Origin of the sequence: Actinorugispora endophytica, from assembly GCF_004363075.1 — a bacterium.
In the GTDB taxonomy this organism is placed as follows: Bacteria; Actinomycetota; Actinomycetes; order Streptosporangiales; family Streptosporangiaceae; genus Actinorugispora; species Actinorugispora endophytica.
In genome coordinates, this window is sequence record NZ_SNYN01000001.1 from 170,948 (window position 1) to 225,846 (window position 54,899).

45 protein-coding genes, 1 tRNA gene and 1 pseudogene are annotated in these 54,899 nt (G+C 72.4%); 14 read left to right on the forward strand and 33 right to left on the reverse strand.

Features of this window, described 5'->3' with window-relative positions; all coding sequences use genetic code 11:
- Positions 1-124: 124 nt before the first annotated feature.
- Positions 125-1,795 carry a PucR family transcriptional regulator gene (locus EV190_RS00775; protein WP_133739458.1) on the forward strand — a complete coding sequence of 557 codons (1,671 nt, stop codon included), beginning with the start codon at positions 125-127 and terminating at the stop codon, positions 1,793-1,795.
- Between the two features lie 75 nt (positions 1,796-1,870).
- Here the strand turns inward: EV190_RS00775 and EV190_RS00780 are convergent.
- From EV190_RS00780 to eno, 6 genes are all read right to left on the reverse strand, one after another.
- A tRNA-Leu gene (locus EV190_RS00780) sits at positions 1,871-1,944 on the reverse strand.
- 106 nt (positions 1,945-2,050) lie between these two features.
- Entirely contained in the window at positions 2,051-3,430 is a 1,380-nt protein-coding gene (locus tag EV190_RS00785; RefSeq protein ID WP_133739459.1) for an NAD(P)/FAD-dependent oxidoreductase, read from the reverse strand.
- 375 nt (positions 3,431-3,805) lie between these two features.
- The gene (locus EV190_RS00790; protein WP_133739460.1) at positions 3,806-4,795 is read right to left on the reverse strand and encodes a Ppx/GppA phosphatase family protein; all 990 of its coding nucleotides are present in this window, start codon (positions 4,793-4,795) and stop codon (positions 3,806-3,808) included.
- On the reverse strand, positions 4,792-5,373 hold the full coding sequence (locus tag EV190_RS00795; RefSeq protein WP_133739461.1) for a DUF501 domain-containing protein: 582 nt from the start codon (positions 5,371-5,373) through the stop codon (positions 4,792-4,794). Before EV190_RS00795 ends, EV190_RS00790 begins: the two co-directional genes overlap by 4 nt.
- Positions 5,374-5,723: 350 nt before the next feature.
- Positions 5,724-6,293: a septum formation initiator family protein gene (locus EV190_RS23840; protein WP_243742254.1), complete on the reverse strand. Its 570-nt coding sequence runs from the start codon at positions 6,291-6,293 to the stop codon at positions 5,724-5,726.
- 6 nt (positions 6,294-6,299) lie between these two features.
- The gene (gene eno / locus EV190_RS00805) at positions 6,300-7,583 is read right to left on the reverse strand and encodes a phosphopyruvate hydratase (protein ID WP_133739462.1); all 1,284 of its coding nucleotides are present in this window, start codon (positions 7,581-7,583) and stop codon (positions 6,300-6,302) included.
- Positions 7,584-7,971: 388 nt separating this feature from the next.
- Here eno and EV190_RS00810 point away from each other — a divergent pair, with 388 nt between their 5' ends.
- A complete protein-coding gene (locus EV190_RS00810) occupies positions 7,972-8,901 on the forward strand; it encodes a sulfite exporter TauE/SafE family protein (RefSeq protein ID WP_133739463.1) in 930 nt (309 codons plus the stop codon).
- Between the two features lie 121 nt (positions 8,902-9,022).
- Here EV190_RS00810 and EV190_RS00815 read toward each other — a convergent pair whose 3' ends face one another.
- On the reverse strand, positions 9,023-9,415 hold the full coding sequence (locus EV190_RS00815) for an ester cyclase (RefSeq protein ID WP_133739464.1): 393 nt from the start codon (positions 9,413-9,415) through the stop codon (positions 9,023-9,025).
- Positions 9,416-10,127: 712 nt separating this feature from the next.
- Positions 10,128-10,826, reverse strand: coding sequence for an SDR family NAD(P)-dependent oxidoreductase (locus EV190_RS00820; RefSeq protein ID WP_133739465.1), 699 nt, complete (start codon positions 10,824-10,826; stop codon positions 10,128-10,130).
- A gap of 114 nt (positions 10,827-10,940) precedes the next feature.
- Between EV190_RS00820 and EV190_RS00825 the strand changes: the two genes are divergently transcribed.
- On the forward strand, positions 10,941-11,810 hold the full coding sequence (locus tag EV190_RS00825; protein WP_133739466.1) for a helix-turn-helix transcriptional regulator: 870 nt from the start codon (positions 10,941-10,943) through the stop codon (positions 11,808-11,810).
- Positions 11,811-12,025: 215 nt separating this feature from the next.
- Complete coding sequence (locus tag EV190_RS00830) at positions 12,026-13,465, forward strand: FtsW/RodA/SpoVE family cell cycle protein (protein ID WP_243742255.1); 1,440 nt, start codon at positions 12,026-12,028, stop codon at positions 13,463-13,465.
- Here EV190_RS00830 and EV190_RS00835 read toward each other — a convergent pair.
- The 3 genes from EV190_RS00835 to cysC are packed head-to-tail and all read right to left on the reverse strand — an operon-like array spanning position 13,431 to position 16,507.
- Positions 13,431-14,150, reverse strand: coding sequence for a MazG family protein (locus EV190_RS00835; RefSeq protein WP_133739467.1), 720 nt, complete (start codon positions 14,148-14,150; stop codon positions 13,431-13,433). The genes EV190_RS00830 and EV190_RS00835 overlap by 35 nt on opposite strands.
- Before the next feature lie 5 nt (positions 14,151-14,155).
- The gene (locus EV190_RS00840) at positions 14,156-14,914 is read right to left on the reverse strand and encodes a SurA N-terminal domain-containing protein (protein WP_133739468.1); all 759 of its coding nucleotides are present in this window, start codon (positions 14,912-14,914) and stop codon (positions 14,156-14,158) included.
- A 12-nt stretch (positions 14,915-14,926) separates the two neighbouring features.
- Positions 14,927-16,507: an adenylyl-sulfate kinase gene (gene cysC / locus EV190_RS00845; protein WP_133739469.1), complete on the reverse strand. Its 1,581-nt coding sequence runs from the start codon at positions 16,505-16,507 to the stop codon at positions 14,927-14,929.
- Positions 16,508-16,878: 371 nt separating this feature from the next.
- Between cysC and mfd the strand changes: the two genes are divergently transcribed.
- From mfd to EV190_RS00865, 4 genes are all read left to right on the forward strand, one after another.
- The gene (gene mfd, locus EV190_RS00850) at positions 16,879-20,463 is read left to right on the forward strand and encodes a transcription-repair coupling factor (RefSeq protein WP_133739470.1); all 3,585 of its coding nucleotides are present in this window, start codon (positions 16,879-16,881) and stop codon (positions 20,461-20,463) included.
- A gap of 608 nt (positions 20,464-21,071) precedes the next feature.
- Positions 21,072-22,307: a phosphotransferase gene (locus EV190_RS00855; RefSeq protein ID WP_133739471.1), complete on the forward strand. Its 1,236-nt coding sequence runs from the start codon at positions 21,072-21,074 to the stop codon at positions 22,305-22,307.
- 87 nt (positions 22,308-22,394) lie between these two features.
- Positions 22,395-23,270 (forward strand): sulfotransferase family protein, encoded by an 876-nt coding sequence (locus EV190_RS00860; RefSeq protein ID WP_133739472.1) that lies wholly within the window; start codon positions 22,395-22,397, stop codon positions 23,268-23,270.
- A gap of 174 nt (positions 23,271-23,444) precedes the next feature.
- A complete protein-coding gene (locus tag EV190_RS00865) occupies positions 23,445-23,903 on the forward strand; it encodes a UDP-N-acetylglucosamine--LPS N-acetylglucosamine transferase (RefSeq protein ID WP_133739473.1) in 459 nt (152 codons plus the stop codon).
- A gap of 357 nt (positions 23,904-24,260) precedes the next feature.
- Here EV190_RS00865 and cysN read toward each other — a convergent pair whose 3' ends face one another.
- From cysN to EV190_RS00910, 9 genes and pseudogenes are all read right to left on the reverse strand, one after another.
- The gene (gene cysN / locus EV190_RS00870; protein ID WP_133739474.1) at positions 24,261-25,529 is read right to left on the reverse strand and encodes a sulfate adenylyltransferase subunit CysN; all 1,269 of its coding nucleotides are present in this window, start codon (positions 25,527-25,529) and stop codon (positions 24,261-24,263) included.
- A gap of 129 nt (positions 25,530-25,658) precedes the next feature.
- Positions 25,659-26,588, reverse strand: a complete 930-nt coding sequence (gene cysD, locus EV190_RS00875) for a sulfate adenylyltransferase subunit CysD (protein ID WP_133739475.1) — start codon at positions 26,586-26,588, stop codon at positions 25,659-25,661.
- Between the two features lie 41 nt (positions 26,589-26,629).
- Complete coding sequence (locus EV190_RS00880) at positions 26,630-27,421, reverse strand: 3'(2'),5'-bisphosphate nucleotidase CysQ (RefSeq protein WP_133739476.1); 792 nt, start codon at positions 27,419-27,421, stop codon at positions 26,630-26,632.
- A 237-nt stretch (positions 27,422-27,658) separates the two neighbouring features.
- A pseudogene (locus tag EV190_RS24395) lies at positions 27,659-28,075 on the reverse strand (hypothetical protein); the annotation flags it as partial.
- A gap of 22 nt (positions 28,076-28,097) precedes the next feature.
- Positions 28,098-28,694 (reverse strand): aminoacyl-tRNA hydrolase, encoded by a 597-nt coding sequence (gene pth, locus EV190_RS00890; RefSeq protein WP_243742256.1) that lies wholly within the window; start codon positions 28,692-28,694, stop codon positions 28,098-28,100.
- A 96-nt stretch (positions 28,695-28,790) separates the two neighbouring features.
- Entirely contained in the window at positions 28,791-29,387 is a 597-nt protein-coding gene (locus EV190_RS00895; protein WP_133739478.1) for a 50S ribosomal protein L25/general stress protein Ctc, read from the reverse strand.
- A gap of 265 nt (positions 29,388-29,652) precedes the next feature.
- Positions 29,653-30,627 carry a ribose-phosphate diphosphokinase gene (locus EV190_RS00900; protein ID WP_133740088.1) on the reverse strand — a complete coding sequence of 325 codons (975 nt, stop codon included), beginning with the start codon at positions 30,625-30,627 and terminating at the stop codon, positions 29,653-29,655.
- Between the two features lie 75 nt (positions 30,628-30,702).
- Positions 30,703-32,160, reverse strand: coding sequence for a bifunctional UDP-N-acetylglucosamine diphosphorylase/glucosamine-1-phosphate N-acetyltransferase GlmU (glmU, locus tag EV190_RS00905; protein WP_133739479.1), 1,458 nt, complete (start codon positions 32,158-32,160; stop codon positions 30,703-30,705).
- A 591-nt stretch (positions 32,161-32,751) separates the two neighbouring features.
- Complete coding sequence (locus tag EV190_RS00910) at positions 32,752-33,687, reverse strand: helix-turn-helix domain-containing protein (protein WP_166655347.1); 936 nt, start codon at positions 33,685-33,687, stop codon at positions 32,752-32,754.
- A gap of 403 nt (positions 33,688-34,090) precedes the next feature.
- On the opposite strand from EV190_RS00910, the gene EV190_RS00915 reads away from it, so the two are divergent.
- The 3 genes from EV190_RS00915 to EV190_RS00925 are packed head-to-tail and all read left to right on the forward strand — an operon-like array spanning position 34,091 to position 36,270.
- A complete protein-coding gene (locus EV190_RS00915) occupies positions 34,091-35,047 on the forward strand; it encodes an acyl-CoA desaturase (protein WP_133739481.1) in 957 nt (318 codons plus the stop codon).
- A 14-nt stretch (positions 35,048-35,061) separates the two neighbouring features.
- Complete coding sequence (locus tag EV190_RS00920) at positions 35,062-35,721, forward strand: TetR/AcrR family transcriptional regulator (RefSeq protein ID WP_133739482.1); 660 nt, start codon at positions 35,062-35,064, stop codon at positions 35,719-35,721.
- A 57-nt stretch (positions 35,722-35,778) separates the two neighbouring features.
- Positions 35,779-36,270, forward strand: a complete 492-nt coding sequence (locus tag EV190_RS00925) for a MarR family winged helix-turn-helix transcriptional regulator (RefSeq protein WP_133739483.1) — start codon at positions 35,779-35,781, stop codon at positions 36,268-36,270.
- A 402-nt stretch (positions 36,271-36,672) separates the two neighbouring features.
- Here the strand turns inward: EV190_RS00925 and EV190_RS00930 are convergent, their stop codons facing one another.
- The 3 genes from EV190_RS00930 to EV190_RS00940 are packed head-to-tail and all read right to left on the reverse strand — an operon-like array spanning position 36,673 to position 40,134.
- Complete coding sequence (locus EV190_RS00930; RefSeq protein ID WP_208112976.1) at positions 36,673-38,451, reverse strand: ABC-F family ATP-binding cassette domain-containing protein; 1,779 nt, start codon at positions 38,449-38,451, stop codon at positions 36,673-36,675.
- Positions 38,452-38,499: 48 nt separating this feature from the next.
- Positions 38,500-39,399, reverse strand: coding sequence for a transketolase family protein (locus EV190_RS00935; RefSeq protein WP_133740089.1), 900 nt, complete (start codon positions 39,397-39,399; stop codon positions 38,500-38,502).
- 42 nt (positions 39,400-39,441) lie between these two features.
- The gene (locus tag EV190_RS00940; protein ID WP_133739485.1) at positions 39,442-40,134 is read right to left on the reverse strand and encodes a transketolase; all 693 of its coding nucleotides are present in this window, start codon (positions 40,132-40,134) and stop codon (positions 39,442-39,444) included.
- A gap of 66 nt (positions 40,135-40,200) precedes the next feature.
- Here EV190_RS00940 and soxR point away from each other — a divergent pair, with 66 nt between their 5' ends.
- Complete coding sequence (soxR, locus tag EV190_RS00945) at positions 40,201-40,662, forward strand: redox-sensitive transcriptional activator SoxR (protein ID WP_133739486.1); 462 nt, start codon at positions 40,201-40,203, stop codon at positions 40,660-40,662.
- A 34-nt stretch (positions 40,663-40,696) separates the two neighbouring features.
- On the opposite strand, the gene EV190_RS00950 is transcribed toward soxR, so the two are convergent.
- Positions 40,697-41,623 (reverse strand): 4-(cytidine 5'-diphospho)-2-C-methyl-D-erythritol kinase, encoded by a 927-nt coding sequence (locus EV190_RS00950; protein WP_208112977.1) that lies wholly within the window; start codon positions 41,621-41,623, stop codon positions 40,697-40,699.
- A 247-nt stretch (positions 41,624-41,870) separates the two neighbouring features.
- On the opposite strand from EV190_RS00950, the gene EV190_RS00955 reads away from it, so the two are divergent.
- Positions 41,871-43,772, forward strand: a complete 1,902-nt coding sequence (locus EV190_RS00955) for a serine/threonine-protein kinase (protein ID WP_133739488.1) — start codon at positions 41,871-41,873, stop codon at positions 43,770-43,772.
- Between the two features lie 97 nt (positions 43,773-43,869).
- On the opposite strand, the gene rsmA is transcribed toward EV190_RS00955, so the two are convergent.
- The gene (rsmA, locus tag EV190_RS00960) at positions 43,870-44,727 is read right to left on the reverse strand and encodes a 16S rRNA (adenine(1518)-N(6)/adenine(1519)-N(6))-dimethyltransferase RsmA (RefSeq protein ID WP_133739489.1); all 858 of its coding nucleotides are present in this window, start codon (positions 44,725-44,727) and stop codon (positions 43,870-43,872) included.
- Positions 44,728-44,803: 76 nt separating this feature from the next.
- Positions 44,804-46,072, reverse strand: coding sequence for a resuscitation-promoting factor (locus EV190_RS00965; protein ID WP_341770501.1), 1,269 nt, complete (start codon positions 46,070-46,072; stop codon positions 44,804-44,806).
- 327 nt (positions 46,073-46,399) lie between these two features.
- On the opposite strand from EV190_RS00965, the gene EV190_RS00970 reads away from it, so the two are divergent.
- A complete protein-coding gene (locus EV190_RS00970; RefSeq protein WP_133739490.1) occupies positions 46,400-47,497 on the forward strand; it encodes a CaiB/BaiF CoA transferase family protein in 1,098 nt (365 codons plus the stop codon).
- Between the two features lie 66 nt (positions 47,498-47,563).
- On the opposite strand, the gene EV190_RS00975 is transcribed toward EV190_RS00970, so the two are convergent.
- The 7 genes from EV190_RS00975 to EV190_RS01005 form a co-directional block, all read right to left on the reverse strand.
- Entirely contained in the window at positions 47,564-48,484 is a 921-nt protein-coding gene (locus tag EV190_RS00975) for a TatD family hydrolase (RefSeq protein WP_133739491.1), read from the reverse strand.
- A gap of 558 nt (positions 48,485-49,042) precedes the next feature.
- On the reverse strand, positions 49,043-50,035 hold the full coding sequence (ccsB, locus tag EV190_RS00980; protein WP_208112978.1) for a c-type cytochrome biogenesis protein CcsB: 993 nt from the start codon (positions 50,033-50,035) through the stop codon (positions 49,043-49,045).
- A 3-nt stretch (positions 50,036-50,038) separates the two neighbouring features.
- The gene (gene resB / locus EV190_RS00985; RefSeq protein ID WP_133740092.1) at positions 50,039-51,517 is read right to left on the reverse strand and encodes a cytochrome c biogenesis protein ResB; all 1,479 of its coding nucleotides are present in this window, start codon (positions 51,515-51,517) and stop codon (positions 50,039-50,041) included.
- A gap of 114 nt (positions 51,518-51,631) precedes the next feature.
- Positions 51,632-52,438, reverse strand: a complete 807-nt coding sequence (locus EV190_RS00990) for a cytochrome c biogenesis CcdA family protein (protein ID WP_133739492.1) — start codon at positions 52,436-52,438, stop codon at positions 51,632-51,634.
- On the reverse strand, positions 52,435-53,052 hold the full coding sequence (locus EV190_RS00995) for a TlpA family protein disulfide reductase (RefSeq protein ID WP_133739493.1): 618 nt from the start codon (positions 53,050-53,052) through the stop codon (positions 52,435-52,437). Before EV190_RS00995 ends, EV190_RS00990 begins: the two co-directional genes overlap by 4 nt.
- A gap of 203 nt (positions 53,053-53,255) precedes the next feature.
- The gene (locus EV190_RS01000; protein ID WP_133739494.1) at positions 53,256-53,459 is read right to left on the reverse strand and encodes a helix-turn-helix domain-containing protein; all 204 of its coding nucleotides are present in this window, start codon (positions 53,457-53,459) and stop codon (positions 53,256-53,258) included.
- 308 nt (positions 53,460-53,767) lie between these two features.
- Positions 53,768-54,565, reverse strand: a complete 798-nt coding sequence (locus EV190_RS01005) for a phosphatase (protein ID WP_133739495.1) — start codon at positions 54,563-54,565, stop codon at positions 53,768-53,770.
- Positions 54,566-54,899 lie beyond the last annotated feature (334 nt).

Below are 54,899 nucleotides of genomic sequence, written 5' to 3' on the forward strand. Positions count from 1 at the left end.
GGACTGGCCCCCTCGTATGTCGTGGTTGAACTGGACAAACGCTATGTCGATCCATCCGGTTCGTTCTTGTGTGGGCGGCTACTCTTCACCGGCCCCGGTTGTCCGATAGGACAAGATGGGGGTGATGGCCGCCTTCGACGACCCCCTACCCGCGAACGCGCTTCCCGACAACGGGCCGCTCGCGCCGTCCGGGGTTCCGCTGCGCCGACTGCTGCTCGCCGTGGGCGAGCCGGTGGTCGAGGTGCTGGCCGCGCCCGCCGGGCTGGACGTGTCGATCCGCGACGTGGTGATCCTGGACCCCGAGGACGAGACGGTCCCCTACACCGGGGACCTGGTGCTGCTGATCGGCGCGCGCGGCCGGGCCGCGGCCCGGCTGGTGCGCGCCGCCGGGCGGCGCGGCGCGGCGGCGATCGCGGTGAAGGCGGACGAGGGCGGCGGGACCGAGCCGCTGCGCGCCACGGCCCTCGACGCGGGGGTCGCGCTGCTGGCGGTGCGCCCGGAGCTGCGCTGGGAGCAGTTGCAGTCGCTGTGCCGCGGCGTCGTGGACGACGCGCGGCTGGGCGGGTCCTCCGACATCGGGGAGGTCTCGGGGGACCTGTTCTCGCTGGCGCAGACGATCGCGACGCTCACCGGCGGACTCGTCAGCATCGAGGACTCCGCGAGCCGGGTGCTGGCCTACTCGGGCGGGGAGGAGGCCGACGAGCTGCGCCGCCGGTCCGTGCTCGGCCGGCGGGGGCCCGAGGCGTACCTGGCTCTGCTGCGCGACTGGGGGGTCTTCCGGAGACTGCGCGCCGGCGAGGAGGTGGTGCGCGTCGACGAGCACCCCGAGCTGGGCATCCGGCGGCGCCTCGCGGTCGGGATCCACGCGGGGACGCAGCCGCTGGGCGCCATCTGGGTGCAGGAGGGCGCCGCGCCGTTCACCCCTCAGGCCGAGGAGGCGCTGCTGGGCGCGGCCCGGATGGCGGCGCTGCACCTGGTCCGCCAGCGCACCGAGGCCACGGCCGGGCTGCGGCTGCGCCAGGACCTGCTGGCCGGGCTGCTGGAGGGCCGGGGAGAGCCCGCCGCGCTGGCGGACAGCGTCCGGGTGGACGCCGAGCACACCGTCGTCGTGGTGGTCTTCACCCTGCGCGACGACGGGTCCGGGCCCGGTCCGGACCGTTCTGCCGTGGAGCTGCGGCACCGCCGGATGGCCAGTCTGATCGGCGTGCACGCGGCGGCGTACCGGCGCGAGGCGCTGGTGACGACGCTGGGCTCGCGGGTGTACGTGCTGTTCCCGTCACTGGCCCGGCGCACCGCGGAGCCGTCCGTGCTGGCGCTGACCCGCAAGGTCGTGGCGGCCGCCCGCGCCCTGCCGGACCTGACCGTGCAGGCCGCGGTGGGGTCGATGGTGGACAGCCTCGCCGACGTGCGTGCCTCGCGGACGGAGGCGGACCGTGTCCTGGACGTGATGGGCCGGGACCCGGCGATGGACGTGGCGACCATCTCGGACGTGCGCTCGCGGGTGCTGGTCGGCGAGACCCTGGAGCGGCTGCGTGAGGACCCCCGCCTGCGCGACCCGCGCGTCGCCCGCCTGGTCCGGCACGACACCGCGCACGGGTCCGCGCTGGTGCCGTCGCTCATCGCCTACCTGGAGGCCTTCGGCGACGTGCGCGCCGCCGCGGCCGGGCTGCACATCCACCCCAACACGCTGCGGTACCGGATGCGCAGGGCCGGGGCGGTAAGCGGGCTGGACCTGTCCGACCCCGACGAGCGGCTGTCCGCCCACCTCCAGCTGCTGCTGGAGCAGGGGCGCTGACGCGCCGGAACGGCGCGCGGACCGCCGCGGTTCCGGCGGGGAACCGCGGCCGCCAGGGCGGATCCGTGTCCTGAGTACCCCCGGTCGGACTCGAACCGACACTTGTGACCCTTTTAGGGGGCCTGCCTCTACCATTGGGCTACGAGGGCCCGACCAGCATACCGGCACGCACCATTTTCCGGGTTCGGTTCCATGTCGCCTCGCACACGTGCGGAGGGCCGCACCCAGGGGGTGCGGCCCTCCGCGTGCTTCCGGCTAGCTCACGCGGCGCAGCAGGTGGCCGTCCTCGATCTGCGGGCGGCTCGCCTCGGCGAACGCCTGGCGCGGGTCGCTCATCTCGGGCATCGACGCGAAGTCGCGGCGCAGGAAGAACCCCAGCGTCCAGTCCGAGAGGACCCGGAACTTGCGGTTGAAGGTGGGCACCGCGAGCAGGTGGTACGAGCGGTGCGCCAGCCAGGCCAGGCGGCCGGTCAGCTTGATCCGGCCGAACAGCTGGGCGGCGCCCTTGTTCATGCCGAGTCCCGCGACCGCGCCCAGGTTCTTGTGGCGGTAGGGCTTGAGCTCCTTGCCACGCAGGGTCGCGATGACGTTGTCGGCCAGGATCGGGGCCTGGCGGACCGCGTTCTGGGCGTTGGGCGGGTAGTAGCCGCCGTTGCCGTCGGGCACCTGGGCGTTGTCGCCGCCCGCGAAGGCGTTGTCCACGCCGTTCACGGTGAGGTACTCGCTGGTGTCCACGTGGCCCTTGGGGCCCAGCGGCAGGTCCGAGGCCTGGACGACGGGGCTCGGCTTGACGCCGGCGGTCCACACCAGGGTCCCGGCGTCGAACTCGGTGCCGTCGCTGAGCTTGATCCGCTGGTCGACGGCCGACTCCAGGAAGGTCGACAGGCGCACGTCGATGCCGCGCAGGCGCAGCTGGTTGAGCGCCTTGCCCCCGACCTCGGGGCCCACCTCGGGCAGGATCTTGTCCGCGGCCTCGATGAGGTAGAAGTGCAGGTCGTCGATGCCGATCGACGGGTAGATCCGGGTGGCGTCGCGGGCGAGGTCCTCCAGCTCCGCGATGGCCTCGGCGCCCGCGAACCCGCCGCCGACGAACACGAAGTTCAGCGCCTTGCGGCGGACCTCGGGGTCGTCGGTGGAGTCGGCGATGTTGAGCTGCTCCAGCACGTGGTTGCGCAGGTAGGCGGCTTCCTCGACGGTCTTGATGCCGATGCCGTGCTCGGCCAGGCCCGGGATGGGCAGGGTCCGCGAGACGGCTCCGGCGGCCACGACGATGTGGTCGTAGGCGATGTCGCGGACCTCGCCCTGGTTCGACTCGAACTCGACCTTGCGGCCGGTGTGGTCGATGCGGATGACGCGGCCGTTGAGGACGCGGACCCGGTTCAGGACCTTGCGCAGCGGGACGACGACGTTGCGCGGGGAGATGCTGCCCGCGGCCGTCTCGGGCAGGAACGGCTGGTAGGTCATGTAGGAGTTGGGGTCGACGACCGTGATGCGGGCCTCACCGGCGCCCAGCTTCTTCTCCAGCCGCATCGCCGTGTACATCCCCAGGTACCCACCGCCGACGATGAGTACGTGCGGGATCTCCGTCTCGTCGCCACCGCCGTGCACCAGCCGGTAGTTCCTGCTCTCGGTCATCGCAATTCCGCCCTTAGCTTCCACGTCCCGCCCCCACGATAGGAAGCGAAGATCGGTAAGTCTTCTTTGACTGACATCTCTGCTTTCTGATTCCCACAGAAAGGACGCGTCTTTTTAACGCTTGCTCGAGATCTCGCCCATCCCGCGCCTGCTTGTGCATTCTTTCACAAGCCCCCTCCGTCAAGGAAGGCACAGGTCAGAAAGGTTTAGACCAGGATAAACCCGACCTGGGACAGGTTCCACCAGGTCAGAGGCCATGTGAACGAGTTAACGCACCCGTAACAACGTGATGGGGTTCACTCGGCCCCCCAATCGGGGGCCGAATCCCCTGGACCTGAGGCGCCGGATCCGCTACCGCCCCCGGGGCGGCGGTCCCTACTCCGCTCCCAGGGCCAGGCTCCAGGCGATCCCGTCCAGGATGTCGTGCTCGCTGGCGACGAACTCCGACGCCCCCGTGCGGGCCAGCACCCGCTCCAGGATGAGCGCGCCCGCGCCGATCACGTCCACCCGGCCCGGGTGCATGACGCCGATCGCCTCGCGCCGCTCGCGCGGCATGGCCAGCAGGTCCGCGGTGATCTCGCCCAGCCTCCCGGCCGACACCCGGGAGTGGTGGATCCGGTCGGGGTCGTACCCGGGCAGGTCCAGCGAGATCCCGGCCACCGTCGTGGCGGTCCCCGCCACGCACACCACCGTCGCGGCCTCGCCCAGCGGGACGGCCGCCGCGGCCTCGTCCAGCGCGGCCTCGATGTCGGCGGTGGCCGCCGCGATCTCCTCCGCCGTAGGCGGGTCCGACCTCAGGTGCCGCTCCGTCATCCGCACGCAGCCGATGTCCACCGACCGGGCCGCGCGCACCGCGCCGTCCCCGGAGTCGTCGGCGAAGCCCAGCACGAACTCGGTGGAGCCGCCGCCGATGTCCACCACCAGGTAGGGGCGCGCCATGCCCGCGGCCGGGTCCTCGGCCGCCTCCAGCTCGGCCGTCGCGCCGACGAAGGAGAGCTCCGCCTCCTGGTCGCCGCTGATCACCTCGGGCTCCACGCCGATGATCGCGCGCACGCCGTCGACGAACTCGGCGCGGTTGGCGGCGTCCCGGGTGGCGCTGGTGGCGACCATGCGCACCGACTCGGGACCGAACTCCACGCCGTTGGCCTTCATCCGCTCCGCGTAGTCGGCCAGCGCGGCGAAGGTGCGCTCCAGCGCCTCGGGCGCGAACACGCCGGTGCGGTCCACCCCCTGGCCGAGCCGGACCACCTCCATGCGGCGCTCGATGTCCAGCATCTGGACGTCGTCACCGTCCACGGGGATCAGCCCGGCCAGCAGCAGCCGGATGGAATTGGTTCCGCAGTCGATAGCCGCGACCGTGTTCACTCGTCCCCGCCGTTCTTCTCTGGGTCTCCGGGGTCCCCCGGATCGTCCGCCACGTGCACGCACGGGCCCTTGGCCCACCAGTCGGGCAGCGCGTCCAGCGCCTCGCGTCCGAACGGGTTGGTGCCCGGCGCGGCCAACTCGTGCCCGACCAGCGCGTGCAGGCACTTGACCCGGGTCGGCATCCCGCCCGCGCTCTGCACGCCCTCGGGCAGCGGCTCGACCCCCGCCTCGCGGGCGAGGCCGTCGCGCTCGGCCAGGTAGGCCTCGTGCGCCTTGGCGTAGGCGGCGCGCAGCCCGGGGTCGCCGTCGAGGCGCTCGGTCATCTCGCGCATCATCCCGCCGCCCTCCAGAGTGCCGATGGCGGAGGCCGCGCGCGGGCAGGTCAGGTAGTACATGGTGGGGAACGGCGTGCCGTCCTCCAGACGCGGCGCGGTGCGCACGACGTCGGGCAGCCCGCACGGGCACCGGTGCGCGACCCCGCGCACGCCCCGCGGCGACCGCCCCAGCTGGAGTTCGACGGCAGCGATGTCTGTACTGGTGAACCGCCCGTCGGGGGCGGACCGGTCTGGATGAGTCATGTCGGGTTCAGCCTAATGCGCCGGGGGCGCCGCCCGGGCCGGTCAGCGCACCCCGCGCAGCAGCTCCCGGCCACCCCGACCGCGTCCACAATGCCCGTTTCGCGAGAGTCTCGTTGCGGAGCGACCCGGCTCGCGACCCCCAGGCCCCTGGCCGGTGATCTTGCTGTTTTCCCCCGAAAACCTTGACTTCAGGGGGAAAACAGCAAGATCACCGGACATTCGAGGGGCGGTTCCGCCCCCCCCGGAATGATCATGGGCTTTCCGCCCTTCCCGGCCCCGAAACGGGCGGAAAGCCCAAGACCGTCAACAAAACCACCGGTGCCCGAATTCACCCCCGCGCCGGGGTCTCCCTAGCCGGACGGGGTCCCCGCCTCGTCCGCCTCCAGGACGGACTTCCACAACTGGGTGAACCAGGGGTCGGCGGGCGCGCTGTCCTCGGGGGTCTCGGGGGCCTCTCCGCCGATGACGACGTAGGCCTGCTCCCCCGGGTACCGGTAGTGCAGCCGGGAGCGGGCCTCGCGTTCGATGTAGGCGGGGTCCTGGAGCTCCTCGTAGCGCTGGGAGAGCTCCTCGACGGTCTCCTGGGTGCGGGCGCGCTGGTCCTGGAGCTGGGCGATCTCCGACCTCTGGGCGACGTACTCGCGCAGCGGGTAGGCCAGGCTCAGCGCGATCACGCAGACGAGCAGGGCCAGGACGGCGGCCCGGCTGGTCAGTGCGGGGCGGACGCTGGGCCTGCTCCCGGTGCCCGCGCGGGGGCGGGGAGCGGCCTTGGGGGCGTTCCCCGCCGGCCGCCCCTTGGCCGCGTCCTTGCCGGCGCCCTTTGCGGAGGAGCCGGCCGGGCGCTCGGCGGCACCGGAGGCCGAAGGACCCGTCCCCGCGCGGGGACGGCGGTCCTTCGGCGGCTCCGATGCCCCGGCCACTTCCGGTCAGCCCTTCCGGGCGAAGCGCGGGAACGCGCCGGCGCCGGCGTAGACGGCCGCGTCGTCGAGCTCCTCCTCGATGCGCAGCAGCTGGTTGTACTTGGCGACCCGCTCGCTGCGGGCGGGGGCGCCGGTCTTGATCTGCCCGGCGTTGGTGGCCACCGCGATGTCCGCGATGGTGGTGTCCTCGGTCTCGCCGGAGCGGTGGCTGATCATCGCGGTGTAGCCGCTGCGCTGGGCGAGCGAGACGGCGTCCAGGGTCTCGGTGAGGGTGCCGATTTGGTTCACCTTGACCAGCAGCGAGTTGGCGGCGCCCTCGACGATGCCGCGCTGGAGCCGCTCGGGGTTGGTCACGAACAGGTCGTCGCCGACGAGCTGGACGCGGTCGCCGAGGGCCCTGGTGAGGGTCTTCCAGCCCTCCCAGTCCTCCTCGTCGAGCGGGTCCTCGATGGAGACGAGCGGGTAGGCGTCGACGAGCTCGCCGTAGTAGGCGGCCATCTCCTCGGAGCTGCGGCTCTTGCCCTCGAACTGGTAGGCGCCGTCGGAGTGGAACTCGGTGGCGGCGACGTCCAGGGCCAGCGCGATGTCGCGGCCGGGGGTGTAGCCCGCCTTCTCGATGGCCTCGACGATGAGGTCGAGCGCGGCGCGGTTGCTCTCCAGGTCGGGGGCGAAGCCGCCCTCGTCGCCGACGCCGGTGGCCAGGCCGTGGGCCTTGAGCACGGACTTGAGCGCCTGGTAGACCTCGGCGCCCCAGCGCACCGCCTCGCGGAAGCTCGGCGCCCCGATCGGGGCGATCATGAACTCCTGGATGTCGACGTTGGTGTCGGCGTGCGCGCCGCCGTTGAGGATGTTCATCATCGGCACGGGGAGCACGTGCGCGTTGGGGCCGCCGATGTAGCGGAAGAGCGGCAGGTCGGCGCTGTCCGCCGCGGCCTTGGCCACGGCCAGGGAGGCGCCCAGGATGGCGTTGGCGCCGACCCGGGACTTGTCGGGGGTGCCGTCCAGGTCGATCAGGGCGCGGTCGATGAGCCGCTGCTCCTCGGGGCCGTAGCCCAGGAGCTCGTCGGCGATCTCCTCGTTGACCGCGGTGACGGCCTTCTCGACGCCCTTGCCGCCGTAGCGGTCGCCGCCGTCGCGCAGCTCGACAGCCTCGAACTGACCGGTGGACGCGCCGCTGGGAACGGCCGCGCGAGCGGTCGTCCCGTCGTCGAGCAGGACCTCGACCTCGACTGTCGGGTTACCGCGGGAGTCAAGGATCTCCCGCGCCTGCACTGCCTCGATCGACGACAACGTAGTACTCCGTTTCCTCGCGTCTGTGCGCGGTTGGGGACCGCGTTCGGCGTGTAGTGACACCGCGCCGCCCGGCGGTACGGGGATCGTGCGCTCCCGTGTCCGCCGCGCGAACCACCCCGAGCCTACCGATCCGGGTGCCGCGCGGTCTCCCCTCCTCCCCCCATTGGTTTAGTCCATTTTCGGCAACTCGCTGATCAGCAACGATGTCGGCGCCCTGGGGCACCGGACGGCGCGGAGGGCGGTGTTCGGGGTGTCGGCGTGTCGCGTCCGCCGCCGCGCCGGGCGCGCGCGGGAGAACGCGGACGCCCCGATGCCGACCGTCCCCGGGCCTTTCACCTACAATCCCGATCAAAGAGGTCGTAAAACCGGGAAGGCTCTCTCCTCGATGCAGACCCTCATCCTCCTGGCCGCCTTCGGCCTGGCCGCGCAACTCGTCGACGGCAGCCTGGGCATGGGCTACGGCGTCACCTCGACCACCCTGCTGCTGGCGATCGGCGCGACCCCGGCCGGCGCGTCGGCGACCGTGCACCTGGCCCAGATCGGCACGACGCTGTCCTCGGGCTTCGCGCACTGGAGGATGGGCAACGTCGACTGGAGGGTCGTGCGGCGCATCGCGGTCCCCGGCGCGGTCGGCGCCTTCCTCGGCGCGACCCTGCTGAGCTCTCTGTCCACCGAGGCCGCCGCCCCCCTGATGTCGGCCATCCTGCTGGCGCTGGGCGTGTACGTCCTGGTCCGCTTCACCGCCTGGGGCACCCCGCGCGGCAACCTCGGCAAGCCGCTGCGCAGGCGCTTCCTGGGGCCGCTGGGCCTGGCGGGCGGGTTCATCGACGCGACGGGCGGCGGCGGGTGGGGCCCGGTCGGCACCCCCGCGCTGCTGGCCAGCGGCCGACTGGAGCCGCGCAAGGTCATCGGCTCGGTGTGCACCAGCGAGTTCATCGTCGCGGTCGCGGCCAGCGCGGGCTTCCTTGTCGGCCTGGGGCACGCGGGCGTCGACTGGGCCTGGGCGGCCGCCCTGCTGGTGGGCGGCTCCGTCGCCGCTCCCTTCGCGGCCTGGATCGTGCGCCACTTCCCGCCCCGCGTCCTGGGCTCGGTGGTCGGCGGCATGATCATCCTGACCAACACGCGTACCGTCGTGAACGGCGACTGGCTCCCCGTACCCCCGGTCGGCCAGGTCCTCGCCTACGTCGCCGTGGCGGCGGTGTGGGCCGCGGCCGTCACCTGGTCCGTGCGCGCCCACCTGGCCGACCGCGCCGCCGAGAAGGCCGCGGCGGACCGGGACCTCGTCGTCCCCGAGCCCGTGCGCGACCGCGCCTGAGACCGCCCGCGCGAAACCGCGACGCGACGACGTCCCCGCGAAGCGGGGGAAGTGAGGCCGCCCGCGGTCGGCGGCGCGGCGTCACGGGCTCTCCCGGGACGCCGCGCCGGCGCCGGCCGGATCAGGCGGCCAGCTGCCGCAGCAGGTCGGCCGAGTCGTGCAGCGCCGTCATCTGCACGAAGCGGCCATCGCTGACCTTGTAGATGGCGTACTCGACGATCTCGAAGGAGGCGCCGGAGGGAGGAACGTCGAGCCACTCCTTCACCGGGGTTCCGGTGTTGACCGCGCGCACGGCGATCCGGTCCCGGTCGAACAGCAGCTCCTCGACCTCCCACTGGAGGTCCGGCACAGCGTCGATGTTGTACTTCATGACCGCGACGACGTCGTCGCGGGTGCCCGGTTCGCCGTTCAGCACGACGTCGTCGGCGATGAACTCGTCCATGCCTCCGAGCTCGTGGGCGTTGAGCGCCGCCACGTAGCGCAGGTACCACTCCTTGACGCCGGAGTCGGTCATCGGTCTTCTCCTTCTGGGTCGCCGATCCCCCTGCGGGGATCGATGGGGAGCGGCGAGGACCGGTGCCCCGCTCGACTCGCTACCGACATTAGGGACGGCGACGGCGGCGGCCCAGAGTCCTCCCGAGCCAGGGGTCCGGGAGTACCATGTTCGCCGCGCCGCGTGGACCCGGCCTCGATTCACGAGTGAGACGTCCGATGAGCCGGGCGCCCGCCCGCGTGCCGAACGCGATCCGGGGAAGCCGGAGCGGGGAGGGCCGGACGGTGCCGGCATGCGGCGCGCGCCGGGGCCGCGTCCTGGCGGAGGCCCCGGGCGCGGACGATCCGAGAAAAGCCGACGCGCCGGCTGCGGGGTTCTCCCGCAGCCGGCGCGTTCATCGGGATGTCGGCGGAACCGGGGGCGCCGCGTCGACTGCGGTGCCGTGCCCGCCCGGCTCCCGGGCGGGGGTGCTGACCGCGCCCTTCGTCGCACCGCGCGTCACCACTGGTGGCACGCGGTGTACGAGGCCGCCAACGCCGGGGCGACGACGCGTGCGCCCTTGCTCATCCCGCCCGGCGCCAACCGGACGAGGCGGGGGCGCCGCACACGGCGGCGAGCAGAGGCCGGGGCCCGCGTGTCCCGTCGAGGGCGCGGACGACGGCCGCGCCCCGCTCCGCGATCGCCGGAAGCGCTGACGGAACCGGCGGGGAAGCCCTGTGCCGTCCGCTCCCCCTCACCACGCGAGGGTGCCGTAGCGGTCGATGAACCGGCCCGTTCCGGCGCCGGGGTCCTCGGTGGCCAGGGTCACGATGGCGTCGGTTCCCTCGGTCACGGTCTGGGTGCCGCTGTGGCCGTTGAGGTCGGTCGCGGTGTAGCCGGGATCGACGGCGTTGAACCGGACGTCGCCCAACGCCTTCGCGTACTGCGTGGTCAGCATCGTGACGGCGGCCTTGGAGGCCGCGTAGACGGGGGCGATGACCTTCGACTCGACCCGTTCGGGGTCGTGCGTGAGCGCGACGGACCCCAGGCCGCTGCTGACGTTGACGACGGTCGGAGCGTCGGAGGCGCGCAGGAGCGGCAGGAAGGCCGTGGTGACCCGCACGACGCTGACCACGTTGGTGTCGAGCACCAGCGCGGCCTCCGCGCCGGTCAGCTCCTCGGCGGGCACGGCGCCACCGGTGATGCCGGCGTTGTTGACCAGGACGTCGATCCGGCCCTCCTCGGCCGCGACGTCGGCGGCCGCGGCCGCGACCGAGGCGTCGTCGGTGACATCGATCCGGACGAAGCGGACACCCAGCTCTGCCGCCGCGCGGCGTCCGCGACCGACGTCGCGGGCGCCGAGGAGCACGGTGTGCCCGAGTCCGGTGAGGCGGCGGGCGGTCTCGAAACCGAGGCCCTTGTTGGCTCCGGTGATGAATATGGTCTTGGGCATGCCCCGAGTCTTCACCGGGTCTGCCGGGACCAGCCAGGGAACGGCTCTCGGTAGGACCACCAGTACCACCCGAGCGGGCGCGGAGGCAGATGCGCGGCTGCTTACGATGTGGTCGTGAACAACAGGAATGCCATCGACAACCAGCTGGGAGCGACACTCCGGGCCTGGCGGGACCGGCTCTCGCCAGAAGCCGTCGGACTGCCGGTGGAAAAGGCGCGTCGGTCGCCGGGCCTGCGGCGTGAGGAGCTCGCCGAGCTGGCCGGCCTCTCCGTCGACTACCTCGTGCGACTCGAGCAGGGCCGGGCCGTCAGCCCCTCCGAGCAGGTCGTCACCTCGTTGGCCCGCGCGCTCCGGCTCTCCCAGGACGAGCGGGAGCACCTCCATCGGCTCACCGGGTTCCGGCCGCCGCAGGACCGGCGGGTCGTCGACGACATCGCGCCGAGCATGCGGCGGCTGCTGACCCTGCTCGATTCCACTCCGGTCGCGGTCTTCGCCGCAGACTGGAAGCTGGTCTGGTGGAACCCCAGGTGGGCCGCGCTGTTCGGCGAACCTACGAGGATCGGGGCCGAGGAACGCAACCTGGTGCGGCTGCGCTTCCCGGTCGCCTCGGACCGCGGCCGCCTGGCGAGCTGGCCGGTGATCCCCGCCAACGCCGAGGCCGCCGACCGGGCCCTCGTGGCCGACCTGCGCCGAGCCGCGGCCCGGTTCCCCGACGATCCGCGCGTGACCGAGCTGGTGGCCGGCAGGATCGCCGGCAACCCCCGGTTCGCCGCGTTCTGGGCCGATGCCGCCGTGGGACGGCACTCCGAGGACCGCAAGACGATCCGGCATCCCGTCATCGGGGAGGTGAGCGTCGACTGCGACGTCCTGACGGACGGGGACACCGACCTCAAGATCGTCGCCTATACGGCGGTCCCGGGCAGCGAGGACGAGTCCAAGCTCGAACTCGCCGGCATCATCTCTTCTCCGGGGAGCGACGCGTGACCACGACCGGCGTCAGTCGGTGATCGTGACGCCGGCGTTCTACAAAACGGACAGATCTGAACGCTGGCGTCACGATCACCGAGCAGGGCCCCGGTGAGGACCGCGACCGTCGACAGCCCGTTCGCGGCTCCCCGGACCGTCTCACGGATCCGGGGCACGCGTCCGCCTATAGTTCGCATTGTCCGTTGGCGGCGACACGGTCGAGCGAGGCGGGGATGACCGACGAGACGACGCCCCCTTCGCAGCGGCGGCGCAACACCGAACTGGCCATGCTGTCCGTGGCCCTGCTGGTGTTCGTCACCGGTTTCTGCTTCGCCGGGCTGAGCCTGGACGGGCGCGTCCCGGATACCCTGTGGATGTTCGCCGCCGTACTCGGCGCCGGGTCCCTGGCCGTGCACGTGGGGCTGCGGTTCCTCGCCCCCCACGCCGATCCGCTGATGCTCCCGCTGGCGGTGCTGCTCAACGGGATCGGACTGGTCCTGATCTGGGGGCTGCACGCCGAGGCCGGACGCCCCGACTCCGGCGCCTTCAGGCAGCTCATGTGGACGGGCCTGGGCCTGATGATGTGCCTGGCCGTGCTGTTCGCCGTGCGCCGCCCCCAGCACCTGCAGCGCTACCCGTACCTGATGGCGCTCGCCGGGCTGGTCCTGATCGCCTCGCCCATGCTGCCCGTCATCGGCCTGGACCAGTACGGCGCGCGGCGCTGGCTGTCGTTCGGCCGGTACACCGTGCAGCCCTCGGAGTTCGCCAAGGTCCCGCTCGTCATCTTCCTGGCGGCCTACCTGGGCATGAAGCGGGACATGCTGGCGCTGGCCGCCACCCAGATCACGGTGCGCGGGGTCAAGGTCTTCAGCGTGCCGCGCGTGCGCGACATGGGGCCGATGACGGTGGCGTGGGGCATCGCCATCCTGCTGCTGGTCGGCACCAAGGACCTGGGCACCTCCCTTCTGCTGTTCGGGCTGTTCCTGGCGATGTTCTACACCGCCACCCAGCGCAAGTCCTGGGTGGGCATCGGCCTGGCGATGTTCCTGGCCGGGGCGTACGCGGCCTACCTGGTCTTCTGGCACGTGCAGCAGCGGGTGACGATCTGGCTGCACGCCTTCGACCCCGAGGTGTACTACGGGCCCAACGGCAGCTACCAGGTGGTGGAGGGGCTGTTCGCGCTCGCCGACGGGAGGCTGACCGGGATCGGCTTCGGCACCGGACGCGCGGCGGGGATCTTCGCCTCCGACAGCGACCTGATCCTGGTGTCCCTGGGCGAGAAGTTCGGCCTGGCCGGGCTGTGCGCGGTGATGCTGGCGACCCTGCTGCTGGTGGAGCGGGCGTTCCGGGTCGCGCTGGACGCGCGGGAGCTGTTCGTCAAGCTGATGACGACCGGGCTGGCCTTCCTGTGGGCCTTCCAGGTGTTCGTGGTGCTGGGCGGGGTGACCCTGCTGATCCCGCTGAGCGGCATGACCACGCCGCTGCTGTCCACCGGCGGCTCCTCGCTGATCACCAGCTGGATCGTGGTGGGCCTGTGGCTTCGCGTGGGCGACGAGGCGCACCGCCCCGCCGCCCCCCGGGTCCACGACGGCGGCGCCACCGTGGAGCTCCCCCTGGGCGCCTCGCGCGGGGGCGGGCTCAACTCCAGTACGTCCGCCACTGGTCCGGTGTGAGGGCACGCGGGTCGAGGCCGTCGGCGCGGGCCGCCGCCTCGGCCGCGCGCAGCCGGGCGTCGAAGCGGCGGGCAGCGGCGCGCAGGTCCATCTCCGGGTCGGCCCCGCGGCGCCGCTCGGCCTCCACCGCCGCGAACAGCTCCCCGCCGGGACCCCCGTCGTCGCCGATCAGCTCCTCGGGGAAGCCGTTGCGCGCGGCGCGCTTCTGCAGCTCGTAGGCCAGCAGCGCGGCGGGCTGCGCGAACGGCACCCCGGCCAGCACCGAGACGTCGGCGGACGCGCCCTCGGCCGCGCGCTCGGCGGCCTTGATCGTCTCCCAGTTGGCCTTGACCTCGTCCGCGCCGTCCACCACCGCGCCGGAGAACACGTGCGGGTGGCGGCGGGTGAGCTTGTCGATGACGGCGTCGGCGACGTCGTCGACGGTGAAGCCGTCCGGGCCCCGCTCCTCCGCGACCCGGGCGTGGAAGACCACCTGGAGCAGGACGTCGCCCAGCTCCCCGGCGAGGGCGTCCAGGTCGCCCCGCTCGATGGTCTCCAGCGTCTCGTAGGCCTCCTCGATGAGGTACTTGGCGAGCGTCTCGTGCGTCTGCTCCGCGTCCCACGGGCACTCGCGCCGCAGCGTGTCCATGACCTCGACCAGTGCGACCACCCGGTGCCCGGGCGGCCCTCCGTCGCGTTCGCTCATGGTCCCTATTGTCCCGGAAGCGTCGGGGAGGCGGGCGCCGCCTCCGGGGCCGAGAGCGGGCTCGCGCCCGGGGTGATCTCCAGGGTGGCGGGGTCGATCACTCCGTAGCGGGGGCTGACGCTCACCTCCTGGGCGGTCAGGTAGGGCTGGATCCGCTCGTTGAGGTACAGGTTGGAGGCCTGGACCCGGATGGACGGCTCCTGCCGCTCCAGCTCCTCCTCCACCTGCCGCTCCAGGTCCTCCTCGGGGACGCCCTGGAGTCTTCCCTGCTCGGTGAGCTGGTCGCGCAGCCCGTCGCGGACCCCGTCCTCCAGTGCGCCGATCTCGCCCGGGGCGGCCCCGCCGACCAGGGCGTCGCCGATGACGGCCATCGTCACCTGGTCGTCGATCTGGGAGTCCGTCAGCCCCTGGTCCGCCAGGGCGTCCCGGCCGCCGAGCTCGGCGAGGCGGGCGCGGGTGTCGTCGGCGGCGACCGTGATGCCCTCGGCGTCCGCCAGCTGCTCCATGACGGTCATCACGATGCGCGTGCGCAGCAGCCCGCTGGCGAGCTGGGAGCGCTGCTCCTGGGGGATCTCCTGGCCGAACGACGCGGCCAGCTCCTCGACCTCGGCGACCTCGGCCTCGATCTGTTCGTTGCCGATCCGCTGGTCGCCGACGACGGCGGCCGCTCCGGCCTGGCCGTTCACGCAGCCGGTGGACAGGAGCATGGCCGCGGCGGCGGCCGCCGCGAGGGCGGTCCGGCGGCGCGGAGAGGTCGGGCGCACGGTGGTGGCCTTTCAGTCGGTGACGGACGTCGGGGACGGAACGGTGCGCCGCCCACTGTGCCGCACGGAGTGCTCCCCGCGCCACTCCGGGTGTTCGCCCGCGCTCGAAGGGGGCAGCCAGCCGCCCCCGCGCAGCGCGTCGATGACCCGCGCGACCGACTCGGCCTCGGTGTCCAGCGACGTGTCGATGACGAGATCGGCGTCCTCGGGGGTCTCGTACGGATCCGAGACCCCGGTGAACTCGGGGATCTCCCCGGCGCGGGCCCTGGCGTACAGGCCCTTGCGGTCGCGCGCCTCGCACACCTCCAGCGGGGTGGCCACGTGCACGAGGAAGAAGTCGCCGGTGTCCTCGGCCATGCGGCGCACCTCGGCGCGGGTCGCGGCGTAGGGGGCGATGGGCGCGCACACCGCGACGCCGCCGTGCCGGGCGATCTCGGCGGCCACGTAGCCGATCCGGCGGATGTTGAGGTCGCGGTCGGCGCGCGAGAAGGTCAGCCCCGAGGACAGCATGCGGCGCACCACGTCGCCGTCCAGGAGGGTCGTCGTGCGTCCGGCGCGGCGCACCCGCTCGGCGACCCCGCGCGCCACCGTGGACTTGCCCGATCCGGACAGCCCGGTGAAGAAGAGGGTGAGGCCGCGGTCGGCGCGCGGGGGCCGCGTCCGCGCCAGCGCGGCGGCCACGGGTCCGGGGGTGAACCAGGAGGGCAGCGCCCTGCCGTGGGCCAGCTCGGTCTCGACGTCGGCGTCGGCGAGCTCGGGCCGGGCGTGCTCGGGCGCGACCTCGGCCGCGGGCCGCCAGACGCCCTCGCGCGTGTCGTGGGCCCACTCCCCCGCGGGCAGCACCACGGCGGGCGCGCCCTCGGGAGCCCGGTCCGCGCGGGCCGGTTCCAGGACGACGTGGGTGGCGCCGTAGGCGGCGGCCACGTGCGCGGCGAGCAGGTCGCGCCGGCGCGCGGGCAGCTCGGGGGCGCCGTCGGCGGCGGCCGTGGGCAGCGTGACGACGGCGAACCGGGTGTGCTCGGGCAGCAGCGGCCGGGCCGCGAGCACGGCGGGCGCGGCGCCCTCGCCGTCCAGGGGGGCGTCGATCAGGACGAGGAGCTCGGGGGCGCCGCCGATGGCGGCCAGGGCCGAGCGGACCAGGGCGAGCGCGCGGTGGTGCAGCGGCCGGTCGGTGACCACGGCCAGCATCGGCCGCCCCGGGTCGGGGCGGTCCGCCCGCACCTGCCCGGTGGTGAGCCGCAGCGGGCGCAGCGCGCCGTGCGCGGGCGGAGCGGCCGGGCGGAGCGCGCCCGCGAGGCGGACGCTCCCCCCTTCCCGGTGGCTCTCGGCGACCTTCAGCTCGGCCAGCGGCGCGCCTTCGGGGTCGGTGAGGACGAGGCCGGGCGCGTCGGCGAGTTCGTCGGGGACGGCCAGGACCGCGGGCACCGGCCAGGGCGCCCCGGCCGGGGGCGGACCCGGCTCGGCGAGCGCGGCGGCCTCGGCGGCCGTCATGAACCCGGGCAGCGGGCAGGCGCCGGTCAGGAGCAGCTCCAGGTGGGCCATGCCCTGCGGTCCCGGAGTGAAAGCGGGCAGGCCCCCGGTGGCCCCGGTCATCGCGGCTCCCTCGTCGGTCGGAGAACGTCCGCCCCCAGCGTATTCGGCCCGGCCCGCCCGCCTCCGCCCAGGTGGCCCCCGCGCGCCCGGCGCCGCCCTGCCGGCCCCCTGTCCCCGGACCGGGGCGGGCCGGTATGCTTCCCACCCCGCGAACGGGCGAAACGGGGCGTTTCGGGGAACAGCGTCACCTCCCGTGGTGTTTTCCATAGTGACCGGAACACCGGTCACCTCCGGTGATCAAGCCGCCGAATCCGGGTGCGCCCGGTGCGACGCCCCGCGTAGTCTGTATCCGGGGAGCACACCGATCCGTAGCCGGCGCGACCTTTCCGCCGCACGGCAGGCACCGACCATCACACGCCCCACCTGGTGATATGAGCCTTTCTGGACTTCTCTCCGTCGTCTCCGGCGACCCTGCCCTCGGCAAGGCGATCGACACCGCCCGCGGCGGGCGCGATCCCCGTCTCGACATCGTCGCGCCTCCCGCGCTCCGCCCCTTCGTCGTGGCCGGACTCGCGGCCGACGCCCCCGTGGGCGCGGGGCGTCCGGTACTGGCCATCACCGCTACGGAGCGTGAGGCCTCCGACCTGACCGGTGCCCTCGGCTCGCTGCTGCCCGCCGACTCCGTGGCCCTGTTCCCCGCGTGGGAGACCCTCCCCCACGAGCGCCTGTCCCCCCGCTCCGACACCGTCGGCCAGCGCCTCGCAGTCCTGCGCCGCCTGGCCCACCCCGACCCGTCCGACCCTCTGACCGCGCCCCTGCGCGTGGTGGTCGCGCCGATCCGCGCCGCCCTCCAGCCGCTGGTCGCCGGGCTCGGCGACCTCAGGCCGGTGCGCCTGCGCGCGGGTGACGAGGCCTCCCCGGACGACGTGGTGCGGTCGCTCGTCGAGGCGGGGTACGCGCGCGTCGACCTGGTGGAGAAGCGCGGCGACATCGCCGTGCGCGGCGGCATCCTGGACGTCTTCCCGCCCACCGAGGAGCACCCGCTGCGACTGGAGTTCTGGGGCGACACCGTCGAGGAGATCCGCTACTTCCAGGTCGCGGACCAGCGGTCGATCGCCGGGGCCGACCGCACCGGGGCCAGCGCCGACTCCGGCCTGTTCGCGCCGCCCTGCCGGGAGCTGCTGCTCACCGACGCCGTGCGCGAACGCGCCCGCTCCCTGTCCGTCGAGCACCCCTCGCTCTCCGACATCCTGGGCAAACTCGCCGAGGGCGTCACGGTGGAGGGCATGGAGGCGTTCGCGCCGGTCCTGTCCGAGCGCATGGAGCTGCTGCTGGACCTGCTCCCCGAGGGCTCGCACATCGTCGGCTGCGACCCCGAGCGCATCCGCACGCGCTCCCAGGAGCTGGTGGCCACCAGCAAGGAGTTCCTGGACGCCTCCTGGATCAACGCCGCCTCCGGCGGCGAGGCCCCCATCGACCTGGGCGCCTCGGCGTACCAGTCCATCGCCGACCTCCGTTCGCGCGCCGACCAGATCGGCCTGCCGTGGTGGACCGTCACCCCGTTCGACGCGGGGGTCCCCGCCTCGGCCGAGGAGGACGACTCCGTCCTGGTCGGCGCGACGGCCTCGGACGAGTACCGGGGCGACACCGAGCGCGCGCTCGCCGACGTCAAGTCCTGGCTGCACGACGAGTGGCGGGTCGTGCTGCTCACCCCCGGCCACGGCCCGGCCGAGCGGCTGCTGTCCATGCTGCGCGACGCCGGACTCGGCGCCCGGCTGCGCACCGAGCTGCCCGAGCCGCCCGAGGCCTCCGTCGCGACCGTGACCACCGGCCTGATCGAGCGCGGCTTCGTGTGGCGGTCGGTGCGCCTGGTGGTGCTGACCGAGACGGACCTGGTCGGGCAGCGCTCCTCCACCCGGGACATGCGCCGGATGCCGAGCCGCCGGCGCGGCGGCGTCGACCCGCTCCAGCTCAAGCCCGGCGACTACATCGTGCACGAGCAGCACGGGGTGGGCCGCTACATCGAGATGGTCAGCCGCAGCATCCAGGGCGCCACCCGCGAGTACCTGCTCATCGAGTACGCGCCCTCCAAGCGCGGCCAGCCGGGCGACCGCCTGTTCGTGCCGACCGACCAGCTGGACGAGGTCACCCGGTACGTCGGCGGCGACGCCCCCGCGCTGTCCAAGATGGGCGGTGCGGAGTGGACCAAGACCAAGAACCGGGCGCGCAAGATCGTCCGGGAGATCGCGGGCGACCTGATCCGGCTGTACTCGGCGCGCCAGGCCTCCCCCGGACACCCGTTCGCGCCGGACACCCCGTGGCAGCGGGAACTGGAGGACGCGTTCCCGTACATGGAGACGCCCGACCAGCTCGCCGCGATCGACGAGGTCAAGCGCGACATGGAGAAGCCGCTCCCCATGGACCGGCTGATCTGCGGCGACGTGGGCTACGGCAAGACCGAGGTCGCGGTGCGCGCGGCCTTCAAGGCGGTGCAGGACGGCAAGCAGGTGGCGCTGCTCGTGCCCACCACGCTGCTGGTCCAGCAGCACCTGTCCACGTTCAGCGAGCGCTACGCGTCCTTCCCCGTCACGGTCAAGCCGATGTCGCGGTTCCAGACCGACTCCGAGATCGAGCGCACCCGCGAGGGGATGCTCAGCGGTGACGTGGACGTGGTGATCGGCACGCACCGGCTGCTGTCGTCCGAGACCAGGTTCAAGAACCTGGGCCTGGTGATCATCGACGAGGAGCAGCGCTTCGGCGTCGAGCACAAGGAGGCGCTCAAGCGGCTGCGCACCCAGGTCGACGTGCTGGCCATGTCCGCCACGCCGATTCCGCGCACCCTGGAGATGGGGCTCACCGGCATCCGCGAGATGACCACGATCCTCACCCCTCCCGAGGAGCGGCACCCGGTCCTGACCTTTGTCGGCCCCTACGACGAGAAGCAGATCGCGGCGGCCGTCCGGCGCGAGCTGATGCGCGAGGGCCAGGTGTTCTTCGTGCACAACCGGGTGGCCTCGATCGACAGGGTCGCCGCGACTCTGAGCCGGCTGGTCCCCGAGGCCCGGGTGGCCTACGCGCACGGCCAGATGAACGAGCAGCAGCTCGAGAAGGTGATGGTCGACTTCTGGGAGAAGAACTTCGACGTCCTGGTCTCCACCACGATCGTCGAGTCCGGCCTGGACGTGCCCAACGCCAACACCCTGATCGTCGACCGGGCCGACAACTACGGCCTGTCCCAGCTGCACCAGCTGCGCGGCCGGGTCGGACGCGGACGCGAGCGGGCGTACGCCTACTTCCTGTACCCGGCCGACAAGCCGCTCACCGAGACCGCCCACGAGCGCCTGGCCACGGTCGCCCAGCACACCGAGACCGGTGCGGGCATGTACGTGGCGATGAAGGACCTGGAGATCCGCGGCGCCGGCAACATCCTGGGCGCCGAGCAGTCCGGCAGCATCGCGGGCGTGGGCTTCGACCTGTACGTGCGCATGGTCGGCGAGGCGGTGCGCGAGCTCAAGGGCGACCCGAACGCGGTCGAGGAGGTCGAGACCAGGGTCGAGCTGCCCATCGACGCGCACATCCCGCACGACTACGTCCCGGGTGAGCGGCTGCGGCTCGAGGCGTACCGGCGTATCGCCGGGGTCGGCGGCGAGGAGGACATCGCCGCGGTGCGCGAGGAGCTGACCGACCGGTACGGCGAACCCCCGCAGCCGGTGGACAACCTGCTGGCGGTCGCGCGGTTCCGGGTGCTCGCCAAGAGCGCGGGGCTCACCGACGTGATCCAGCAGGGCGGCCAGATCCGCTTCGCCCCGGTGGACCTGCGCGAGTCCCAGCAGCTGCGGGTGCGGCGGCTCTACCCCAAGTCGCTCCACAAGGAGTCGGCCCGGACCCTGCTCGTCCCGCTTCCCAAGGCGTCCGGCATCGGCGGCAAGCCGCTGCGCGACCTGGCGCTGCTCACCTGGGCCACCGAGCTGGTCGAGGCGGTCTTCGAACCGGGCCGCAGGCGCCCCCAGGGCTGACCCTTCCGAAGGACGCCCGCCACGGTTGCGGCCGGGGTCCGGCTCGGTGGTGCGGGGTGTGCGCGGCGGCAAGCCGCGGTCCTTCCTCCCGCTCCGCCACGCGTGCCCGCTGAGCAGGAAGCCCTCCTGGGAGGTTCCGCCGCGGGGGTCCGGTGGCGCGCGTCCGGATCATCGGGAACCTGAGCGGGCCTTCGAAGACCACGCGGCCTTCGCGAAGCGACGGCGGCGCGAGCACACGCCGCCGCCCGCCCGCCGTTCCCGGGGTCCGGGGCGTCCGTCCCGTGCGGCCGGATCGTAAAGTCTCCGGCGATCCCCGGTTCATCGCCGATTCTCGACACAACTGGAGCGACTACTCTTAGTATTCGATTATTCACTATAAGTGCCAGCTGTGGAGAAGGACGATCGCCCGATGGAAACCGCCTCCGGCCCCGAACCCGCCGACCACACGGCCCTTCCGCGACGGCGCCGGGCTGCCGTCGCCGCTGGTGCGGCCCCTTCGGACGCCGGCAGGGGCGGGGGCGCCGCCGACCCGTCACCGCGACGATGACGCCCGTCGCGGCCCCGCTTCGGCGGCGGACGGGCCCGCCCGCTCCCGGGGGTGGCGTCCGGTGAGCGACGAGACCGCCTACCTGACCGACCTCGCCGAGGTGCTGTGGCCGTGCGGCGGACTGCTGGGCCGCCGCAACCGGCCGCTCCGGAGCGCGTCGAAGGCGTCCGGCACCCCGCTCGGCCCGATCCGCGAGTACCTCCCGATCCCCTCGGCGTACAACCCGCGGGTGATCCTCCCCGCCACCGACCGGTACGCCGCCGTGCGCGGCATCGCGGCGTTCACGCAGCGGCACTCGTTCGGGGAGCGGCTGAGGGCGGCCCTGCTGAGCACGGCGTTCGCGAGCGGGATGGCCCCGCTGCTGCTGCGCGACCGGCTCCGGGTCGGGTCTGGGCACACCATCGAGCACGCGCTCTCGGAAGCCCTGGGCCGCGAACTCGTCATCGCCATCCACGTCGGCCCGCCGCGCGCCAACCGCAAACCCGTCCTGCTGCTGCTCACCCCCGAAGGGCGGACCGCCGGCTACGCCAAGGTGGGGGTGAACGCCCTGACCTCGCGGCTGGTCGCCGCCGAGACCGACGCGCTTCGCCTGCTCTCGGGCACGCCCCTGCGGGACGTGACGGTGCCGCGGCTGCTGCACGCGGGCGAGTGGAACAGCCGCCCCCTGCTGGTGCAGGAGGCCCTGCCGATCGGAAGCCGGACGGACCGGCCGACCAGGCGCCAACTGCTGCGCTGCGTCGTCCAGGTGGCGGGCCTGGAGCCGATCACCCGGCGGCCGCTGGCCGCCTCGCCCTACCTGCGGGCGCTGGCCGGCCGGGTGGCGGCCCTGGGCGACCGCCCCGAGGCGGGCGCGCTGGGTGCCGCGCTGAGGCGGCTGCCCGACGTCCGGATGCCGTTCGGCGCCTGGCACGGCGACCTGACCAGGTGGAACGTCGCCAGCACGGCCCGGCGGGCGTTCCTGTGGGACTGGGAGCGCCTGGCCTTCGGAGTCCCGGTGGGATTCGACGCGCTGCACTACGAGCTGAACGAGTCGGTGCAGGCCGGCGTGCGCCAGGGGGTGCGGCGGTGGCTCGACAGCGGCTCGGCGCTCCTGGCCGATCCCGTGCTGGCCGCGACCGGGCTCAGGCGCTCGGCCGCGGCCACCGTGATGGCGCTGTACCTCGTCGACCTGGCCACCCGCTACCTGCACGACCGCCAGGCCGAGGCCGGAGGCCGCCTGGCCGCCGTGGACGACTGGCTGCTCCCCGCCCTGGCGGACCTGGAGGAGCGCGCCATCCGCGAGGCCGCCTCGAACTGACCCCGGCCGGGACCGGTCCGACTCCGGTCCCGGCCGACCCGAAGGGCGCACCACCGGTGCGCCGTCCCGAACGAGCGAGGAAGACCCTTGACCAAGACCATCTCCGCGCAGCGGTCCGACCGTCCCCGCCTGAGGAACGCGATCCAGTCGGTGTCGAACGCGTTCGGCCAGCTCACCCGCAACACGCGCACCCTGCCCGACTTCCTCCTCGTCGGCGCCCAGCGCGGCGGCACGACCCCGCTGTTCAGGGCCCTGAAACAGCACCCGCTGGTCAAGGGGCCGACCCTGCGCAGGGGCGTGCACTACTTCGACGTCCACTACGACCGCGGCCTGGACTTCTACCGGGGCCACTTCCCGACCCTGTCGGCCGTGCGCAAGCACGGCCCCGAGGGCGGCGTCCGGGTGTTCGAGTCCAGTCCGTACTACATGTTCCACCCGTTGGGGGCCGAGCGCATCGCCCGGGACCTGCCCTGGGTGAAGGTCGTCGTGGCGCTGCGCGACCCGGTGGAGCGCGCCTTCTCGGCGCACGCGCACGAGTCGGCCCGCGGCTTCGAGACCGAGCCCTTCGAACGCGCCCTGGAACTGGAGTCCGAGCGCCTCGAAGGCCAGGACGAGTACCTGCTCACCCACCCGGGAGCGCGCTCCTACAGCCACCAGCACCACGCCTACCTCGCCCGGGGGCGCTACGCCGAGCAGCTGGAGCGCCTGGAGCGGTTCCTGGGCCGCGAGCGGATACACGTGGTGGAGAGCGAGAGCCTCTTCGAGGACCCCGAGCGGCACTTCGCCGCGCTCGAGGATTTCCTGGGACTGCCGCACCACAACGGCGTCCGCTTCGACCGGCACAGCGCCCGGACGCGCGGTGGCGTGGGCCCCGCCCTTCGCGCCCGCCTGAACGACCACTTCGCGCCCCACGACGAGCGCCTCGCCCGCTGGTGGGGTCGGGTCCCGCACTGGAGGCGCTGAGGGGCCCGCCGCTGCCGGGGCGGCGGAGGGGAGGCGACCGGGGGCACGGCGGCAAGGCCGCCCCCGGCGGGGTCGCGCGGAACGGGACGGTCGACATGGCGGGACCGCCCACGACCACGACTCTATTACCTCAAGTCATAATTAAATTACTCTAAGTTATGCAATCATTGCGACATGGCATCTCCCCATGTCCTGCTCGTCGCCTCCAGCGGAGGACACCTCGCCCGGTTGTGGCCGTCGCGGCCGTGGTGGAACGAGCACGAACGATTCTGGGTCACCTTCCGAACCCCCGACGCGACGTCCACCCTGAAGGGTGAGAACGTCCGCTGGGCCCGCCGACCGACCACCCGGCACATCGGCGACCTGATCCGCAGCACCCTGCTGGCGGTACGCGTGTTCACGCGGCACCGGCCCGCCGTCGTCGTCTCCACCGGCGCGGGCGTGGCGCTGCCGTTCTTCGTCATGGCCAAGCTGTTGGGCGTGCCGACCGTCCGCATCGAGGTCTACGACCGGATCGACACCCCCACGCTCACGGCTCTCCTGTGCCGGCCCTCCACCAGCCTGCTCCCCGCCCAGCGGGAGGAGCGGCGCGAGTCCACGCCGGCCTCGATCACGGCGGGACCGCTGCCGTGACCTGCCGTCACCCCGGTCGGCACCGACCACCGCCTCGACCACGCCGGCGCCGCCTTCGCCGGCCTGCCGCGCTCCCGGACCGCCGAACCGCCCCCTCCGCCTTCCTGATCCGCCGCGCCGCCCCGGTGGACGGCGGCGGGCCGGCCGGCGAGGCGGTCCCGCGCGGCTGCGCCCGGGCGGCCGGACAGGCCGCGTTCGCCGAGACCGCCGACGAAGCACCGCTCGGGATCGCTCACGGACACCGGGAGCGCTGCTCCGAGCAGCCGAACGACCGCTTCGAGTCCCCGGACGTGCCCGCGGCCCCCGAGTCCTCCCGGGAGGACTCGGGGGCCGCGACGAGAGCGGGAGGTCCGCCCGTCACTCGGCGCGGACGATCATCCCCGCGCCGACCGTCGCGTTCGTCCCCTCGTCGATCAGGATGAACCCGCCGGTCAGCCGGTTGCGCTTGTACTCGTCGGCGAACAGGGGCTGGGTGACGCGCAGGTTCACCCTGCCGATCTCGTTGAGGGACAGGTCCGCGGCGTCCTCCTCCCGGTGCAGGGTGTTGACGTCCAGGCGGTACAGCAGGTCGCGGACCACCACCTTGGCGGTGCGGGTGGTGTGCTTGACGACCAGCTTCGAACCCGGCGTGAGCCTGCGGCTCTCGGACATCCAGCAGATCATCGCGTCGACGTCCTGGGTGACGTTCGGCCTGTTGTTCGGACGGCAGATCATGTCACCGCGCGAGATGTCGATGTCGTCCTCGAGCAGCAGCGTCACCGACATCGGGGAGAACGCCTCGGCGACCTCGCCGTCGGCGGTGAGGATCCTGCTGATCCGCGTGCTCAGCCCCGAGGGCAGGTGCACGACCTCGTCGCCGGGCTTGAGCACACCGCCCGCGACCTGGCCCGCGTAGCCCCGGTAGTCGTGCAGCTCCGGGTCGTCGGCGCGGTTCGGGCGGACCACGTACTGCACCGGGAAGCGCACGTCGATCAGGTTCCGGTCCGACGCGATGTGCACGTTCTCCAGGTGGTGCAGCAGCGACGGGCCGTCGTACCACGGCATGTTCAGCGAGCGCTCCACCACGTTGTCGCCGTGCAGCGCCGACAGCGGGATGAAGGCGAGGTCGGTGACGTCGAGCTTGGTGGCGAACGCCGAGAACTCCTGCTTGATCTCCTCGAAGCGCTCCTGGGAGTAGTCCACCAGGTCCATCTTGTTCACCGCCAGCACCAGGTGCGGGACCTGGAGCAGGGTGGCCAGGAAGGCGTGCCTGCGGCTCTGCTCCTGCAGGCCCTTGCGGGCGTCCACCAGGATGATCGCCAGGTCCGAGGTGGAGGCCCCGGTGACCATGTTGCGGGTGTACTGGATGTGGCCGGGGGTGTCGGCGATGATGAAGGTCCGCCGCGGGGTCGCGAAGTACCGGTAGGCCACGTCGATCGTGATGCCCTGCTCGCGTTCGGCGCGCAGGCCGTCGGTGAGCAGCGCCAGGTTGGCGCCCTCCTCACCCCGGGTGCGGCTGGTGCGCTCCACCGCGTCGAGCTGGTCCTCGAAGATCGACTTGGAGTCGAAGAGAAGGCGGCCGATCAGGGTGCTCTTGCCGTCGTCGACGGAGCCGGCCGTGGCGAACCGCAGGATGTCAGTACTCATGTGCAGCTAGTCCAAGTGCGTTGGCGCGGGTGGGTGGGGTCGGGAGGGCCGCGGAGGCCCGGTCGGGGCTCCCGGGCTCCTCCGGGCGGACGCCCCCTGCGGGGGCCGGAACGACTTCTCGGGCACGCCCTAGAAGTAGCCCTCGCGCTTGCGGTCCTCCATGGCGGCCTCGCTGGCCCGGTCGTCCGCGCGGGTCTGGCCCCGCTCGGTGATCCGGGTCGCCGCGATCTCCGCGATCACCTCGTCGAGCCCGGTCGCGGTCGAGCGCACCGCTCCGGTGCAGGTCATGTCGCCCACCGTGCGGTACCGGACGGAAGCCTCGAAGACCTCCTCGTCCTCCTCGCGCGTGATGACCGGGGTGTCGGGCAGCAGGATGCCGTCGCGCTCGAACACCCGGCGGCGGTGCGAGAAGTAGATGGAGGGAAGCTCCACGCCCTCGCGCCGGATGTAGCCCCACACGTCCAGCTCGGTCCAGTTGGACAGCGGGAACACCCGGATGTTCTCACCCCGGTTGACGCGGGTGTTGTAGGTGTTCCACAGCTCGGGACGCTGGTTCTTGGGGTCCCACTGGCCGAACTCGTCGCGGAAGGAGAAGATCCGCTCCTTCGCGCGGGCCTTCTCCTCGTCGCGGCGGGCGCCGCCGAACGCGGCGTCGAAGCCGTGCTCCTCGATGGCCTCCAGCAGCGCGGACGTCTGCAGGCGGTTGCGGCTGGCCCAGCGGCCGGTCTGCTCGGTCACCTTGCCGGCGTCGATCTGCTCCTGCACCGAGGCCACCACCAGGCGCACCCCGGTCTCGGCGACCCGCCGGTCCCGGAACTCGATGACCTCGGGGAAGTTGTGACCGGTGTCCACGTGCATGACCGGGAAGGGGATCGGGGCCGGCCAGAACGCCTTCTCGGCGAGCCGGAGCATGACGATGGAGTCCTTGCCGCCGGAGAAGAGCAGCACCGGCCGCTCGAACTCCGACGCCACCTCCCGCATGACGTAGATCGCCTCGGCTTCGAGGAAGTCGAGCTGCGAAAGCTGATAGCGCCCGAGGGCTTCACTGGCCTGACTCATAACCCGCCTCATGCTCGCTTCGCTCACCGGGCCGAGGGGCCTCAGGCTCCGGTGTGTGGACCCGCACTGTCCAGATCCGCTACGTTGCGAATACTGGCTAACAACATACTCGACAACTCCGGTCGGCATACCAGGATATCCGGCAGGTACGGGTCGGCTTCGTTGTAGGTCAGGTTAGCGCCGTCGATTCGGGAAGTGTGCAGGCCAGCGGCCCTGGCGACCGCCACCGGGGCCGCGCTGTCCCACTCGTACTGGCCGCCCGCGTGGATGTAGATGTCGGCGATCCCCAGCAGCACCGCGCAGATCTTCGCGCCCGCGGACCCCATCGGGACGAGCTCGGCGCCCATCCGGGTGGCCAGGCGCCGCACGAACTCCGGCGGCCTGGTCCTGCTGGTGGTGATCCGCAGCCGCTGCTCGGCCGGACGCTCCTCCGGCAGCCACGGCGGGTCCACCGTCGACAGCGTGCTGCCCTGCGCCGGAAGCGACACCGCGCCCGCGACCAGCTCGCCGTTCTCCCACAGCGCCACGTGCACGGCCCAGTCCATCCGGCCCTCTTCGGAGAACTCGCGGGTGCCGTCGAGCGGGTCGATGATCCACACGCGGCGCGCGCTCAACCGCTTGGGATCGTCCACCCCCTCCTCCGACAGCACCGCATCGCTGGGACGCAGCCTCCCCAGCGCGGAGAACAGGAACTCGTGCGAGACGCGGTCCCCCAGGGTGCGCAGCACCTCGGGCTCGTCGAATCCGCTGCGCGTACGCAACCGCGTCAGGTGCTGCCCGGCCTCGACGGCCAGGTCGCGCGCAACCTCATGATCGTTTCTGATGGTGCTCACCAGGCTCAGTATGCTCCCGCTCCACGGACGACCGCCGAACACGTTTTCCACGGAATCTGAACGTCCAGAGTCAGCGACCAGTTTTCCACGGACCGCGGATCCAGGCGCACCGATTCCTCCCGCAAGGGGCCGGGCCGCCCGCGCACCTGCCACGGGCCCGTCGTCCCGGCACCCTGTCGCCTCCTCGGGAAACGGCGGCCGCGGACCGCCCGACGACATGCCGCCCTCGACCACGTTGACCAGCTGCGGCGGCCCGTCCGACGCACACCACCGCGACCACGGCCCCACCCGGGTGACACGCGGGCCCCGCGCGCCGTGAGCACTCCGTCGTGCCCGCCGCGTGAGCGCGGCGTCGCCTTCCGCGACCCCGCCCCGACGACCATGGTACGAAACCTGTGGAGCGCGGACCCGACCCCACCCCCGCCCGCCCTGGTCTTCCGGAAGAGCACGGGCCCCGGGCCCTCCCGCCCGGACGAGCGGCACCAGGCCCCCGGCGGCGGAGTCGACAGCGCCGGCGGCAGCACCGAGGCCGGCGTGTGGAACAGGACCCCCGGCGACGCGGGGCTGGCGGGGCACGGCCGCGCGACGGCGCGGCCCGGACCGACGCTGGGCAGGCTCCGGACGGAAGCCCCGCCACTCCCCGACCCGCGGCACGGATCGGGGACCCCGACCGCTCTCAGGCCGCGGTGTGGTAGATCAACTGGGCCTTCTCCAGCCCCGAGACCAGCACCGTCTCCACCGCGTCGGCGGCGCGGGCCACGTCCACGTCCAGGTCCCCGCGCTCGACCGAGGAGAAGTCCTTCAGGACGAAGGCCGCCGCGTCCATGCGCCCCGGGGGGCGCCCGATACCGACCCGCACCCGGACGTAGCCGGGGCCGTCCAGCGAGGCCGTGACCGAACGCAGGCCGTTGTGGCCGCCCGACCCCCCGCCCCGCTTCAGCTTCAGGGCGCCGAACGGGATGTCCAGCTCGTCGTGCACCACGACGACGCGCTCCACCGGGACCTTGTAGAACGCGCACAGGTTCGCGACCGGGCCGCCCGAGAGGTTCATGAAGGAGCGCGGCTTGGCCAGCACCACCGGCACGCCCTCGACACGGGTCTCCACGACCTCCGCGTGCGCCTTGTGCGCCTTCCAGCGCTCGCCCGCCTGCGCGGCGAGCGCGTCCACCACCATGAAACCCACGTTGTGCCGGTTCCCCGCGTACTTGGGCCCGGGATTGCCCAGTCCGACGACCAGCCAGCGCTCCGCGCTCACGTCACCACTCTCCACCACTCGTACGTCAGGCCCCGCGGACGCGGACGCGCGGCCTCCCCACAACCGTGTGAGAAGACCGCGCGTCAATGCGAATCCGTTCGACGTGGCGTCGACCTACTCGGCGGCGGGCGCCGCGGCGGCCTCGCCCTCCTCGCCGGCGCCCTCCTCGGAGGTGCGCTCGGCGGCGATCGTCACGACGAGCGCCTCGGGGTCGGTGGCCAGCTCGGCCCCCTCGGGGAGCTTCAGGTCACCGGCGGAGATCTGCGCACCGGCCTCGAGACCGGTCACGTCGACCTCGACGCCCTGGGGAATGTGGGTGGCCTCGGCCAGCACCTCGATCTGGACCAGCTCCTGGTTCAGCACCCCGCCATGGGCGACCTCACCGGTCACGGTCACCCAGATCTCCACCGAGACCTTCTCGCCCTTCTTCACGACGAGCAGGTCGACGTGCTCCAGGAAGCCCTTGATCGCGTCGCGCTGGACGCTCTTGGGCAGGACCAGGTTGTCGCCGCCCTCGACGCCGTCCAGGCGCAGCAGCACGTTCGGGGTCTTCAGGGCGAGCATCAGGTCATGGCCCGGAAGGGTGATGTGACGGGGGTCGGTGCCGTGGCCGTAGAGGACGGCCGGCACCTTGCCCGCGCGACGGGCGCGGCGCGCGGCGCCCTTACCGAACTCGGTGCGCGGCTCGGCAGCGATACGTACCTCGGACACGACGGAACTCCTTGGTGTGGATCATCCCCCGCGGCGACGGGGAGACACGGCTTCTACGAAACAGCCCCGCTCCATACCAGCGGGAAAGCCCCGCCTACGCGGGGAAACACGATCTCGCCGCGCCACTGGTGAAGCGGCCCGCGCGAGCGCGGGGATTACCCCACAGACGCGGGGAAGCTCATAGCAGTCTAACGGCTCCGCCGACGGCTCGTGCACGGGCAGGCCGGTCGGCGGGTGTCCGACACCCGCCGACCGGCCCTTCCGCTCACTCGAACAGGCTCGTCACCGAACCGTCGCTGAAGACCTCCCGGATCGCGCGGGCGACCAGCGGCGCGATCGACAGCTGCGTCAGCTTCTCGAACTGGCGGTCCTTGGGGACCGGCAGCGAGTTGGTGATGACCACCTCGGAGATCCGCGACTCGCGCAGCCGGTCCACGGCCGGACCCGACAGCACACCGTGCGTCGCGGCGACGATGACCTTGGCCGCGCCCTGCTCGAAGAGGGCGTCCGCCGCCTTGACGATGGTGCCCGCGGTGTCGATCATGTCGTCCACCAGCACACAGGTGCGGCCCCGGACCTCGCCCACGACCTCGTGCACCTTCACCTCGTTGGCCACGTCCGGGTCGCGCCGCTTGTGGATGATCGCCAGCGGCGATCCCAGGCGGTCCGCCCAGCGGTCCGCCGTGCGCACCCGGCCCGCGTCCGGGGACACCACCGTGGTCTCGGACGCCTCCACCTGCGAGGCCACGTACTCGGCCAGGAGCGGAAGCGCGAACAGGTGGTCCACGGGGCCGTCGAAGAAGCCCTGGATCTGGTCGGTGTGCAGGTCGACCGCCATCAGACGGTTCGCGCCCGCGGTGCCGAACAGGTCCGTGATCAGACGGGCCGAGATCGGCTCGCGGCCGCGGTGCTTCTTGTCCTGCCGCGCGTAGCCCAGGAACGGCGTGACCACGGTGATGCGCTTGGCCGAGGCCCGCTTGAGCGCGTCCACCATGATCAGCTGCTCCATGATGGACTTGTTGATCGGCTCGGAGTGGCACTGGATGATGAACGCGTCGCTACCGCGCACCGACTCCAGGTAGCGGACGAAGATCTCACCGTTGGCGAAGTCCTGGAACCTCGTCGGCACCACCTCGATGCCCAGCTCCGCCGCGACCTCCTCGGCGAGCTCGGGGTGTGTGCGCCCCGAGAAGAGCATCAGTTTCTTCTGCCCCGCGGCTTTCATGCCGGTGACGTGCATATCCCCCACAGTTTCCCGCCTACTTTCTTCGCCTGCCGACAGAGCCCGCCGGTCGGGGGCACGCCCGCGACGCGGTCAACGGCCCTCCTCCGAGCCGGCCTCACTCGCCCTCTCCGCGGCCTCCGCGGAGGGTGTTCCGGGACGCTTGCGGCGCACCCACCCCTCGATGTTGCGCTGGGGGCCGGACGACACCGCCAGCGCGCCGGGCGGCACGTCCTCGCGGACCACGGTCCCGGCGCCCGTGTAGGCGCCGTCGCCCACGCGGACCGGGGCGACGAACATGTTGTCGCTGCCCGTCCGGGCGTGGTCCCCGATGACCGTGCGGTTCTTGGTGACCCCGTCGTAGTTGACGAAGACCGAGGAGGCGCCGATGTTGACGCCGCGGCCGATGTCGGCGTCGCCCACGTAGGTCAGGTGCGGCACCTTGGAGCCCTCGCCCACCACGGAGTTCTTCACCTCGACGTAGGTGCCGACCTTGACCCCCTGCTCCAGCCGCGCCCCCGGGCGCAGGTAGGCGTAGGGGCCGACGGTCGTCCGGGCGCCGATCACGGCCTCGTGCGCGACCGTGTGCGAGACGACGGCGTCGTCGCCCACGCTGGTGTCGCGCAGCAGCGTCGCGGGTCCCACGCGCGCGCCCTCGCCGACCTCGGTCCGGCCCTGGAGCTGGGTCTGCGGTTCGATCACGCTGTCGCGCCCGACCGCGACCTCCGCGTCCACCCAGGTGGAGGCGGGGTCGACGACGGTGACGCCGTCGCGCATGAGCTGTTCGAGCAGGCGGCCGTTGAGCAGCCGGCGCGCCTCCGCGAGCTGCACCCGGTCGTTCACGCCCTCCACCTCGACCCGGTCCTCCGCGGTGAAGGCGCCCACCCCGTGGCCGTCGCCGCGCAGGAGCGCCACCGCGTCGGTGATGTACTCCTCGCCCTTGGCGTTGTCCGTGGACAGCCGGTTGACGACCTCGGCGAGCAGCGCGCCGTCGAAGGCGTACATGCCGGAGTTGACCTCGTCCACCGCGCGCTGGGCCTCGGTGGCGTCGGCGTGCTCGACGATCCCGGTGAAGGCGCCGTCGGCGTCGCGCACCACCCTGCCGTAGCCGGTCGGGTCGGGGACGCGGGCCGAGAGCACGGTGACGGCGCTGCCGGACTCCTGGTGGGCCGCGACCAGGCCGCGCAGCGTCGAGCCGCGCAGCAGAGGAGTGTCGCCGCAGGTGAGGACGACCGTCCCGGAGAGTTCGACGTCCTGGGCGCGCAGCTCCTCCACGGCCATGCGCACCGCGTGCCCGGTGCCGTTCTGCTGCTCCTGCACGGCGGTGGCGGCCTCGGGCGCGACGTCCTTGAGGTGCCGCGCGACCTGCTCTCTGGCATGCCCGACCACCACGACGGTGCGCTCCGGTTCGAGTTCGGCGGCGGCGGCCAGGACGTGTCCCAGCATGCTCCGTCCGCAGATCTCGTGGAGGACCTTGGGGTGCCTGGACTTCATACGGGTGCCCTCGCCCGCCGCTAGGACGATGACGGCAGCCGGACGGCTCACGCTCACTGGCGGAGACTCCTCGTGTCGCTGGCGGATGAACGTCGGCTCCGGTCCGCGACGGGAACGGTCCTCGCGGTCGGTGCGCGGTGTCGACGGGTCGGAAGACCCACTCAGAGCACGCCGAACACCCACGTCTTGGGCCGACACGGGCAGCATACAGGGGGGATGGCGCGCAGCCGGGCCCGCCTCGGCGGGGAGGGCGACACTTTGGGCGCAACCGGGGTGAAACAGCGCAGGGGCTCCGGCCGCGAAGGCTCGAACCCCTGTGTCTGATTGATGAAGTTTCCCACTGAGCGCGTTTGCGCTGGTCAGTGATGAGTCGCTCCCGGACCAGGACTCGAACCTGGACGATGGGGACCAAAACCCCAGATGCTGCCAATTACATCATCCGGGAATAAAACGGACATTTCCTTCTGGTTCATCTAAGTCTAGGTGACCCCGTGGACCGTCCGCTCTTCCAGGCACCAAGATAACCCTTTCCCCACCTCCAAAGCATCTCGACTGCGCTTCATCCGTCCAACGGCTGTCGGCAACCGGCTGAGCCGCCTCCACCAGGAGACGGCTCACACCGGCTCAAGGGACAGGTCCGCCACTTACTCATCTTCCAGGTGGCTCGACTTCGTCCCTGATGCGAGCGATGGCTTCAGTGGATCCAAGCATGACCGCCCTGGACAACCCTTCGATACGCCGGTAGAGCCCCGCACTCTTCTGCGCGTAGACGACCAGGCACCCTTGGTAGTGGTCTCCCACCTTCTTACGCACCGTTTCGGGGTTGTGCTTCTTCAACGACGGGCTCTTGAATCGATCTTCGGGCACACCTACCACTTCCGCCCAGAAGCGGGTAGCGGCATCGACGTCAGCACTCTCATGGATACTCAGCCGAAACGAGAGGCGGTCGCACCCCCAACCGCAGAGACCCAGGAAACGGAGGAAGAGCCGGATCAAGTCCGGGTCACTGTTGATCAGAACAACTACGTTCTGCCTTCGCCACGGCTTGCTCTTGGCACCCTCACACCAGTAGATCATTGCTCCTGCTATGAGCAGCTCACGGTCCGTGACCTCCCCGATCTCGCTCGCCCCAGCAATGATCTCTCCCTTTCTCTCCTCTACCTTGCCCTGCAAGTAGGCGTCTGCCTTGGCCTTGACCCGGTTCGCGCAGTGCGCCTCCCACTCCTCCTGGGTCATCTTCCGCTCTTTCGGCACCGGACCCGGGTAGGGCTTGTCCGGCTTGGGCAGGTCACGCAGCCACAGGGACAGGCTGCTCTTGGACACCCGCAGCCTGCGGGCGATGGCGTCGTAGCTCCAGCCCTGCTCGCGCAGGTCCAGCGCCTTCGCCCGCACCTCGGTCTTGGCGCGGTTGGCGAGGTTCTCGTGTCTGGGATCGACATGGCCCTGGAAGAGCTGGGTGAGCTTCCAGCCGCTCAGTCCCAGTTCGGCCCGGATCTCGGGGTTGCTCCAGCCCTGCTCGCGCAGGTCGATCGCGCGGGCACGGAGGACGTCGTCCGACTCGTTCGAACGCTTGTTCTGTTCCATGTCCCCAGCGTGGAGCAGTGTCGACACGGCGACGCAAGTGCTTTTCGGCTTGTCCACAGCCGGAATTCGGGCCGGGTCAGTGACATGTGTCTCCCGAGTAAGGTTCCCGGTCGCATTTCCACTGGCCAGGTGGGCAGTCGTCATCCGCACGAAGTTCCCGGCCGTCCACCCCTTGCCAAACCTACGGGGCCGTAGGTTACGGTTACGTAGGTATAAGTTGCACGACGACCGCCGGGCGGTCGGGTGGCGGCCGGCGACGACCGCGCATCCGTCCCCCTGACAGGTCTCGCCTGACGAGGTGGTGTGCGGCCGGTTCCGCGACCGGTCGAACCGACTCCCCCTCTCGGGACTGGGGCCTTATCGCCCCGATCCGCACGGCCGTCCCGAACGAGGTGGACAACACATGACCGCAGCACCCGAGATCGCACCCGAGAACACCCGGAGGGGTCCCGAACCGGAGATCCTGGAGGAGAAGCGCGGCAGGGCCGAGCGCTACACCGTCTTCGCGTTCGTGTTCGTCCCGCTGCTGGCCGTCGCCGCGGCGGTGCCCTTCGCCTGGGGCTGGGGCCTGTCCTGGACCGACGTCGCCATCGGCGCGGTCTTCTACGTCATCAGCGGCCTGGGCATCACGGTGGGCTTCCACCGCCTGTTCACGCACGGCTCGTACAAGGCCAACCGCCCGCTGAAGATCGTGATGGCGATCGCCGGGTCCATGGCGATCGAGGGCGGCGTCATCAAGTGGGTGGCCGACCACCGCCGCCACCACAAGTACGCCGACCACGAGGGCGACCCGCACTCGCCGTGGCGCTTCGGCGAGGACTGGCGCTCGGTGGCCAAGGGCCTGTACTACGCGCACATGGCGTGGCTGTACCTGGACGAGCAGAAGACCTCCCCCCGCCGCTTCGCCCCGGACCTGCTCAAGGACAAGGACCTGGTCCGCATCGACAAGTGGTTCGGCGCGATCGTGGCGTTCTCGCTGCTGGCCCCGGCCGTCATCGGCGGCCTGGTGACCATGTCCTGGTGGGGCGCGGTGACCGCGTTCTTCTGGGCGAGCCTGGTGCGCATCGCCCTGCTGCACCACGTGACCTGGTCCATCAACTCCATCTGCCACACCATCGGCGAGGAGAACTTCGAGGTCCGCGACCGCTCCCGGAACGTGTGGTGGCTGGCCATCCCGTCCTTCGGGGAGTCCTGGCACAACCTGCACCACGCCGACCCGACCTGCGCGCGGCACGGTGTCCTGAAGGGGCAGATCGACATCTCCGCACGGGTCATCTGGGCGTTCGAGAAGTTCGGCTGGGCGACCAAGGTGCGCTGGCCGAACGCGGAGCGCCTCGCGGCCAAGCGTGTGCAGGCCTAGGCTGATCGGCCATCATGGGAGCCGTGAGCGAGCAGACACCCAGATCCCGCAGAAAGCGCATGACCGGCAAGGAGCGCCGGGAGCAGCTTCTCGACATCGGTAGGGAACTGTTCGCCGAACGCGGCTTCGACGGCACGTCGGTGGAGGAGATCGCGGCGCGCGCCGGGGTCTCCAAGCCGGTGGTCTACGAGCACTTCGGCGGCAAGGAAGGCGTCTACGCCGTCGTCGTGGACCGCGAGATGCAGTACCTGCTCGGCATGGTCAGCGACGCCCTCGTCGCGGACCAGGCCAAGGACAAGCTGGAGGGCGCGGCGCTGGCGCTGCTGCGCTACGTCGAGGAGCACAGCCAGGGGTTCCGCATCCTGGCGCGCGACTCGCACGCGGCGTCGGGGACGGGCAGTTTCGCGAGCCTGATCAGCGATATCGCGACCCAGGTGGAGCACGAGCTGGCGGCGGAGTTCCGGTCGCGCGGCTACGACCCGAAGCTGGCTCCGCTGTACGCGCAGTCGCTGGTGGGCATGGTCGCGCTGACGGGGCAGTGGTGGCTGGAGGTGCGCCGGCCCAAGCGCGAGGTGGTGGCGGCGCACCTGGTGAACCTGGCCTGGAACGGGTTGTCCAAGCTGGATCCCAAGCCCCGGTTGGAGTCGTCGGCGCGGACCCGCGGGCCGGAGTGACGCCCTGGTCCGCCCGAACCCGCCGGTTATCTCGATGTCAAGAGATATGCTGGGTCCATGCGCGATGAGGTTGACGGTCTGGTCGAGGCGTGGCGCGCCGAGCGCCCGGACCTCGATGTGGAGCCGCTCCAGGTGTTGAGCCGGGTGTCCCGGCTGGCCCGGCACCTCGACCGCGCGCGCCGCGCGGTGTTCACCGAGCACGACCTGGAGCCGTGGGAGTTCGACGTGCTCGCCGAACTGCGCCGCTCGGGCGCCCCGTACGAGCTGAGTCCGGGGCGCCTGCTGCGGGCCACCCTGGTGACCTCGGGCACGATGACCAACCGGATCGACCGGTTGGCCGCGGCCGCGCTGGTGCGCCGCTTCCCCGACCCCGCGGACCGGCGGGGCGTGCTGGTCCGCCTCACCGACGAGGGCCGCGAGCGCGTGGACGCGGCGCTGGCGGACCTGCTCCGCTACGAGGAGTCCCTATTGGGCTCGCTCAGGCGCGCCGAGCGCGAGCGGCTCTCGTCGCTGCTGAGGTCGGTCCTGTCCCCTCTCGACGAGGATTAGGGAAGCCCGCTCCGGCGCGGGGGTGGTCCGCGCACCGGTGTCCGTGGTGTCCGTTCCTCCCGGTGATCGTGACCTTTTCGGGGTCTCAGAGGCGGTTGAGACCCCGAAAAGGTCACGATCACCGGAGGGAGCGCCGGGAAACGGGCACCTTCCCGCGGCCCGGGGCCCGCGCGTCGTCGCCGCCCCGTCACCGCGCCGGCACGAGACACCCCCGACGATCCGGTCGGCGGATTCCCGACGCCGACACACCCCCGCGCCGGAGCTTCTCCAGGGCGGTGGCGCGCTTCGGGCCGCGCGGGGTGGGAGGAAGCCTCCGGGGACGCGTCCGGGGCCCTCTGAGGCCGCCTGGAGCCGCGTGAGGGTGCGCGGCGCCCCGGCGCCGTCTCCCGGGGCGCCGCGCGCTCACTCCCCGAGCTTCTCGGCCTCGGTGAGCCAGACCTCCTCGAGCCCGTCCTTCTCCGCGGTGAGCGCCTTGAGTTCGGCGTCGAGGTCGGCCAGGCGCGTGTAGTCCTCGGCCGCCTCCGCCATCAGGGCGTGCAGTTCGGTCTCGCGCGCGCCGATCCGCTCGATGCGGCGCTCGACGCGCTGCATCTCCTTCTGCACCGCGCGGCGCTCCGCCGCCGACAGCCCGGGGGCGGCCTCCTCGGCCGCGGGCCGCTGCTCGCCGGTCCGGGCCTGGGGCACCCGTCCGCCGTCGTCGGCGGCCGCGAGCCGGTCCAGGTACTCGTCCACGCCGCCGGGCAGGTGCCGCATGGCGCGGTCGCCGAGCAGCGCGAACACCCGGTCGCACATCCGCTCCAGGAAGTACCGGTCGTGGCTGACCAGCACCAGCGATCCGGGCCAGCCGTCGAGCAGGTCCTCCAGCTCGGTCAGCGTCTCGATGTCCAGGTCGTTGGTGGGCTCGTCCAGGAGCAGCACGTTGGGCTCGCTCATGAGCAGCCGGAGCATCTGCAGGCGGCGGCGCTCGCCTCCGGACAGGTCGCCGACGGGCGTCCACTGGCGGTCGCCGCGGAAGCCGAAGCGCTCCAGCATCTGGCCGGCGGAGTACTCCTTCTTGCCGATGGTGACGTGCTCGCGGATCTCCGTGACCGCTTCCAGGGGGCGGGCGCCGGCGTCGAGCTCGGTGAGGTTCTGCGAGAGGTGGCCGAGGTTGACGGTCTTGCCGCGCCGCACGTGTCCGGCGTCGGGTTCGCGCTCCCCGGCGAGCAGGCGCAGCAGCGTGGTCTTCCCGGACCCGTTCACCCCGACGAGGCCGACCCGCTCCCCGGGGCCGAGCTGCCAGGTGAGGCGCTCCAGCAGGGTGTTGTCACCGGCCCGGAGGGTGACGTCCTTGAGGTCGACGACCGTCTTGCCCAGCCGCGAACTGGCGAAGCGGACCAGTTCCACGGTGTCGCGCACGGGCGGCTCGTCGGCGATGAGCGCGTTCGCGGCGTCGATGCGGAACTTGGGCTTGGAGGTGCGGGCGGGCGGGCCGCGGCGCAGCCAGGCCAGCTCCTTGCGCATGAGGTTCTGGCGGCGCTCCTCGGTGGCCTGGGCCAGCCGCTGGCGTTCGGCCTTGGCCAGCACGTAGGCGGCGTACCCGCCCTCGTAGCGCTCGACCCGGCCGTCCACGACCTCCCAGGTGCGGTTGGTGACGGCGTCCAGGAACCAGCGGTCGTGGGTGACCACGACGAGGGCTTCGCGGCGGCCCCTGACGTGCTCGGCGAGCCAGGCGATGCCCTCGATGTCGAGGTGGTTGGTGGGCTCGTCCAGGATGATCAGGTCGTGGGTCTCGATGAGCATCCGGGCCAGGCCGGCGCGGCGGCGCTCGCCGCCGGACAGCCCCGACATGGAGGCGTCCAGGTCCCAGCCGGACAGCAGGCCGCGCAGCACGTCGCGGACCCGGGCGTCACCGGCCCATTCGTGTTCGGCGCGCTCGCCCAGCACGAAGTCGCCGACGGTGGTCTCGGGGAAGCTGTCGCGCTGGTGCAGGAAGCCGACGCGCAGGCCCCGGGTGTGGATCACCCGCCCGGAGTCGGGTTCGGTCCGGGTGGCCAGGAGGGACACGAGGGTGGACTTGCCGCCGCCGTTGCGGCCCACGACGCCGATCCGGTCGCCCTCGTCGATCCCGAGCGAGATCGAGTCCAGGAGGACCAGTGGGCCGTACGCCAGCGAGACGTCTTGAAGGTTGACGAGGTTCATCACCACCCATTGTCGCGGTTGCCGGGCACTGCGGCGAACGGCCGCTCCTCAGGCGAGGAAGAACCCCCGCGCGCTGGCGGCGATGCCCTCGGCGTCGAGGCCGTGCGCCCGGTCGTGGTCCTCGGGGGCGCCGTAGCCGCGCACCTCGCGGTCGCGGGTGACGCCGAGGCCGAGCTGGCGGTGGCGGCGGTCGGCGAGCGCCTCGGCGATCTCGTGGGCGGAGGTTCCGCGCAGGTACGGCTCGACGATCATGACGTCGGCGTGCGCGGCCGCGGCGGCGATCCGGTTGAGCCCGGCGCGGTCGAAGGGGCGGACGGTGGCGAGGTAGGCGACGGTGACGTCGAGCCCCTCGGTCGCGGCCAGGACCCGGTCGAGCACGGGGCCCACGGCGACGACGGTGCCCAGGGCCCGGCGCGACCCGGCCCGGATGACGACCATGCCCTGCCCGACGGGACGGGCGGCGGCGTTGCCCCGGGTGGACAGCCGAAGGTAGACGCGGTCGTCGCCGTCGAGGGCCGGGCCGAGCAGCCGCCGGGCCTCGGCGGCGTGGCCGGGCACGTGCACGGTCCAGCCGGGCAGGGTGTCGAAGAGGGCGACGTCGCCGGGGGCCATGTGGGTGCGGCCCATCCCGGAACCGTCGTAGGAGGCGCCCACGCTGGCCAGGACCGCCCCGACGCCCTGGTGGCCCAGGTCCAGTTTGATCTGCTCGAACGCGCGCTCGACGAGGAACGGCGCGTAGGTGTGCACGACGGGGCGCATCCCGGTGAGGGCCATGCCTCCGGCGACGCCCATCATGAGCTGCTCCCGGATGCCGACGTTGACGACCCGGCCGGGATGGCGGGAGGCCGCGCGGGCGAACAGGTCGGCGGAGATGTCCGCGAGCACGACGGCCAGGCGCGGGTCGGTGTCGAGCCGGGCGTTGACGGTGTCGGCGAAGGCCTCGCGCATGCGCTGGACGGTGGTGGTCTCGGGGGCGAGGACGGTCATCGGCTACTCCTTGGGTGCGACGCGCGCGACGACGGCGAGCGGGCGGCCTGGGTGGGGTGCGGTCAGGGCGTCGTGCAGGGCGCCGTGGTCGCGGCCGTTGACGGTGCGGGCGGCCCAGCCCTCGCGGGCGAAGCGGTCCCCGATGCCGCCGGGCCAGCCCAGGGAGGCGGACTGGTTGTCGACGACCACGGTGGTCAGGGAGTCCAGGCCCATCCGGGCCGCGGCGGCGACGGCCTCGTGGTTGCTGCCCTCGTCGAGTTCGGCGTCGCCGAGCAGGACGACGACGCGGGGTCCGGTGCGGCCCTGGGCGCGCAGGCCCAGCGCGGTGCCCACCCCCAGTCCGAGGCCGTGGCCGAGGGAGCCGCTGCCGATCTCGACGCCCGGGACGAGGGTGCGGTCGGGGTGGTGGCCCAGCGGCGAGTCGAACTCGCCCCAGCGGCGCAGCTCACCGACGTCGATGAAGCCCTTGGCGGCCAGGATCGCGTAGTAGGCGGCGGGCCCGTGCCCCTTGGACAGCAGGAAGCGGTCGCGGTCGGGGTGGTCGGCGGTCTCCGGGGTGACGTCGAGGATCCGGTCGTAGAGCACCCAGAGCACGTCGAGGGTGGAGACCGCGGCCGCCTGGTGCTTCTCGTCCCCGGTGAGCAGTCCGATGAGCGCCGGGAGGTCGGCGTACCTGGAAAGGGTTCTGGTCGGCATGCGACCAGTGTCGGACTTCAAGTTAACTTGAGGTCAACCGGAACGAAACGAGGAGAGTTGAGTGACATGAGCCACCTTCCGATCCGACTCACCATCGGCCAGCTCGCCGAACGAAGCGGGGTCGCGCACAGCGCGCTGCGCTTCTACGAGGAGCGGGGGCTGATCCGCTCGGAGCGCACGGCGGGCAACCAGCGCCGCTACCACCGCAGCACGCTGCGCCGCCTGGCGTTCGTCTCGGCCGCCCAGAGGGTGGGCCTGACCCTCGGCCAGATCCACGCCGCGCTGGCCACCCTCCCCGACGAGCGCACCCCGACCGTCGAGGACTGGGCGCGGCTGTCCGGCGAGTGGCGGTCCGAGCTCGACACCCGCATCGACGCCCTCCAGCGGCTGCGGGACCGGCTGACCTCGTGCATCGGCTGCGGCTGCCTGTCACTGAAATCGTGCGGACTGCGCAACGACGACGACGCCATGGCCTCCCTGGGCCCGGGCGCCCCCCTCCTCAAACCGGTCCGCGAGGGCGGCGTCTGACGGGCCGTCGTCGGACGGCCCCGGCCACCGCCCGTCAGGACCGTCCGACGACGACGGCCCCCTGGACCGGCCCGTGGGCCACGACGGTCTCGGCGCACTCCTCGGACTCCAGCAGGGCCGCGGCGAGCTCGCGCGCGCGGGGCGCGGATTCGGCGAGGAAGGCGCAGGTCGGCCCGGAGCCGGACACGATCGCGCCGAGGGCTCCGGCCTCCCTTCCGGCGGCGATGGTGGCGGCCAGTCCCGGCCTCAGCGAGAAGGAGGCCCGTTGCAGGTCGTTGGCGAGCGCCGCGCCGAGCCGGTGCGCGTCGCCGTCGGCGAGCGCGGCCGCCAGCTCCCGGTCCGGCTCCGGCTCCGGCGCGTCCGGGCGCAGCCGGTCGTACTCGGCGAAGACCGCCGCTGTGGACAGGCCGCCCTCGGCGAGGGCGAAGACCCAGTGGAAGGTCCCGTTCCCGGCGGCGGGGGTCAGCCGCTCGCCGCGCCCGGTGCCGACCGCGGTCCCGCCCAGCAGCGGGAACGGGACGTCGCTGCCGAGCTCCGCCGCGAGTTCGACGAGCCGTGCCGTCGGGACCCCGGTCCCCCAGAGCGCGTCGCACGCCACCAGCGCGGCGGCCGCGTCCGCGCTGCCCCCGGCCATCCCCCCCGCCACCGGGATGGCCTTGTGGAGGTGGACGCGGACGCCGGTGCGCACCCCGGTCTCGCGGGCGAGCAGCGCGACGGCGCGGGCGGCGAGGTTGCCGTGGTCCAGCGGGACGCCCGCGGTCCGGGAAGGGCGGTCCCCGGTCGCGGTCAGCACGGCCGAACCCGGTTTTGCGTCGGGCGCTCCGTGTGTGACGGTAACCTCGTCGAAGAGCGAGACGGCGTGGAAGACGTTGACCAGGTCGTGGTAGCCGTCATCACGGGCGGGCCCGACCGCGAGCTGGAGGTTGACCTTCGCGGGCACCCGTACGGTTACGGTGTTCATAGCGGTCACGATTCATAGATCGTAAGGGAAACCCCACCTCTGTGAACCCGTGCACCCGGTATGCGACTCTTGTACGGTTCATACGTCGCGCTCAGGATGCATCGACGCGTCAACAGCGAACCCGCTCCGCTGGCGTCACTTTCGTTGCCACATTAGGACTCGATGGCCCGTGCGGGTGGGTATCGGGACAGATTCCCCGCTACCTTTGGGGCCAAGACGGAGTTTGGACACCGTCGGGGAGGGTCGCTTGCCGTCGGATGGGCTCCCGAAGAACCTTGAACCGCTGGCCGCCGGAGATCCGGCCACCATCGGTCCTTACATGCTGGCCGGACGCCTGGGCAGCGGAGGAATGGGAACGGTCTACCTCGGCCGTTCCGCTGAGAAGGGCAGCCATGTAGCGATCAAGGTCATCCGCCCGGAGCTGGCGTTCGACGAGGCCACCCGCGCGCGTTTCCGCGACGAGATGGAGAACGCCCGGCGGGTCGCCTCCTTCTGCACGGCCAAGGTGCTCGACCACGGCACCTTCGAGAACCGGCCGTACATGGTCACCGAGTACATCGCCGGGACCGCGCTGGCCGAGCACATCGCCAAGAACGGGCCGCTGGACTCCAGCACGCTGCACGGCTTCGCCCTGGGCGTGGCCGCGGCGCTGGCCGCCATCCACAAGGCGGGGCTCGTGCACCGCGACCTCAAACCGGCGAACGTGCTGCTGTCGCTGTCGGGGCCCCGGGTGATCGACTTCGGCATCGCCCGCGCCCTCAACACCGTCACCAACCACACCCAGACCGGCATCGTGATGGGCAGCCCGGGGTGGATGGCGCCCGAGCAGCTACTCGAGGAGAAGGTCACCACCAAGGCCGACATCTTCGCGTGGGGCTGCCTGGTCGCCTTCGCGGGCAACGGCACCCACCCGTTCGGCAACGGCGACGCCATGGCGCTGGGCAAGCGGATGCTGTTCGCCGAGCCCGTCATCGGCGACCTGGACAGTCCGCTGGACCGGCTGGTCGCCAAGGCGCTGGCCAAGGAGCCCGAACGCCGGCCCAGCGCGCAGGAGCTGCTCCTGGAGCTGGCGGGCGGCTCCGAGGACAACGACGCCGGCGACGCCAACGACATGGTCAGCCACGCGCTGCACCAGTCGTGGCGGCCGAACCTGCCTCCGGGCCCTCCGGGGTACCCGCCGCAGGGCCATCCCCCGGGCGCGCACCAGACGCTGACCGGCATGCGGCACCCGCAGGCCCCGCCGCACCCCGGCCAGGGGCCGGTCTCCCCCCAGCAGCCCTACCCGCAGGGGCCTCCCTCGTCGATGCGCCCGCCCGCGGCGGGCGGCCAGGGGCCGCCCCAGCAGCACCAGGGCCAGGGCAGGCCCCTGCCGCAGCGGCCCCAGCAGTCCCCGCCCCAGCCTCCGCACCACACCGGGCAGTTCCCGGTCGTGCCGCCGCACGGCTCGGGCGGGGGGCAGCAGCCGCCCGGCCCGCCGCGCCAGGCCCCCACGGGTTCGCACCCGCAGGCCCGGCCGTACGTTCCGCCGAGTCCGCTCGCTCCGCACAACCCCCTGCGGCCGGACACCCGCCGGTCCCGGATGGTCGTGACCGCCGCGATCATCGGGGCGGTGGTGCTGATCCTGCTCTTCAGCCTGTTCGCCGTGGTGGCCGCCAACGGCCGCCTCTCCCTGTTCGGCGACGACGCGCCGCAGGGCGACCAGCAGGAGCAGCCCGTCGACCCCAAGGAGTCCGAGGAGCCGGGCTCCCAGGCCGTGCCGGACGAGGCGATCCACACCGACAACCGGATGGAGTTCCGCATCCAGCCGATGGAGTGCGCGTCGGAGTTCGGGGGCGTGGAGTCCCCGGAGGGCCACCAGTACTGCGTGTTCCCGGTGAGCGTGCGGAACATCTCGGGCGTGCCGCTGGACTTCCGGCCGGTGGACCAGACCCTGGGCTACGAGGACCTCGGCCCCGACACCCCCGCCGAGAGCTCCGTCGGGGGCGACGACGACGAGCTCCTCTGGGGGACCGTCGAGGAGAACGGAACCCGCCGGGGGCACCTCGTCTTCGCCGTCCCCAACGGGCGCGAGCCCACCCTCCTGACGCTGCGGGGCGCCTCGCACAGCTCGGGCGTCGACATCGAGCTGCTCGAAGGCCAGCCCGCCTGACGCCCGGACCGCCGCCCCGGAAGCGTGGTCCGGCGGGAGGCGGAGAGCGGGCCGGCTGGAAACCCTTCCGCCGGCGCTCCTCGCGCTACCCAGCGGCTCAGGGGCGGTGCTCGGCGATCCGGGCGAAGGCCGACACCTCCAGCGCCTCCCCGCGCGTCCTGGGGTCCACTCCGGCGGCGCGCAGGGCCGTCTCGGCGGCGGGCGCCGAGCCCGCCCATCCGGCCAGGGCCGCGCGCAGGGTCTTGCGGCGCTGGGCGAAGGCGGCGTCCACGACGGCGAAGACCTCCTCCCGGGTGGCCCTGGTCTCGGGAGCGGGCCTGCGGCGCAGCGCCACGAGCCCCGAGTCGACGTTGGGGGCGGGCCAGAACACGTTGCGGCCGATGGCCCCGGCCCGCCTCACCTCGGCGTACCAGGCGGCCTTGACCGACGGCCCGCCGTAGACGCGTCCGCCGGGATCGGCGGCGAGCCGGTCGGCGACTTCCGACTGCACCATGACCAGGCCGCGCTCCAGCGAGGACAGCCGTTCGAGCAGGTGCAGCACGACGGGGACGGCCACGTTGTAGGGCAGGTTCGCGACCAGCGCGGTCGGCGGCGGGCCCGGCAGCTCGGTGATCCGCATGGCGTCGGCGGTCACCACCTCCAACCGTTCGGCCAGGCCGGGGGCGTGCTCGGCGACGGTCCCGGGGAGCGCGGCGGCCAGCTTGGGGTCGATCTCCACCGCGGTCACCCGGCGCACGTGCGGCAGCAGCGCCAGGGTGAGCGAGCCGAGCCCGGGGCCGACCTCGACGACCACGTCGTCGGCGCCGACCTGGGAGGTGCGCACGATCCGGCGCACGGTCCCGGCGTCGATGACGAAGTTCTGGCCGAGCGTCTTGGTGGGGCGCACCCCCAGCCGCTCGGAGAGGCGTCGTACGTCGGCGGGGGTGAGCAGGCGGGCGCTGTCGGATTCGGTCACCCGCCTATTTTGGCAGGCCGGGCGAGACGCGCCGCCCGGCCCGCGCCCGGGGCCCTCCCGGGGAGGGCCCCGGGGGTCACTCGAACAGGTGCACTCCGCAGTGGGGCCACTGGCTCTGCCAGTTGCCGCCGACCATGTTGTAGAGCTTCTTGGCGCGCATGGTCTGCTCGTCGGGGCTGGCCTCGCTGGGCAGGCCGGTGCCTCCGGCGGACTGCCAGGTGGCCATCGAGAACTGGTAGAGGCCGTAGTAGCCGCCCGCGGAGTTGACCGCGGCGGGGTTGCCGCCCGACTCGCACTCGGCGAGTCCCGCCCAGTTGAGGGTGTCGGCCTCGCCGCCCACGTTCGGGTCGACCTCGGGCTCCTTGGTGCCGATCTCGGTGACGCCGTCCACCGGCTCCTTGACGACCTCTTCGGAGATCACGTACTCGACCTCCTCGCCCTCCTGGAGGACCCGGCCGTAGGTGACCTCCTTGACGCCGTCCACGGGCTCGGTGACGACGTTCGTCTCGCCCTCGGGCAGCTCGGGGTTCTCCCGCTCCTCGACCTCGGCCTCGATCGGGACCTCCCTCGTCTCGGGCTCGCCGATCAGCTGCATGACCTCGATCACCATGCCGTTGGCGGGCTCCTCGTCCAGGCCGGGGTCGACGGCGTCGTGCTCGCCGAGTTCGATGCCGCTGGCCTCGAGCACCCCGGCGACCGTGGGCGCGTTGGTGTGCAGCTCCGTGCGGACCTGGTCGCGTACGACGACGACGTGCCGGGGGGTGCGGACGTCCACGGCGAGCCCGTCGACGGGGACGGGGGTGGTGGGCGCCACGGACAGGGTGAGCGAGTCCGCGTCCATACCCAGCTGGTCGAGCGCCTCGCCGACGGTGAGGGCGGTGACCCAGTGGGTGGCGGCCTCCTCGCCGTCGACGGCGAGGGTGAACTCGCGGCCGGTGCGCACCAGCACCTGGTCGCCGCTGCCGAGCTCGGTGGCGACCCCGGGCGCCACGGCGTCGCGTTCGCCGAGGGTGACGCCCTCGGCGTCGAGGACGTCCTGGACGGTCCCGCCGAAGGTGTGCACGGTGCGGCTCTCCCCGTCCACGGACAGGGTGACGCGCTTGTCCAGCGCGAACGCGGTGCCGCCGCCGGCCAGGACCACGACCGCCACGATCGCGCCGACCAGGACCGCGCCGCGCGAGCGGGGCAGGGCGATCCGGGGCCGCGCGAGCTTCGGGAGGCCCGGCAGGGCCGGACCCTTCTTCGCGGATCTGCGGCGCCGGTGCCCGTGTGTGGCCGGCTGCGGGCCTGGGGTGGCCGTGTGCCGGGTGGGGGGACCGCCTGGACCAGAAGACCGGGTACGCACGATTGTTCAGACCTTCGGGGTGACTGGGGCCGGGAACGACCTCGGCGGGAAGCGCGGCGAGGGACCGGCCGGGGGCCGACGGGATGCGGCCGAGCGGGCGTCCGCCTACGGCTGGGTGTCGAGAAGACACCCGGAAATTACCACAGTGACCGCATCCGCGCTTTCGTCGTGGCCGAATCGTGGGGCTGTTTCACGGCGGAACCGCCCCTGCCGCGTGGACAGCGTCGGAACCGATGGAAACGGAAGCCCCTGGCGCGACCCGGCGACGGGGAACAGAATAAAACCGAGTTTCGTTCTGTTTTGGTTCGAGCGCATCGGAGGTCGCCCATGGGACCGCTCAGCGGGACCCGCGTCGTGGAGTTCGCCGGGATCGGGCCGGGGCCGATGGCCGCCATGCTGCTGTCCGACCTCGGCGCCAGCGTCATCCGCCTGGACCGCCCCGGCCCCGGGGCGGCCGTGCCCGGGACCGACCGGCCGCACATGAGCGCCGGACGGCCGGTCCTGGAGGTGGATCTGAAGTCCGGGGAGGGGATCGCCGCCGCGCGCGCGGTCGTCGCCGCCGCCGACGTCCTCCTCGAGGGCTTCCGGCCCGGCGTGATGGAGCGCCTCGGCCTGGGCCCCGAGGAGTGCCACGCGGCCAACCCCGGCCTGGTGTACGCCCGGATGACCGGCTGGGGCCAGGACGGACCGCTGGCCGCGCGCGCCGGGCACGACATGAACTACATCTCGCTGAACGGGGCGCTGCACACCTTCGGCCGCCGCGGCCAGGCCCCCGTCCCGCCCGCCAACCTGGTGGGCGACTTCGGCGGGGGCAGCATGTTCGTGGTCACCGGCATCCTCGCCGCGCTGCTGGAGCGCGGCGGGTCGGGGCGGGGCCAGGTCGTGGACGCGGCCATGGTGGACGGCAGCGCCCTGCTGATGTCGATGGTGTACGAGGACCGCTCCCGGGGGGCGTGGACCGACGAGCGCGGCGCCAACTACCTCGACACCGGGGCGCCCTTCTACGACGTGTACGAGTGCGCCGACGGCCGCCACGTCTCGGTGGGCTGCCTGGAGCCGCAGTTCTACGCCGCGTTCCTCCGAGGGGTCGGGCTCGACCCCGCCGACCTGCCCGGCCAGTGGGACCGCTCCGGCTGGCCCGAGCTGCGCGAACGCTTCACGGCGGTGCTGCGGACCCGGACCCGCGACGAGTGGGACGCCGTCTTCGGGCACACCGACGCCTGCGTGCACCCCGTCCTGAGCATGGCCGAGGCGGCCGACCACCCGCACGTCAGGGCGCGCGGCTCCGTCGTGCGCGACGGCGACACCCTGTACCCGGGCCCCGCCCCCCGCTTCAGCCGCACGCCGGGCACCAGCACCCGCGCCCCCGGCGCCCCGGCCCCCGGCCTGGCGGAGACCCTCAAGGAGTGGGGCGTGGAGCTGTAGGCCCCGCCTCGGCGCGGTCCCGCGGCCTCCCGGCCCCGGGACCGCGCCGGGGCGCGGCGGGCGCGCTCAGGGCAGGTCGAAGGCGCGGCGGGCGTTGGCGGCCACGGTCGCGGCGAGGTCCTCCTCGGTCAGCCCCTTGACCTTGGCCAGCGCGCGCAGGGTGTGCGGGACGAGGTAGGGGGCGTTGGGACGGCCCCGGTAGGGCTTGGGGGTCAGGAACGGGGCGTCGGTCTCGACGAGGACGAGTTCGGCCGGGGCGACGGCGGCGGCGTCGCGCAGCTGCTGGGCGCTGCCGAAGGTGACGTTCCCCGCGAAGCTCATGAAGTAGCCCCGCTCCGCGCAGACCTTCGCCATCTCGGCGTCGCCGGAGAAGCAGTGGAAGACGACCCGCTCGGGCGCGTCCTCCTCGGCCAGGATCCGCAGCACGTCCTCGTGCGCGTCGCGGTCGTGGATCATCAGGGCCTTGCCGCGCTCCCTGGCGATCCTGATGTGCGCGCGGAACGACGCCTCCTGGGCGGCCGCGCCCTCGGGGCCGGTGCGGAAGTTGTCGAGTCCGGTCTCGCCGACGGCGCGCACCGGCTCGCGGGCGGCGAGGGCGTCGATCTCGGCCAGGGCCTCCTCAAGGGCCGCCATGCCCCCGGCCGGACGCGCCGGGTCCCATTCGGTGGCCTCGTCCTCGCCGACCCCGTGCACGATGCGCGGGGCCTCGTTGGGGTGCAGGGCCACGGCCGCCCACACGGTGTCGTGCTCGGCGGCGGCCTCGGCCGCCCACCGCGACCCGGCGAGGTCGCATCCGACCTGGATCAGCGGCGTCACCCCGACGGAGGCGGCCTTGGCCACGATCGCGGCGACGTCCCCGCCCTGCATGTCCATGTGCGTGTGGCAGTCGGGGACGGCCACGCTGAGGGGTTCCGGCAGCGGCGGGATCTCTGCTCGGGCCTTGTCCCGGTCCACGCGCTGGCGCTTGCTCTTGCTCACGGAAGGCAAGTCTATGGACGCCCCGGCGCCCCGGCGCCCGCTCCGGAGGAACGGCGTCATTCCCGGCGTCCTTGATGGAGTCTCCGGCGCGGGGGTGATTCGGCGTGCCGGTGCGCGAATCATCCCCGCGCCGGAGCTTCCCGAGTTGGCCCGGGAGCGGGAGGCCACCACCGGGGTCACGCGTCTCACCCGGGGAACCGGGGAGCAGGCTCGCGGGCCGCTGCCGCGAACGGCCGGACGCGGTCTCGTCGAGGCCAGGGGGGCCGCCCGCCACCGGTCGTGCTGCCTTTCGGCGGGCGTGTACCGGCAACCCGACGCCACCGCCGGCTCCATGGGCGTGCGGGGCTTCGACGCCTTTCGGGCGGGACCCGTTCCGTGCTCCCCTCGGACTCCTCGCGTTGAGGGCGCTCGCAGCCGTCCGGCGACACGGCATCCATAACTATGGGACACGGCGTCCATATCCGGGAGCCGGGTCCTGTGGTTCCGCCTCGGCCTGAGAGCCGAAAGGGTCCCCCGGCGCGGGGAACGCCCGTCGCCGTAGGGACCCGTCGGGAGCCGGACCAGCGGTTACGCGTAGCTGTGCAGGCCGCTGAAGAGGTAGTTCACGCCGAAGAAGTTGAACAGCAGGCACGCGAAGCCGACCAGGCTGATCCAGGCCGCCTTCTTGCCCTGCCAGCCCGCCGTGGCGCGGGCGTGCAGATAGGCGGCGTAGACCACCCAGGTGATGAAGGACCAGACCTCCTTGGGGTCCCAGCCCCAGAAGCGGCCCCACGCCTCGTCGGCCCAGATCGATCCCGCGATGACGCCGAACGTCCACAGGGGGAAGCCCAGGACGATCATGCGGTGCGCGAGGCGGTCCAGGAGTTCGGGGCTGGGGAGCTTCGCGGCGATGCCGCTGACCTTCTCGCCGAGGGAGCGCCTGGTCTCGGTGCTGTGGGCGACCAGGTAGGTGATGGTGGCCGAGCCCGAGACCATGAAGGCGCCGGTGGCCATGATCAGCGCGGAGACGTGGATGGCGATCCAGTAGGAGTCCAGCGCCGGGACCACCGGGCCGCTCTCGGAGTAGAGCCACCGGACCGCGATCCCGAGCAGCAGCAGCACCGGGACCAGCACGAAGGCGCCCAGGTAGTGGGCCTTGTAGCGGAACGCGGCGAACAGGAACGCCGCCACGCCGCACAGGCAGATCGCGATGACGAACTCGAACATGTTGCCCCACGGCCAGCGGTCCGCCGCCAGGCCCCGGGTGACGATCTGGGCGAGGCTGAGGACGAAGCCCAGCGCGGTGACGCCCAGCCCCACTCTGCCGAGGACGTGCCGGGACGCCTTCGCCTCGGGCTCCCGGGCGCGCAGGTTCACCGTCAGCCCCTCGGACTCGCCCTCCGAGGCGCCGACCGCGACCAGCCGGGTGCCCTTCAACGACTCGCGGCGGCCGTAGGCGGCCTCGAAGACGAAGCAGAACAGGGCGACCGCGTAGACCACGATCATCGCGAGGACCAGGTTGTCGCTGACCGCCGACAACCCGGTGTCCACCGCGGTCTCCGCGGCGAGAACGTGCACCACCGGTTACTCCTTCTCGACGCCCGGGTCCGCAGAGCCGGGCTCTCTCAACTCTTGGTTCAACTGGGTGGCCAGCTCGTGGAAGCGGCGCAGGGAGGCGGCGCCCTCCGTCTTGACGAGTCCCCCGATCTCGACCACCGTACGCCCGTCCCCGCCGGTCCCCGCACGGACCCACATCCGGCGGGGCTGCACGAACAGGGTGCACAGCAGCCCCAGCACGGCGGCGACCGCGGCGGTGAGCGCCGGCACCCGGGCGGGGTTGCTGGTGACCTGGATACTGACGTAGTCGCGGTAGCCGGTGAACTCGATGGTGGCCGACCCGTCGGGCAGCTCCCAGCTGTCGCCGGGTGCCAGCGCCGGGGAGTCGCCGATCTCCTCCATCTTCTCGGTGTACAGCTGGTACACCGACTGGGAGTTCCCGCTGTCGAGCCCCAGGTCGCCCCTGAAGCCCTTGAGCACCACCACCGGGTTGCGGGCGTCGGGGAAGTCCGAGACGAGGTCCCCGTTCTCGCCGGAGGCCGCCGAGGGCAGGAACACCGCCGTGAAGCCGAGCTGTTCGGGGGCGATGTCGGGGACCTTCACCACGCCGTCGGCGGTGAGGTTGGCGGTGCCCCGGTCCAGGAACGGGACCGGCTGGTCGAAGACCACCTGCCCGTCGGCGTCGGTGACCCTGAAGGTCGGCGCGTAGCCGTGCCCGAGCAGGTAGACCTGCGCGCCGTCCACCTCGAGCGGGTGGTTGACCTCCAGGACGTGGGTCCGCTCGGGGGAGTCGGGGCCCTCCCGGTAGGTGACGTCCGCGCTGAAGGAGCTGGCCTGCCCGCTGAGGTCGCCCTCCTCGATGAAGGAGGCGTCGAAGTCGTCCACCCGCAGCCAGAACGGCTGGATGCCGCTGGGGTCCACCGCGCTGCCCGGATGGAAGGCGTCGTAGGAGGGCAGCGTGTTGGCGAAGCCGTCGCCCTCGACGATCAGCGTGTTGCCCCGGTAGCCGAAGAAGGCGCCGACCGCGAGCGAGACCAGCAGTCCCAGCAGCGCGAGGTGGAAGACGACGTTCCCGGTCTCGCGCAGGTATCCGGTCTCGGCGGACAGCGAGTCGCCGTGGTCGGCGATCCTGTACCCCTTGAGCAGCGTCCGGGCCCGCCGCAGCGCCTCCTCGGGGGCCGCGTCGGTGCTGAGGGTCGCCGAGTAGGGCATCCGGTCCAGGCGGCGCGGCGTCCTGGGCGGGGCGGCGCGCAGCAGCCGGTAGTGCGCCGCCGCCCGCGGCAGCACGCATCCCGCGAGCGAGACGAACAGCAGCAGGTAGATCGCCGCGTACCAGGGCGAGGAGTAGACGTCGAACAGGAAGAACCGGTCCAGCCACGGGGCGAGGTCCGGGTTGTCCAGGAAGTAGTTCTGGACCTGCTCGACGCTGACCCCCCGCTGGGGCAGCAGCGAACCGGGGATGGCTCCCAGGGCGAGCAGGAACAGCAGGACGAGCGCGGTGCGCATCGACGTGAGGACGCGCCAGGCCCAGCGCCCCCAGCCGACGGGCGAGAGCGCGGGCGCGGCGGCCGGAGCGGTCCGGTCCGCCGCTTCTTCTGCGGGTTTGCGTGAGGTCACTGGCTAGATCACCGTCGTGAAGTTCGCGGTCCAGCCCTGCGTGAGGGCTGTGATGTCGGTCCAGAGGCCGGAGACCAGGAGCAGCCCCACCACGACCAGCATCGCGCCGCCGGCGACGGTGACGGTCCGGTAGTGGCGCTTGACCCAGTCGAAGGCGCCCAGCGCCCTGCGGTAGAGCAGGGAGGCCGCGACGAACGGCAGTCCCAGGCCCAGGCAGTAGAAGAGCGACAGCAGCGCGCCCCGGCCCACGCTGCCCTCCGTGAACGCCAGGGACTGCACGGCGGCCAGCGTCGGGCCGATGCACGGGGTCCAGCCGAGCCCGAACAGCACCCCCAGCAGCGGCGCGCCCGCGAGTCCCGCCCCGGGGAGGCGGTGGATGCGGAACTCCCGGTCGAAGCCGGGGACGACGCCCATGAACGCCAGCCCCAGCACGACGGTCAGCCCGCCGAGGACGCGGGTGATGACGTCCGCGTGGTCCAGCAGCAGCCCGCCGACACCGCCGACGAACACCCCGACCGAGACGAAGACCGCGGTGAAGCCCGCGATGAACAGCAGGCTCCCGGCGAGCATGGTCCAGCGCCGGGTCTCCAGGACCTCGTCGACCGAGAGGGCGGTCCCCCCGCTCCCCGCCTCCTCCGCCGCGGCGCGGCGGTGCGCGGCGATGTCCGCGCCCGACATGCCCGTCACGTACGACAGGTATCCGGGGACGAGCGGCAGCACGCAGGGCGAGAGGAAGGAGACCAGGCCCGCGGCCGCGGCCAGCGGGACGGCCAGGAGGAGGGAGCCGCTGAAGACCGTCTCGGCGATCACGGGGAACCCGGGTCCTCGGCGGCGACCGGCTCGACGAGCCCGGTCAGCTCGTCGTAGTCGGTGGCGCCGATGACGCGGGCCGCGACGCGGCCCTGGCGGTCGATGACGAGCGTGCTGGGGATCGCCTGCGGCGGGACCGTGTCGCGGAAGGCCTGCGGGACCTCGCCCGGCTGGTCGTACAGGCTCGGGTAGCCGACCTCCTGGTTGCGCTCGAACGCCTGCGCGGCGGTGCGGTTGTCCTTGATGTTGACGCCGAGGAACTCCACTCCGGCGTCCTGGTGCTCGGCGTGCACCTCCTCCAGGACCGGCGTCTCCGCGCGGCACGGCGCACACCAGCTGGCCCAGAAGTTCAGCACGACGACGCTGCCGGAGTAGTCCGCGAGGCTGACGGCCTCGCCGTCGAGCGTCTCGCCCTCGATCACGGGGGCGTCCTGGCGCTCGTCGGGGGTGAACAGCGTGCTGGATCCGTCCCCCGAGACGTAGCGGTCGTCCGCGGCCGTGGCCCCGGTGTCGACGCCCCCCGCGCATCCGGCCGCGGCCGCGGACAGCGCCAGTGCGGCGGCACCGCAGCGCAGGGCGGCGCGCACACGGGCGCCGGGCTCAGTGAAGGACATCGCGGAAGACCTCGTCAGAGGGAGTGCGGCACGGACTACGTCAACAACGACGAAGTGTAGTAGACGCCTGGGAACCTCTGACGAAAGGCCGTGGGAACGGGGGCTCTCACCACCTCACCTGCGGTCCCGGTACCGGAGGGGCCCTCGCGTGGCCGATTCCTCCGGCACCGGGATCGGTGGTGTGCCGCCCGGGCCGTCGGGAGTCACCCCGCCTCGACGAACGCCTCTCGGAGGTAGTCGTGCACAGCGCGCTCCGGCACCCGGTAGGAGCGGCCCACGCGGATCGCGGGAAGCACTCCCGAGTGCACCATTCGGTAGACCGTCATCTTGGAGACCCGCATGATCGCGGCCACCTCGGCCACGGTCAGGAACCTCACCTCTTCAAGCGAACCCTTGCTCCCACTCATGTCCTGACGCTCTCTCTCCGGACGTGCGTCCGCGTCCCTGTCTGCCGCACGCGACCCGACACCCGCGGGGTCTCCCCCACGCCCTCGGCCGCGCTCGTGTTCCGTCCGGCAACTACTGTCACGTCCGTTTTCAGAGTAAATCCGGGTTCACGGCATTAAAAGAGCGGTTTTGCTGTCCGTGCGGCTGCGTGGGGTTTGGGATGCGTGTGAGGTTTAACGCCTGGGTACCCTTCCCCGCCTCCCCGCGGGGAAGTCCGTGAAGTGCGCCGCCGACCCGTGTGCCGGGCGCCGCGACCGCCCGGCCGGGTTCAGGCCAGGCCCGCGCGACGCACCACGTAGTCCGAAAGCGGACGGTAGTCGGCGGTGAGGTATCCGTCGTCCAACGGGACCGTCGTATGCAGTTTTCCTTCGTGTTCGCCCAGGAACAGAGCGGGATCGTTACTGTCGGCGAATCCGATGGTCTCCACCCCGGCCTCCCCCGCGGCCCCGGCGAACCCGTGGTCCGCGATGACCAGCTGCGGCCATTCCACTCCGCGTTCGGTCAGGTCCGCAAGTGCCGCGCGCATCCCGAAGGGGTGGTGGCTGTGCCGGGGGTTGCCGCCGTCGATGACCAGGCCCACCTCGTCGCGCCAGACCAGGACCCTGCGGGACGGCGGGTGCTCCCCCGAGACGTCGTAGGAGTACCCGGCCGCGCCGGTGACCACCGCGCAGCCGCGCTCGACGAGCAGGTCCTTCCACACCCGGTAGGTCGTGTGCAGGTTCTTCGGGTGCCCCGTGGCGAACATGACGCGCTCCTTGTTCCGCGCCGCCTCGCCCAACCGGTCCGCCAGGGACTCCAGGGCGTCCACGGTGCGGTCCGGGTCGATGGTGTCGATCCCCCACAGGTAGGTCTCGTCGTCGACGACCCCGCACCGCTTGGACATGAGCGCGAGGACCTCGCCGAACGACCACTCGTGGGAGAAGGTCAGCCCGAACTGGTAGTAGGGGTCCCCTTGGACCAGCCGCCGGTAGTGCTTGAGGTTGTTCTGCCGTGGAGTGTCGACTTGACCCGCGATTCCGGTACGCACCAGATGGTCGACGAGTTCCGCGCGGGAGGGCGGCGTCACCAGTTGGACCCCCTTCTCGAATGACTCGGTCAGCGATACCGACAATCGCGGACTATTGAGGCATCGTCATACCCGGTTCACGACGTGTTCAACTCTCCTGTGCACAAGGTGGCACAGCGCGGCCTCCGCACCACCGCTCACAGCATCGGGTCGACACCGTGACAGGGCGGCACCACCCAGGGGGACCACCCCCTTCGACCCCCGACCACCCGCGCCGCTCACAGCATCGGATCGACACCGTGACAGGGCGGCACCACCCAGGGGGACCACCCCCTTCGACCCCCGACCACCCGCGCCGCTCACAGCATCGGATCGACACCGTGACAGGGGAAGA

Coding starts and splice junctions, on each gene's coding strand:
- EV190_RS00900 (WP_133740088.1), bottom strand. CDS start 30,627: ATGCACGTCACCGGCATGAAAGCCGCGGGGCAGAAGAAACTGATGCTC.
- EV190_RS00785 (WP_133739459.1), bottom strand. CDS start 3,430: ATGACCGAGAGCAGGAACTACCGGCTGGTGCACGGCGGTGGCGACGAG.
- soxR (WP_133739486.1), top strand. CDS start 40,201: ATGAGCCACCTTCCGATCCGACTCACCATCGGCCAGCTCGCCGAACGA.
- cysC (WP_133739469.1), bottom strand. CDS start 16,507: ATGACCGGGGCCACCGGGGGCCTGCCCGCTTTCACTCCGGGACCGCAG.
- EV190_RS00940 (WP_133739485.1), bottom strand. CDS start 40,134: ATGCCGACCAGAACCCTTTCCAGGTACGCCGACCTCCCGGCGCTCATC.
- mfd (WP_133739470.1), top strand. CDS start 16,879: ATGAGCCTTTCTGGACTTCTCTCCGTCGTCTCCGGCGACCCTGCCCTC.
- EV190_RS00835 (WP_133739467.1), bottom strand. CDS start 14,150: ATGAGCGAACGCGACGGAGGGCCGCCCGGGCACCGGGTGGTCGCACTG.
- EV190_RS00925 (WP_133739483.1), top strand. CDS start 35,779: ATGCGCGATGAGGTTGACGGTCTGGTCGAGGCGTGGCGCGCCGAGCGC.
- EV190_RS00995 (WP_133739493.1), bottom strand. CDS start 53,052: ATGTCCTTCACTGAGCCCGGCGCCCGTGTGCGCGCCGCCCTGCGCTGC.
- EV190_RS00950 (WP_208112977.1), bottom strand. CDS start 41,623: ATGAACACCGTAACCGTACGGGTGCCCGCGAAGGTCAACCTCCAGCTC.
- EV190_RS00915 (WP_133739481.1), top strand. CDS start 34,091: ATGACCGCAGCACCCGAGATCGCACCCGAGAACACCCGGAGGGGTCCC.
- EV190_RS00910 (WP_166655347.1), bottom strand. CDS start 33,687: ATGGAACAGAACAAGCGTTCGAACGAGTCGGACGACGTCCTCCGTGCC.
- EV190_RS00865 (WP_133739473.1), top strand. CDS start 23,445: ATGGCATCTCCCCATGTCCTGCTCGTCGCCTCCAGCGGAGGACACCTC.
- EV190_RS01000 (WP_133739494.1), bottom strand. CDS start 53,459: ATGAGTGGGAGCAAGGGTTCGCTTGAAGAGGTGAGGTTCCTGACCGTG.
- cysN (WP_133739474.1), bottom strand. CDS start 25,529: ATGAGTACTGACATCCTGCGGTTCGCCACGGCCGGCTCCGTCGACGAC.
- EV190_RS00830 (WP_243742255.1), top strand. CDS start 12,026: ATGACCGACGAGACGACGCCCCCTTCGCAGCGGCGGCGCAACACCGAA.
- EV190_RS00815 (WP_133739464.1), bottom strand. CDS start 9,415: ATGACCGACTCCGGCGTCAAGGAGTGGTACCTGCGCTACGTGGCGGCG.
- EV190_RS00775 (WP_133739458.1), top strand. CDS start 125: ATGGCCGCCTTCGACGACCCCCTACCCGCGAACGCGCTTCCCGACAAC.
- EV190_RS00935 (WP_133740089.1), bottom strand. CDS start 39,399: ATGCGCGAGGCCTTCGCCGACACCGTCAACGCCCGGCTCGACACCGAC.
- EV190_RS00810 (WP_133739463.1), top strand. CDS start 7,972: ATGCAGACCCTCATCCTCCTGGCCGCCTTCGGCCTGGCCGCGCAACTC.
- EV190_RS00930 (WP_208112976.1), bottom strand. CDS start 38,451: ATGAACCTCGTCAACCTTCAAGACGTCTCGCTGGCGTACGGCCCACTG.
- EV190_RS00820 (WP_133739465.1), bottom strand. CDS start 10,826: ATGCCCAAGACCATATTCATCACCGGAGCCAACAAGGGCCTCGGTTTC.
- EV190_RS00795 (WP_133739461.1), bottom strand. CDS start 5,373: ATGACTCATCCAGACCGGTCCGCCCCCGACGGGCGGTTCACCAGTACA.
- EV190_RS00970 (WP_133739490.1), top strand. CDS start 46,400: ATGGGACCGCTCAGCGGGACCCGCGTCGTGGAGTTCGCCGGGATCGGG.
- EV190_RS00920 (WP_133739482.1), top strand. CDS start 35,062: ATGGGAGCCGTGAGCGAGCAGACACCCAGATCCCGCAGAAAGCGCATG.
- resB (WP_133740092.1), bottom strand. CDS start 51,517: ATGCGCACCGCGCTCGTCCTGCTGTTCCTGCTCGCCCTGGGAGCCATC.
- cysD (WP_133739475.1), bottom strand. CDS start 26,588: ATGAGTCAGGCCAGTGAAGCCCTCGGGCGCTATCAGCTTTCGCAGCTC.